Annotated in this window: 59 protein-coding genes and 1 pseudogene (1 of these 60 running past the window's edge); 46 read left to right on the top strand and 14 right to left on the bottom strand. The window is 54.4% G+C overall.

The window, feature by feature from the left end; translation table 11 throughout:
- On the bottom strand, window positions 1-821 hold the 5' portion of the coding sequence (plsX, locus tag MR825_RS00400; RefSeq protein WP_186906111.1) for a phosphate acyltransferase PlsX. Its footprint begins 217 nt before the window's first position; the window shows 821 of its 1,038 coding nt (coding positions 1-821); the start codon lies at window positions 819-821; its stop codon lies off the left edge, out of view.
- Between the two features lie 165 nt (window positions 822-986).
- Window positions 987-1,139 carry a helix-turn-helix domain-containing protein gene (locus MR825_RS00405; RefSeq protein ID WP_353845851.1) on the bottom strand — a complete coding sequence of 51 codons (153 nt, stop codon included), beginning with the start codon at window positions 1,137-1,139 and terminating at the stop codon, window positions 987-989.
- 85 nt (window positions 1,140-1,224) lie between these two features.
- Between MR825_RS00405 and MR825_RS00410 the strand changes: the two genes are divergently transcribed.
- Window positions 1,225-1,476 (top strand): hypothetical protein, encoded by a 252-nt coding sequence (locus tag MR825_RS00410; RefSeq protein ID WP_186906112.1) that lies wholly within the window; start codon window positions 1,225-1,227, stop codon window positions 1,474-1,476.
- A gap of 87 nt (window positions 1,477-1,563) precedes the next feature.
- On the opposite strand, the gene trmFO is transcribed toward MR825_RS00410, so the two are convergent.
- From trmFO to MR825_RS00440, 6 genes are all read right to left on the bottom strand, one after another.
- Window positions 1,564-2,868 (bottom strand): methylenetetrahydrofolate--tRNA-(uracil(54)-C(5))-methyltransferase (FADH(2)-oxidizing) TrmFO, encoded by a 1,305-nt coding sequence (gene trmFO, locus MR825_RS00415; protein ID WP_186906113.1) that lies wholly within the window; start codon window positions 2,866-2,868, stop codon window positions 1,564-1,566.
- Between the two features lie 42 nt (window positions 2,869-2,910).
- The gene (gene topA, locus MR825_RS00420; RefSeq protein ID WP_256174563.1) at window positions 2,911-5,184 is read right to left on the bottom strand and encodes a type I DNA topoisomerase; all 2,274 of its coding nucleotides are present in this window, start codon (window positions 5,182-5,184) and stop codon (window positions 2,911-2,913) included.
- Window positions 5,185-5,252: 68 nt separating this feature from the next.
- Window positions 5,253-6,473, bottom strand: a complete 1,221-nt coding sequence (gene dprA, locus MR825_RS00425) for a DNA-processing protein DprA (protein WP_256174562.1) — start codon at window positions 6,471-6,473, stop codon at window positions 5,253-5,255.
- A gap of 31 nt (window positions 6,474-6,504) precedes the next feature.
- Window positions 6,505-7,263 carry a TrmH family RNA methyltransferase gene (locus MR825_RS00430; RefSeq protein WP_186906116.1) on the bottom strand — a complete coding sequence of 253 codons (759 nt, stop codon included), beginning with the start codon at window positions 7,261-7,263 and terminating at the stop codon, window positions 6,505-6,507.
- A gap of 9 nt (window positions 7,264-7,272) precedes the next feature.
- Entirely contained in the window at window positions 7,273-7,926 is a 654-nt protein-coding gene (locus tag MR825_RS00435) for a potassium channel family protein (protein WP_186906117.1), read from the bottom strand.
- Between the two features lie 176 nt (window positions 7,927-8,102).
- Complete coding sequence (locus tag MR825_RS00440; protein WP_186906118.1) at window positions 8,103-9,485, bottom strand: TrkH family potassium uptake protein; 1,383 nt, start codon at window positions 9,483-9,485, stop codon at window positions 8,103-8,105.
- 604 nt (window positions 9,486-10,089) lie between these two features.
- Here MR825_RS00440 and MR825_RS00445 point away from each other — a divergent pair.
- From MR825_RS00445 to MR825_RS14330, 37 genes and pseudogenes are all read left to right on the top strand, one after another.
- Window positions 10,090-11,229, top strand: a complete 1,140-nt coding sequence (locus tag MR825_RS00445) for a MarR family transcriptional regulator (RefSeq protein WP_287877981.1) — start codon at window positions 10,090-10,092, stop codon at window positions 11,227-11,229.
- A 12-nt stretch (window positions 11,230-11,241) separates the two neighbouring features.
- Window positions 11,242-11,793, top strand: a complete 552-nt coding sequence (locus MR825_RS00450; RefSeq protein ID WP_287877983.1) for a hypothetical protein — start codon at window positions 11,242-11,244, stop codon at window positions 11,791-11,793.
- Between the two features lie 251 nt (window positions 11,794-12,044).
- Window positions 12,045-12,443 carry a fimbrial protein gene (locus MR825_RS00455; protein WP_287877985.1) on the top strand — a complete coding sequence of 133 codons (399 nt, stop codon included), beginning with the start codon at window positions 12,045-12,047 and terminating at the stop codon, window positions 12,441-12,443.
- A gap of 39 nt (window positions 12,444-12,482) precedes the next feature.
- Window positions 12,483-13,193 (top strand): hypothetical protein, encoded by a 711-nt coding sequence (locus MR825_RS00460; protein WP_287877987.1) that lies wholly within the window; start codon window positions 12,483-12,485, stop codon window positions 13,191-13,193.
- Window positions 13,194-13,204: 11 nt separating this feature from the next.
- Window positions 13,205-14,197, top strand: a complete 993-nt coding sequence (locus MR825_RS00465) for a hypothetical protein (protein WP_007712704.1) — start codon at window positions 13,205-13,207, stop codon at window positions 14,195-14,197.
- Window positions 14,198-15,574 (top strand): C39 family peptidase, encoded by a 1,377-nt coding sequence (locus MR825_RS00470; RefSeq protein WP_287877988.1) that lies wholly within the window; start codon window positions 14,198-14,200, stop codon window positions 15,572-15,574.
- A gap of 30 nt (window positions 15,575-15,604) precedes the next feature.
- On the top strand, window positions 15,605-18,661 hold the full coding sequence (locus tag MR825_RS00475; RefSeq protein ID WP_117777637.1) for a VirB4 family type IV secretion system protein: 3,057 nt from the start codon (window positions 15,605-15,607) through the stop codon (window positions 18,659-18,661).
- A gap of 133 nt (window positions 18,662-18,794) precedes the next feature.
- On the top strand, window positions 18,795-19,337 hold the full coding sequence (locus MR825_RS00480; RefSeq protein WP_287877992.1) for a DUF5697 family protein: 543 nt from the start codon (window positions 18,795-18,797) through the stop codon (window positions 19,335-19,337).
- 57 nt (window positions 19,338-19,394) lie between these two features.
- Window positions 19,395-19,790, top strand: a complete 396-nt coding sequence (locus MR825_RS00485) for a type IV toxin-antitoxin system AbiEi family antitoxin domain-containing protein (RefSeq protein ID WP_287877994.1) — start codon at window positions 19,395-19,397, stop codon at window positions 19,788-19,790.
- Window positions 19,787-20,632, top strand: coding sequence for a nucleotidyl transferase AbiEii/AbiGii toxin family protein (locus MR825_RS00490; protein ID WP_287877996.1), 846 nt, complete (start codon window positions 19,787-19,789; stop codon window positions 20,630-20,632). Before MR825_RS00485 ends, MR825_RS00490 begins: the two co-directional genes overlap by 4 nt.
- 193 nt (window positions 20,633-20,825) lie before the next feature.
- Entirely contained in the window at window positions 20,826-21,248 is a 423-nt protein-coding gene (locus MR825_RS00495) for a DUF4320 family protein (protein ID WP_007712733.1), read from the top strand.
- Window positions 21,249-21,256: 8 nt separating this feature from the next.
- A complete protein-coding gene (locus MR825_RS00500) occupies window positions 21,257-21,757 on the top strand; it encodes a hypothetical protein (RefSeq protein WP_287878010.1) in 501 nt (166 codons plus the stop codon).
- A gap of 73 nt (window positions 21,758-21,830) precedes the next feature.
- Window positions 21,831-22,403 carry a DUF6550 family protein gene (locus MR825_RS00505; RefSeq protein WP_287878011.1) on the top strand — a complete coding sequence of 191 codons (573 nt, stop codon included), beginning with the start codon at window positions 21,831-21,833 and terminating at the stop codon, window positions 22,401-22,403.
- A gap of 86 nt (window positions 22,404-22,489) precedes the next feature.
- On the top strand, window positions 22,490-24,187 hold the full coding sequence (locus MR825_RS00510) for a hypothetical protein (protein ID WP_287878013.1): 1,698 nt from the start codon (window positions 22,490-22,492) through the stop codon (window positions 24,185-24,187).
- On the top strand, window positions 24,159-24,671 hold the full coding sequence (locus MR825_RS00515; protein ID WP_209346724.1) for a prepilin peptidase: 513 nt from the start codon (window positions 24,159-24,161) through the stop codon (window positions 24,669-24,671). Before MR825_RS00510 ends, MR825_RS00515 begins: the two co-directional genes overlap by 29 nt.
- A gap of 12 nt (window positions 24,672-24,683) precedes the next feature.
- Window positions 24,684-25,523, top strand: coding sequence for a Flp pilus assembly protein CpaB (gene cpaB / locus MR825_RS00520; RefSeq protein WP_287878019.1), 840 nt, complete (start codon window positions 24,684-24,686; stop codon window positions 25,521-25,523).
- 19 nt (window positions 25,524-25,542) lie between these two features.
- Window positions 25,543-26,349 (top strand): hypothetical protein, encoded by an 807-nt coding sequence (locus MR825_RS00525; protein WP_287878020.1) that lies wholly within the window; start codon window positions 25,543-25,545, stop codon window positions 26,347-26,349.
- The gene (locus MR825_RS00530; protein ID WP_287878022.1) at window positions 26,342-27,718 is read left to right on the top strand and encodes a CpaF/VirB11 family protein; all 1,377 of its coding nucleotides are present in this window, start codon (window positions 26,342-26,344) and stop codon (window positions 27,716-27,718) included. The genes MR825_RS00525 and MR825_RS00530 overlap by 8 nt, the downstream gene beginning before the upstream one ends.
- A gap of 3 nt (window positions 27,719-27,721) precedes the next feature.
- On the top strand, window positions 27,722-28,654 hold the full coding sequence (locus tag MR825_RS00535) for a type II secretion system F family protein (RefSeq protein ID WP_087259510.1): 933 nt from the start codon (window positions 27,722-27,724) through the stop codon (window positions 28,652-28,654).
- The gene (locus MR825_RS00540) at window positions 28,651-29,529 is read left to right on the top strand and encodes a hypothetical protein (RefSeq protein WP_287878027.1); all 879 of its coding nucleotides are present in this window, start codon (window positions 28,651-28,653) and stop codon (window positions 29,527-29,529) included. The genes MR825_RS00535 and MR825_RS00540 overlap by 4 nt, the downstream gene beginning before the upstream one ends.
- Window positions 29,530-29,724: 195 nt before the next feature.
- The gene (locus tag MR825_RS00545; protein ID WP_164488728.1) at window positions 29,725-29,871 is read left to right on the top strand and encodes a hypothetical protein; all 147 of its coding nucleotides are present in this window, start codon (window positions 29,725-29,727) and stop codon (window positions 29,869-29,871) included.
- Between the two features lie 48 nt (window positions 29,872-29,919).
- Window positions 29,920-30,141: a DUF6133 family protein gene (locus MR825_RS00550; RefSeq protein ID WP_287878031.1), complete on the top strand. Its 222-nt coding sequence runs from the start codon at window positions 29,920-29,922 to the stop codon at window positions 30,139-30,141.
- Between the two features lie 86 nt (window positions 30,142-30,227).
- Window positions 30,228-30,575, top strand: a complete 348-nt coding sequence (locus tag MR825_RS00555) for a hypothetical protein (RefSeq protein WP_287878032.1) — start codon at window positions 30,228-30,230, stop codon at window positions 30,573-30,575.
- A gap of 60 nt (window positions 30,576-30,635) precedes the next feature.
- Window positions 30,636-31,052: a zinc-finger-containing protein gene (locus MR825_RS00560; RefSeq protein ID WP_287878033.1), complete on the top strand. Its 417-nt coding sequence runs from the start codon at window positions 30,636-30,638 to the stop codon at window positions 31,050-31,052.
- On the top strand, window positions 31,052-31,642 hold the full coding sequence (locus MR825_RS00565) for a sigma-70 family RNA polymerase sigma factor (RefSeq protein WP_353845852.1): 591 nt from the start codon (window positions 31,052-31,054) through the stop codon (window positions 31,640-31,642). The genes MR825_RS00560 and MR825_RS00565 overlap by 1 nt, the downstream gene beginning before the upstream one ends.
- 60 nt (window positions 31,643-31,702) lie before the next feature.
- Window positions 31,703-32,404, top strand: a complete 702-nt coding sequence (locus tag MR825_RS00570) for a hypothetical protein (RefSeq protein WP_117777632.1) — start codon at window positions 31,703-31,705, stop codon at window positions 32,402-32,404.
- Window positions 32,401-32,880 (top strand): hypothetical protein, encoded by a 480-nt coding sequence (locus MR825_RS00575; protein ID WP_287878035.1) that lies wholly within the window; start codon window positions 32,401-32,403, stop codon window positions 32,878-32,880. The genes MR825_RS00570 and MR825_RS00575 overlap by 4 nt, the downstream gene beginning before the upstream one ends.
- 151 nt (window positions 32,881-33,031) lie before the next feature.
- On the top strand, window positions 33,032-33,637 hold the full coding sequence (locus tag MR825_RS00580) for a hypothetical protein (protein WP_287878037.1): 606 nt from the start codon (window positions 33,032-33,034) through the stop codon (window positions 33,635-33,637).
- Window positions 33,638-33,906: 269 nt separating this feature from the next.
- Window positions 33,907-34,314 (top strand): single-stranded DNA-binding protein, encoded by a 408-nt coding sequence (locus MR825_RS00585; RefSeq protein WP_007712841.1) that lies wholly within the window; start codon window positions 33,907-33,909, stop codon window positions 34,312-34,314.
- A gap of 111 nt (window positions 34,315-34,425) precedes the next feature.
- A complete protein-coding gene (locus MR825_RS00590) occupies window positions 34,426-35,241 on the top strand; it encodes a hypothetical protein (protein WP_287878039.1) in 816 nt (271 codons plus the stop codon).
- Window positions 35,242-35,274: 33 nt separating this feature from the next.
- Window positions 35,275-36,348: a DUF932 domain-containing protein gene (locus tag MR825_RS00595; protein WP_287878041.1), complete on the top strand. Its 1,074-nt coding sequence runs from the start codon at window positions 35,275-35,277 to the stop codon at window positions 36,346-36,348.
- A 38-nt stretch (window positions 36,349-36,386) separates the two neighbouring features.
- Window positions 36,387-37,232, top strand: a complete 846-nt coding sequence (locus MR825_RS00600) for a hypothetical protein (protein WP_007712847.1) — start codon at window positions 36,387-36,389, stop codon at window positions 37,230-37,232.
- Window positions 37,233-37,332: 100 nt separating this feature from the next.
- Window positions 37,333-37,872 (top strand): sigma-70 family RNA polymerase sigma factor, encoded by a 540-nt coding sequence (locus tag MR825_RS00605; RefSeq protein WP_287878042.1) that lies wholly within the window; start codon window positions 37,333-37,335, stop codon window positions 37,870-37,872.
- Window positions 37,873-37,920: 48 nt separating this feature from the next.
- On the top strand, window positions 37,921-38,166 hold the full coding sequence (locus MR825_RS00610) for a hypothetical protein (protein ID WP_007712849.1): 246 nt from the start codon (window positions 37,921-37,923) through the stop codon (window positions 38,164-38,166).
- Window positions 38,167-38,253: 87 nt separating this feature from the next.
- Entirely contained in the window at window positions 38,254-38,940 is a 687-nt protein-coding gene (locus MR825_RS00615; protein ID WP_040411871.1) for a YkgJ family cysteine cluster protein, read from the top strand.
- A 195-nt stretch (window positions 38,941-39,135) separates the two neighbouring features.
- The gene (locus MR825_RS00620) at window positions 39,136-39,579 is read left to right on the top strand and encodes a DUF7659 family protein (protein ID WP_186906134.1); all 444 of its coding nucleotides are present in this window, start codon (window positions 39,136-39,138) and stop codon (window positions 39,577-39,579) included.
- A 179-nt stretch (window positions 39,580-39,758) separates the two neighbouring features.
- Window positions 39,759-40,061, top strand: a pseudogene (locus MR825_RS14330) (DUF6809 family protein); the annotation flags it as partial.
- 165 nt (window positions 40,062-40,226) lie between these two features.
- On the opposite strand, the gene MR825_RS00625 reads toward MR825_RS14330, so the two are convergent.
- Window positions 40,227-41,102, bottom strand: coding sequence for an IS1595 family transposase (locus tag MR825_RS00625; RefSeq protein WP_287878046.1), 876 nt, complete (start codon window positions 41,100-41,102; stop codon window positions 40,227-40,229).
- A gap of 220 nt (window positions 41,103-41,322) precedes the next feature.
- On the opposite strand from MR825_RS00625, the gene MR825_RS00630 reads away from it, so the two are divergent.
- From MR825_RS00630 to MR825_RS00665, 8 genes are all read left to right on the top strand, one after another.
- A complete protein-coding gene (locus MR825_RS00630; protein ID WP_087378946.1) occupies window positions 41,323-41,631 on the top strand; it encodes a hypothetical protein in 309 nt (102 codons plus the stop codon).
- On the top strand, window positions 41,628-42,290 hold the full coding sequence (locus tag MR825_RS00635) for a hypothetical protein (RefSeq protein ID WP_007712860.1): 663 nt from the start codon (window positions 41,628-41,630) through the stop codon (window positions 42,288-42,290). The genes MR825_RS00630 and MR825_RS00635 overlap by 4 nt, the downstream gene beginning before the upstream one ends.
- A gap of 483 nt (window positions 42,291-42,773) precedes the next feature.
- Complete coding sequence (locus tag MR825_RS00640) at window positions 42,774-43,361, top strand: hypothetical protein (RefSeq protein WP_287878048.1); 588 nt, start codon at window positions 42,774-42,776, stop codon at window positions 43,359-43,361.
- A gap of 18 nt (window positions 43,362-43,379) precedes the next feature.
- The gene (locus tag MR825_RS00645; RefSeq protein ID WP_040411874.1) at window positions 43,380-43,937 is read left to right on the top strand and encodes a hypothetical protein; all 558 of its coding nucleotides are present in this window, start codon (window positions 43,380-43,382) and stop codon (window positions 43,935-43,937) included.
- Complete coding sequence (locus MR825_RS00650) at window positions 43,934-44,452, top strand: hypothetical protein (protein ID WP_007712869.1); 519 nt, start codon at window positions 43,934-43,936, stop codon at window positions 44,450-44,452. Before MR825_RS00645 ends, MR825_RS00650 begins: the two co-directional genes overlap by 4 nt.
- 102 nt (window positions 44,453-44,554) lie before the next feature.
- Complete coding sequence (locus tag MR825_RS00655) at window positions 44,555-45,682, top strand: DUF4313 domain-containing protein (RefSeq protein WP_287878052.1); 1,128 nt, start codon at window positions 44,555-44,557, stop codon at window positions 45,680-45,682.
- Between the two features lie 114 nt (window positions 45,683-45,796).
- Window positions 45,797-46,600, top strand: coding sequence for a DUF4313 domain-containing protein (locus tag MR825_RS00660; protein WP_287878053.1), 804 nt, complete (start codon window positions 45,797-45,799; stop codon window positions 46,598-46,600).
- 2 nt (window positions 46,601-46,602) lie between these two features.
- Window positions 46,603-47,301: a hypothetical protein gene (locus MR825_RS00665; protein WP_287878054.1), complete on the top strand. Its 699-nt coding sequence runs from the start codon at window positions 46,603-46,605 to the stop codon at window positions 47,299-47,301.
- A 309-nt stretch (window positions 47,302-47,610) separates the two neighbouring features.
- On the opposite strand, the gene MR825_RS00670 is transcribed toward MR825_RS00665, so the two are convergent.
- The 5 genes from MR825_RS00670 to MR825_RS00690 all read right to left on the bottom strand — a co-directional run.
- On the bottom strand, window positions 47,611-48,273 hold the full coding sequence (locus MR825_RS00670; protein ID WP_287878056.1) for a Fic/DOC family protein: 663 nt from the start codon (window positions 48,271-48,273) through the stop codon (window positions 47,611-47,613).
- Window positions 48,266-48,469, bottom strand: coding sequence for a hypothetical protein (locus tag MR825_RS00675; protein WP_287878058.1), 204 nt, complete (start codon window positions 48,467-48,469; stop codon window positions 48,266-48,268). Before MR825_RS00675 ends, MR825_RS00670 begins: the two co-directional genes overlap by 8 nt.
- A gap of 285 nt (window positions 48,470-48,754) precedes the next feature.
- On the bottom strand, window positions 48,755-48,937 hold the full coding sequence (locus MR825_RS00680) for a helix-turn-helix domain-containing protein (protein WP_287878059.1): 183 nt from the start codon (window positions 48,935-48,937) through the stop codon (window positions 48,755-48,757).
- Window positions 48,927-49,340, bottom strand: coding sequence for a sigma-70 family RNA polymerase sigma factor (locus MR825_RS00685; protein ID WP_287878061.1), 414 nt, complete (start codon window positions 49,338-49,340; stop codon window positions 48,927-48,929). The genes MR825_RS00680 and MR825_RS00685 overlap by 11 nt, the downstream gene beginning before the upstream one ends.
- A gap of 732 nt (window positions 49,341-50,072) precedes the next feature.
- The coding region (locus MR825_RS00690; protein ID WP_287878063.1) for an amino acid ABC transporter ATP-binding/permease protein at window positions 50,073-51,683 on the bottom strand (1,611 nt) is incomplete at its 5' end.

A 51,683-nucleotide genomic window follows, 5' to 3' on the forward strand; every position in this document is an offset into this window, starting at 1 on the left:
TTCAGCCCGCCGGAGACCATCAGGGCGGCGAGCTTGGTCAGCAGGCTCTTTCGGAACATGGCCTTGAGCTGCCTGGCCAAAAATCCGCCGGTCCCTTCCATGGTCTTGAGGAAAATATTGCCGGAGTAGCCGTCGGTGACGATCACGTCCGCCGCGCCGTAGACCGCCTCGCGGGCCTCCACGTTGCCCACGAAGTGGATGCGCCCCGCCTCGCCCGCCTGCTTGAGCAGGGCGTAGGCCTCCCGCTGCAGGTCCATGCCCTTGGACTCCTCCACGCCGATGTTCAGCAGGCCCACCTTGGGCTCGGGCCGCCCCAATACCCGCTCGGCGTAGTAAGAGCCCATAAACGCGAATTGCAGGAGATACTCCGGCGTGCACTCGGCGGTGGCGCCGCAGTCGATGAGTACCGCGCCCCCCGCCCCGGTAGGCACCACCGGGGCCAGGGCCGCCCGGCGGATCCCGCGGATCCGCTTAACCAGCAGGGTGGCTGCCGACAGGATGGCCCCGGTGCTGCCTGCGGAAACAAACGCGTCGGCGGCCCCGTTCTTCAGCAGGTTGAGGCCCACGGTCAGGGAGGAGTCCTTCTTTTCCTTGAAGGCGGTGGCCGGATTGTCGCACATCTCCACCACCTCGGAGGCATGGGCGATCTCCACGCCGGGGGGCAGATCGTCCACGCCGTCTTCCTTGAGTACCTTCAGGATTTCCTCCCCACGGCCGACCAGGACGACCTCTACCCCCAGTTCCCGCACGGCGCTCAGCGCGCCCCGCACGTTGGAGACGGGCGCGTTGTCCCCGCCCATGGCGTCTACGATGATCTTCATGCAACTTCCCTCTTTCGTTTGTCTTGGTCCGTTCCGGAGACGCGCCTTCGGCGGACGGCCGCATCCCCCCTCCGCGGGGCGGTTCCGGGCGCGGGCCGTCACAGCTTCAAGGCGCGTGGTTCATCCGTCAGCCCCAGGAGATAATCCGCGGTAACGTTATAATGCTCACAGGGCAGGGCAAGTCGTGCCAAGGTGGTTGCCCCCTCCCCCATTTTCCATTTCACCCATTTGATTGGGGGACACTCCAAGCAATTCAGCCAGCGTTTTCTGTGTCTCTCCTGCATGATTTCGAACCTTTCGCAGGCGCAAGCCAAACAATTCGTTGCGGTACAGAGCAATTCGCCTCTTGGTATGCCCAATAAACCCGCGTATATTGATATCACGGTTTTATTGGGTTGATTATATGACTTCTCTTCTTCCCGAACTCTTTCTGCTGGAACAGGAGCGCGGCGCATTGGGTTACCGTTCCCTCTCCGGCTGGCCGGAAGGCCGACAGCGTCTCATCGCCTATCTGGACCGGCTGGAGAGCAAACAGGCCGACGAGCTGATGGACCCGTTCTCCGCCCAATACGCGCTGGAGGAAGAAGCCTGTTTCCGCCACGGCTTCCGTCTGGCAGGCCGGCTGCTGGGGGAGTCGTTCTCCGCCGGATCGTGACCGTTCCATTTTATCCTCAAACGCCCGGCTTGTCCAGCGCCTCTGGGGGATGCGCCTTGCTCCCGCCCGCAGGGCAAGCGGGGCGGCCTACCGCCAATCCAGGCCATCCAGCGCCTCCAGGGCTCGCCGGGACAGCTCGGCGTTCTTGTTCCGCTTGCCCTTGACCCGGTAGCCAAGGGGCGGAATAATGCCGAAATTCACGTTCATGGGTTGGAAGTCCGTGACGCTTTCATTGCTCACATAGAGCGCCAGGGCCCCCACGGCGGTCTCCGGTGGGAAATCCACCGGGGGCCTGCCTTCCAGCCGCCGGGCCAGCTCCACCGCCGCTAGGAAGCCGGAGGCGGTGGACTCCACATACCCCTCCACGCCGGTGATCTGCCCGGCGAAGCAGATGCGCGGTTGCTTCTTCACCCGGTAGTACCGGTCCAGCAGCCGGGGGGAGTCCAGATAGGTGTTGCGGTGCATGACGCCGTAGCGGACGAACTCGGCGTTTCTCAGGGCGGGGATCATGGAGAACACCCGCTTCTGCTCCGGCCATTTCAGGTGGGTCTGGAAGCCCACCAGGTTGTAGATCGTGCCGTCGGCGTTGTCCCGGCGCAGCTGCACCACGGCGAAGGGCTCCCGCCCCGTCTTCGGGTCCCGGAGGCCACGGGGCTTCAGGGGGCCGTAGCACAGGGTCTGCTTGCCCCGCCGTGCCATCACCTCCACGGGCATGCAGCCTTCAAAGACGCCGCTGTCCTCAAACCCGTGGACCTCCGCCTCACGGGCGGCGCACAGCTCGGTCCAGAACGCATCGTACTCCTCCTCCGTCATGGGGCAGTTGATGTAGTCCGGGGTGCCCCTGTCGTAGCGGGAGGCAAAAAAGGCGCTGTCCATATCCACGCTCTCAAAGGTGACCAGGGGGGCGGCGGCGTCGAAGAAGTTGAGGTAATGGCTCTCTGGGAAGAAGTCCCGGATGGCCTGGGCCAGCGGGTCGGAGGTGAGGGGCCCGGAGGCCACGATCACGTTCCCCTCCGGAGGCAGGGCGGTGACCTCCCCCTGTGCCACGCGGATCAGCGGATGGCTGCGGATCTTCTCGGTAACGGACCGGGCAAAGCCGTGGCGGTCCACCGCCAGGGCCCCGCCCGCCTCCACCCGGTGCGCGTCGGCACAGGCGAGGATCAGGGAGCCCATCCGCCGCAGCTCCTCCTTCAAAAGGCCCACCGCATTTTCCAGCTGGTCGGAGCGCAGGGAATTGGAGCAGACCAGCTCTCCAAACCAGGGGGTATGATGGGCAGGGGTCATTTGGGCGGGCTTCATCTCGCGCAGCTCCACGGGGAAGCCCCGCCAGGCCAGCTGCCAGGCGGCTTCGGACCCCGCCAGGCCCGCGCCGATCACGATGACTGGTTCCATGTGTTCTCCTTTGGCCTTGCCCGGCATCCGCGCCGGGCTGCGTCAGGCCTCTTTTTTCGTCCGGGCGGCGGGCTTTTTGGCCGCCGCCTTCGCTTTGGCCGGCGTTTTGCGGGCGGCCGTTTTTGCGGGCGGCTTCTTCTCCTCCCGGGGAGGCGCGCCTTCCGCGGGGCTCTCCGCGGCCTCGGCGGTCTTCTTCTTATAGCCCCGCTGGTCCTCGGGCAGGAAATTGGGGCACGCGGGGTTGATGCAGAAGGGCTTCTTAAAGCCCCGGCCCGACTTTTTGAACAGGGTCTGGCCGCACGCGGGGCAATTCTCCTTCACCGGTACGTCCCAGGTCATGAAGTCGCACTTCTTCGCCTCATCCTTACTGGAGTTGAACTCGCAGCCGTAATAGGCATAGCCCCGCTTGGAGGTCTTTTTCAGGATGCGGCCCCCGCATTTGGGACACTTGCCGGGCATCTCGATGACGATGGGCTGGGTGTGGTCGCATTCCGGCCAGCCGGGGCAGGCCAAAAAGCGCCCGAACCGTCCGGACTTATACACCAGATTGCGCCCGCACTTGGGACAGATCACGTCGGACACCTCGTCGGGGACCTTGATGCGCTCCCCGTCCAGGTCCTGCTCCGCCTTTTTGAGTTCCTGTTCAAAGCCGCCGTAAAATTGGGACAGCAGGCTCTTCCAGTCCACCTTCCCGGCCTCCACCTCGTCCAGCTGCTCCTCCATGTGAGCGGTAAAGGCGGTGTCCACGATGTCGGTGAACTTATCCTTCATCAAACCCGTGACCACCTCCCCCAGCGGGGTGGTGCGCAGGTATTTGCCCTCCTTGACCACGTACTCGCGGTCCATGATGGTGGAGATGGTGGGCGCGTAGGTGGACGGGCGGCCGATCCCCTTCTCCTCCAGCGCCTTGACCAGGGTGGCCTCGGTATACCGGGTGGGCGGCTGGGTGAAGTGCTGCTCCCGGTCGCTTTTGAGCAGCCTGAGTCCTTCCCCCTCCCGCAGGTCGGGCAGGGGGGACTGCGGCGCCTCCTCGTCTTCGTCTCTTCCCTCCACGTACACGGCGGTATAGCCGGAAAACTTGAGGGCGGAATGGTTGGCCCGGAAGGTGTAGCCGGCGCTCTCCACCTCGATGGCGACGCTGTCGTACACGGCGCTTGCCATCTGGCAGGCCAAAAAGCGGCTCCAGATCAGCTTGTAGAGCCGGTACTGCTCGGCCGTCAGGTCCTTTCGGATATCCTCGGGCGTCAGGCGCACGTCGGAGGGCCGGATGGCCTCGTGAGCGTCCTGGGCGCCGGACTTGGTCTTGTAGACCCGCGGCTTGCCGGGATAGTAATCCGAACCATACCGGGCCAGAATAAAGTCCCGTGCGGCGGCGGTCGCCTCGTCGGACAGGCGCAGGGAGTCGGTACGCATATAGGTGATCAGGCCCACGGTGCCCTCCCCCTCCAGATCCACGCCCTCATAGAGCTGCTGGGCGACGGACATGGTCCGCCGGGGCGTCATGTTCAGCTTGCGGGAGGCCTCCTGCTGAAGGGTGGAAGTGATGAAGGGGGGCGCCGGGTTGCGCTGTTTGTCCTGCCGCTTGACGCCGCGCACGGTAAAAGGCGCGGCCTGGACCGCCTGGGCCACGGCCGTGACCGCGTCCTCGCTGTTCAGTTCCATCTTCTTGTCCCGGCCGTAAAAGGCGGCCTTGAACCGGCCCAGATTGGGCGCCACGCGCTCCAGTTCCACGTCCAGGGACCAGTATTCCTGGGGCACAAAGGCGCGGATCTCCGCTTCCCGCTCGCACACCAGCCGGGTAGCCACCGACTGCACCCGCCCGGCCGACAGGCCCCGGCGGATCTTTTTCCACAGCAGAGGCGAGATCTGGTAGCCCACCAGCCGGTCCAGCACCCGCCGCGCCTGCTGGGCGTTGACCAGATCCATGTCCAGCGCCCGGGGATGGGCGATGGAGTCCCCCACCACCTTTTTGGTGATCTCATTGAAGGTCACCCGGTAGGTCTTCTCATCGCTCAGTCCCAGCATCTCCTTAAGATGCCAGGAAATGGCCTCGCCTTCCCGGTCCGGGTCGGTGGCCAGAAAGACTTTTTCACTTTTCTTGGCGCTCTTTTTCAGGTCGTCGATGACCTCTTCCTTGCCCTTGATGGGCTGGTAATCCAGCGCGAAGCCGCGCTCCACATCCACGCCGATCTTGCTTTTCGGCAGATCCCGCACATGGCCCATGGAGGCCTTGACCTCATACCCGGGGCCCAGATATTTACCGATGGTCTTGGCCTTTGCCGGAGACTCCACGATCACCAGATTCGATTTCGCCACAACTGTATGCTCCTTTATCCGACCTTGCCGGTCCATTTGGGATTGGGGCCGGTCCGACGTCGGCTCCTCTAGTCTTCCGCAAAGCGGACGGCAGCCGTGAACCGCTTGCCCGGAAGTTCTTTGATATAGCCCCCGGCCTGGAGAAGGGTCAGGGCGGTATTCACCCGCCGGGCCGGGATCTCGGTGCGCCCCACGATCTCGTCGGGGACCAGCGTGTGTTCGCTCAGCAGCCAGAAGATCTCCCGCTGCTCATCCCCCATGGCGTCCAGCGCGGACCGGGGCGCCGCCGGCAGCCCCTGCGCCGCTTCCTCCGCCGGGGCGGCTTCCGGCTCCCTCGCCGCATCGGGAGCGGCGGACAGCCGCTGCGCCGCCTCCTCCCGGGTCAGCGGGACGCTCCCGTGCAGTTTATGGGGAAAACTGGCTTCATATTCCGCCAGGATGTCCCGGGCCGAGCGCACCAGCTTGGCCTCTCCTCTGGAGATGAGGGAGTTGGTGCCCGCGCTCATGGGGGCGTCCGCCGGTCCGGGGACGGCGAATACGTCCCGGCTCTGGTCCAGGGCCCTGCGGGCGGTGACCAGGGTGCCGCTGCGCTCCTCGGAGGCCTCCACCGCCACCACGCCCAGGGACAACCCGCTGATGATGCGGTTGCGGACGGGGAAGTGCCAGCCCTCCACACCGGTACCCGGCGGAAATTCCGAGATCAGCGCCCCGGCGGCGGCCACATCCTCATAGAGCCACTGATTCTGGGCGGGATAGACCACGTCCACCCCGTTGCCCAGCACGGAGACGACCTGCCCGCCCCCCTGAAGCGCGCCCCGCAGAGAAGCCGTATCGATCCCCTGGGCGATGCCCGAGACCACCAGCGCGCCCGCCCGGGCCAGTTCCAGCCCCAGGCGGCCTGCCATGGCCTGCCCGTAGGGGGTACACTTGCGCGCGCCCACCATACCGATGGCCAGTTCCTCATCAAAGCGGAACTGCCTTCCCCGGCCATAGAGCACCAGAGGATAATCCCCGATCTGGAGCAGCCGCTCCGGGTAAGCCGCGTCCTGACAGGTCAAAAGCCAGATCCCCTGCCGGTCACAGTCGGCCAGGATCTGTTCCGTCCGGTCCAGGTTCTTGTCCCGCAGCGCTTTTTTCAATCCGCCGGGCAGGCCCAGCAGGTCGTACTCCGAGGGGTCGGCAAAATAAGCCGCCTCCGCACTGCCGAACTGCTCCAACAGCGCCGCGGCCCGTTCCGGCCGGAGATAGGGCCGGGTCGTGAGCCAAAGCAGATACTGCAATGCCGCCATCCGGCCGCACCTCCTTCGTTGCTTTCCGAATCTACCGCCAGCCCTCCCACAGCACCACGGCGGCCGCGGCCGCGGCGTTGAGCGACTCGCAGCGCTCCCGCATGGGGATCTTCAGGGTCTTTTCACACATTTCCAGCGCCTGCCGGGACACGCCCCGGCCCTCGCTGCCGATGATCACCGCCGCCCGGCCCAGCGCAGCGCCGCGCACGTCTTCCGTATCCGAACGCAGGGCGGTGGCGTACAGCGGGATCCCGGCGGCGTCCAGCAGGGGTTTCAGACGCTCCCACCCGGTCTCCCACACCGGCAGACGGAAACAGGCCCCCATCGTGGAGCGGATGGTCTTGGGGGAAAAGGGATCGGCGCAGCCGTCGATCAAAAACAGCCCGGCGGCCCCGAAGGCGTCGGCCGTGCGCCAGACGGTGCCCACGTTGCCCGGGTCCTGCAGGCCGTCCAGCACCAGGTACCGCCCCGGCTCCAGCCGCTCCGGCGGCGCCAGCGGCGGCATGCGGCACAGGCACAGCACCCCCTGGGGCGCGTCTACCGTGGACACCGCCCGAAGCAGGTCTTCGGGCACCTCCACCTGTCTGGCCTGCGCCGGAGGCGCAAACGGCAGCGTAAAGTTCCGGGCCCGGACCAGCACCTCGATCTCCGCGCCCCACCGGACGGCCTCTTCCGCCAGCTTCACGCCCTCACAGAGAAAGACCCCCTCGCGCCTGCGCAGGCTCCGGTCTCCGCCCAGCTTCCGCAGGCGGGCAATCAGCGGATTTTGACGGCTGGTGATTTGCTCCATACGACACCTCTACAGGTCTTGCAGGCGATTAATATCTTCCGTTCGGCCCAGCACCACCGCGTCGTCCCCGCTCTCCATCACATAAGCGGGGCCTGGGGCGATGTTCAGCTCCCCGCTCTTCCCCTTGCGCATGGCGATGATGTTCACCTTGTACCGCGCCCGCACGTCCAGTTCCTGAATGGTCTTCTGCTGCCACTCCCGGGGGATGGCGGTCTCCACGATGCCGAAATCCTCGCTGAGCTCGATAAAATTGAGCACGTTGGAGCTGGACAGCCCCTGCGCCAGCTTGACGCCCATCTCGTGCTCCGGGAAGACCACCCGGTCGGCCCCGATCTTTTCCAGCACCTTGCGGTGCACGTGGCTCTGTGCCTTGCAGATGACCTTTTTGACCCCCAGTTCCTTCAGGTTCAGGGTAATGAGCGCGGAGTTGCCCACGTCATCTCCCACCGCCACGATCGCGCAGTCATAATTCCGCACGCCCAGCGCCCGCAGCACGGCGGGGTCCCGGGCGTCGCCGGTGACGGCGTGGGTGACCTGATCGGCCACCTTCTGTACGTTTTCCTCCGCTCCGTCCAGGGCCAGCACCTCATGTCCCAGGGCGGAGAGCTCCTCCGCCACCGCGGTGCCGAAGCGGCCCAGACCGATTACGACAAATGTTTTCATACCTGCAACCTCGATGCAATCTGCTCCGCAGCGCGAAGCCAACATTCAATCCGCGTCCGAAGCGGGACATGCGCCTGCGCAGGACGCCGCCGCCCGCCCTGCAGGCGGGAGGTCACGCTCAGCGCTTTCCGGGCCGGCGCGCCGGCCACAGATCCGGAGGGAACGCCTCCGGACGTTTATCCGATCATGACGTTCATTTCCGGATATTTGACCTTGGCATGGTATTTGGTTCGGGTCATAAAGGCGATGGAGAAGGACAAGATCCCCACCCGGCCCAGATACATCAGCAAAATGATCAGGCTTTGCGAAGCGGGCGTCAGGTCCGGGGTAATGCCGCAGGTCAGCCCCACCGTGGCCATGGCCGAGGCCACCTCGAAGGCGGCATCCAGATAAGGCAGATTCTCCACGGTGGAGAGGAACATGGAGGCCGTCAGGAACAAAAAGAGCACCACCAGGACCAGGGTCATGGCGCCCAGCACCCGGCGGTAGGGAATGGCCCTCCCCCGGAAGGTGACCTGCTCCCGCCCGGTCAGCCCCGCGCGCAGGGCCAGCAGCAGCACGCCGATGGTAACGGTCTTAAGGCCGCCCGCGGTGGAGCCGGAGGAGCCGCCGATGAGCATCAGGATGACCGACATGGCCTTGCTGCTGTCGGTCAAAGCGCCCTGGCCCAGGGCGTCAAATCCGGCGGTACGCAAGGTGACCGACTGGAACAGGGCGTTGAGCCCCTTTTCCCACAGCGGCATCCCGCCCAGCGTGGCGGGGTTTTCGAACTCTTCCACAAAAAAGAAGGCCGCGCCGCCCAGGATCAGCGCCGCCGTGATGAGCAGTACCATCTTGCTGTATACGCTCAGACGCCGCCAGCTGCGCTTGGCCAAGACATCCTCCCAGACGAAAAACCCGACGCCCCCCACCACGATCAGCGCGGCGGTGGTGCCCAGGACCAGCGGATCGCCGTGATAGCCGGCCAAGCTGGAGAAGGCGCCGAACTTTCCCCCCAGCAGGTCAAACCCCGCGTTGCAGAACGCGGAGACCGCGTGAAACACCGCATGCCAGACGCCCCGCAGCAGGCCAAAGTCCGGCACCATCCGGATGGACAGCAGCGCCGCGCCCGCCCCCTCCAACAGGAAGGTCCCCATCAGGGCGTGGCGCACCATCCGCACGACCCCGTCCAGGTCGTTCAGGTTCAGGGTGGAGACCATGATGAGCCGCTCGGACAGGCCGATGCGCCGGTGCAGCGCAAAGGAAAACAGGGTGATGACCGTCATAAACCCCAGGCCGCCCAGCTGGATCATGCAGAGAATGACCGCTTGTCCGAACAGGGACCACTGCGTCCAGGTATCCACCAGGATCAGGCCCGTGACGCAGGAGGAAGACGTGGCGGTAAACAGCGCCGTAAACACTCCGGCGCTCTGCCCGTCCCGGGAGGCCGCGGGCAGCGTGAGCAGCAGCGTGCCGGCCAGGATGATCAGGGCGAAGGAGCCGGCCACCAGGCGGGTGGCGTTGAGGCTCCGGCTGCGGATCAGGCGGTCCCGCAGCCAGAGGGCGATCTTTTTGATCAAAGAGGTACCTCCAGAGCAAAAGAATCAACGGCCGGACGGACCCGCGCCGGTGCGGTCCCCACGGCGCGCGTGAAGCGCAGAAAGGCATACCGAGGCTGGCGCCCTCGGTATGCCATTCTCTCTTTAGTCCAGCGGCTTCATGGTGGGGATTTGAGTTTTGACCGTTTCATCTTGCTTCATCACAGCCCGTTTTGCCTGAAATTTGGCGTTTTTATGCGGTTTTTCAAACTTTTTAGATTCCATAAACTGTCCTCCCGTTTCGTCTGATTCGGGGCAAAAGTTGTAGAAAAGTTGTAAAAAGTTGTAGGCCGTTTTTTTCGCCTTTTTTCAATCGTTTTTCCAGAAAATCACAAGCAGAATATTCTGCGGAGAATTTCCAGAAAATGGTGCGATACATTCTGCAGCTATGAAGTACATCCCGAATGCTGCACCTCTCGGCATAACCAACATACATGAAGAGCAATCCGTTAACCCAAATCAGCCAAAATGCCAGCCGGATTCTCTAAGCTATACAATAATAGCATAAGTCAGAAAACCATTCAAGTCAACGCTTTTCTCGTAGTATATTCCAATTTCATACCTTATATATAAAAAGGAGATTCTTATGCCAGCCTATCAATTACAAATTAAACAGGTGGTGGACTATCCACGCTGTCGGATTTACCGACAGTTTATCCATCGTCTGATAGATGACCGGAGCATTCGCGCAAGCGGCGGCTCCGGCCTTTTTTATTATACCGTGCTTTGCAGCTTTGCAAACTTCCGCACCTCATACCGGCGCATTGATGGCATCAGCTACACCGTCTATCCCGGCGAATGGGTCTGTACGCTCAAAGAGCTTTCTCAATGGTTTCGGACTCGTTTTCAGTGTCAGGCGCTTTCCATCCTGGGAGAGCTTCAGCAGCGTCATCTCATTGACTTCTCCTCTCTGGGGCGTGGGAATGTGATCCGCTATAAAATCCGGAACTGGGCCCGGCACAACACGGTTCTGGAGTATAACGCTCCCTGTCAAAAGGACACCGGCTTTTTCTTTCTACCGGTATCCATCGTTACTGATTTAATCAGCTCTGACCGCTGTTCTGAAATGGACATCGTGCTGGATCTATGGGTCTCAGCCATTTACAACGACAGTCAAGTGCAGGGGTCGGCGCTTGGGCCTGTAGCCTATTTTCGCAATGGCACCGGCAACCCTTTGGTCACCTATACGGAACTTGCCGCTCGCTGGGGCCTTTCCCGGGCCACTGTTGGCCGTATTCTTAAAAAGCTGTCCGCCTTGGACTATATTTCCCTCATGTCCTTCCCCGGCCGCCACGGCAGCGTGATCTATCTTAAAAACTATTTGTCTACCATGTTTGAAATATCTGATGTGATGGTGGACAAAGAGGAGGTCGCTATGACACTCAATATCCGTCTGGAGCTTCCTGCGGAGGGCTGTGTTGACCAGGAAGAGCCCCCCATGGAGCATGAGGTCATCGTTTCAGACGAACTCTCCAGCGTTTCAAAATCTCACATTGAAATCATCCTGCAGAAAATGGCACAAATCCTGATGGCACAAGGGTTTTCGTGCTTTGGCTGCTCCCTCTCTCACTACAAGTTATATCCTTTATCGGGCGACTGCCGGGAAGAATTACTACCCCGCGCGCGCGAGCAAACTGTGTTGCGCTTAGGCCTGGCTGTGTTGTGCGGCAACAAGCAGGTCGCAAGTTTTGAACTTACTCTCAACCCCATTGTTGAAAACGAATAAGGAGGCATAACCATGAAGAAATTTGACGAAAAGAATGTTGCTGAAAACCCGTTGTACCACGACACCTGGAAGCTGCTGAAAAAATACCGTGATGTGGTATGGAGCCTGGAGCTGTCTGTTCAGCATGTCCGGACAAAATTTGAGATCGAGTATGGCACTTCCATCGAGGATTTTCTGGATTCTGTCTACCTGGCCGGCGCCGATCTGGCGGGCAGCGATATTGAGCATCACGCCAAGTGCATTGAGCGTAGCCACAAAATGCTGAAATTGCTGGATTCGGCAGTCAATCTGCTCCGCACCAAGCACAAGAACGGTGAAGCATACTACTGGCTTCTGTACTACTCTTTCCTCTCCCCCCAGCAGTTGAAAAATGTGGAGGAGATCATCGAGAACCTGCGCCCTCATATCCGGGATATTTCCTTCCGCACCTATTACCGTAAGCGGCGGGAGGCCATTGAAGCCCTCAGTTCCGTGCTGTGGGGATATACCTCCAAGGACAGTCTGGATGTGCTGGAGCAATTTTTCCCAGACTTGAAGGCCGGCGAAAACAAGCAGGGCAAATAATTGGCACATAACGGGAAAATAATTGGCGCGTTTCTGCCCTTGAGGCGTAAATCTCAATGTGTTAGACTGAATATGCTCAAACTTGCACCCAAAACCGAATACGGACAGAGAACAGCGCCTTTTTCCGAGGTGCTTTTTCTGTCCAAACGGCCGTCCGGCCCGGGAATAAGCCCGCATCTGCAAATCAGGTGCGGGCTTGTTCTTTGCTTTTGAGCAACGATCATCACATTTGGATTGGAGGTCCTCAAACATTGAAGAAACTGAAACTTCCCCAGCCGAAGCGGAAAGATGCCGACCGCACGCCTCAGCATCATTTTTCCGCTGCCAAACTCGCCTACATGGCTTTTTTCTGTGTCACGATGTCGCTGGTTTTCTGTCAGCCGGCCTTCGCTGCAACCGATGTTTGGTCTAAAGCCAAAGAGATCATGCAGGATGTCTACACGCAGATCGTCGCCATTTCCACCATTGCAGCCATCGTGACCGCCTCGGTCGCCCTGCTGCTGATGAACTTCTCCCGCTCCGGTCGAACTGTCGATGAAAGCCGTGCTTGGCTGAAGCGCATCTGTATCACCTGGGCGATCCTCAACGGATTGGGCTTTATCATGGCTTATGTGACGCCTCTGTTTGCCGGCGGTCAGTGGGCTGGATGACAGAGACAACTCTACACCCGCTGGAAGGAGGCGTAATTTATGGGTATCCTGGATGGCATCGTTGAATGGATTGCAGAGCAGATCATGGCAGGTCTCGACCTTGTGACTACTTCGGTTTTGGGCGCGCTTGGTTGTGACATGACCGTTTTTCTGCGCTATTTCCCCGCCGCAGAGACGATGTACGGGATTTTTGTAGCTCTGGCTGTCGGTCTGATTTTGCTCAACTGGATATGGCAGCTGTTTAAGAATTTTGGTCTGAGCGCCGGTATCGAGGCAGAAGATCCTGTGAAGCTGAGCATCCGCTCGGTTCTCTTCATTCTGCTGGCACTTTTTTCAGACGAGATCATCAACACAATACTGACCATCGGCGGCACCCCGTACCGCTGGATCATGGATTCGGAACTGCCGCCCCTCAGCTTTGCTGATTTCAATTCGGTGATGCTGGTGATCATCGGTGTATGTGCCAATGGAGCCGTGGCCTTGATCACTTTGATTCTGGTCGTCATTTTGGCATGGAACTATCTGAAACTGCTGCTTGAAGCAGCGGAACGATATGTATTGCTTGGTGTGCTGGTCTATACTGCACCAGTCGCTTTTGCGATGGGGGCAAGCCAAACCACATCAAACATCTGGAAATCCTGGTGTCGGATGCTGGGCGGGCAAATTTTTCTGCTGCTTATGAACGCCTGGTGCCTGCGCCTATTTACGAGCATGGTTGGTTCGTTTATCTCCAACCCGCTTTCGCTTTAAGGAGGGGCGTAATGAAAAAACTCAGAAGAATTCTGTTTCTTGCGCTCATGGTCGGGCTTCTTGCCTGTCTATGCTGCCAACCCGCTTTTGCCGCCGTTACGGAGGAAGAAGTGCAGGCGCAGGTAGATGCCGTAGGCAAAGAAGCAGTATCCGGCAATGTCCTGATTTGGTTCATGTGTGCGATTGGTTTTCTCAAAGTATCACAGAAAATCGACTCCTTCATGGCAAGTCTGGGAGTCAATGTAGGCCACACCGGCGGCAGTATGTTGGCGGAAGCCATGATAGCCGCCCGGGGCTTCAGTGGATTCAAGAGCTTTTCCAGCCACCATTTCGGCGGTGGGCACAGCAGCAATTCCACCCATGTGAATGCAGGCGGTGGTGGTAAGGGCGGCGGCTTTGGTGCCGGCTTTGCCAGCGGCGGTCTGGCCGGGGTAATTGGCCGGAAGGTCACGAACAATGCGGTAAAAACAGCGACAACTCCCTCAGAAACAAAAGCCTCCGGCCTTGGTGGTCTCGTAGGCGGTGCTGCGGGGGGTATCGGCGGCCACATCTATACTTCGTCCGTCAGCAAGGGCGGCAATTTCGCCAACAATGTGATCGGTTCTGTTGCCACCGGGAACATCACCCAGATGGGTACAATTTCCGGTGAGAAAGCTGTTGACGCTCTTCACTCTTACATGGGGCACGCTGCTTTGGAAGCTGGCGCTGAAAACATTCCCCAATACCAGAATGTTGAGATCGGCGGCGGGCGTATCACAGGCACCGAAGTTACCGCCGAGCATCCGGAGGGTATCGCTTTCGGAATGTATCATGCAGATCAGTATGTTGCACCCGAGGGCCAATACACAACGGTTCATTCCGCCGACGGTGCGGCATGGTATAAGCAATACGCTGTTGACACTGTAGAGAAATCCCCCTACATGGCGCCGGATGGTTCGATAGCCTACAACGAGTCAATCGTCAAAAAGCTGCCCCCCACTCCCCGCAGAAAGGACAGGCTCTAAATGGATGAAGAAAAAAAGACTGGTCTTGCCGACGCTGTGGAAACCGGAGCATCCGCCGCCCACACGATAAAAGGCGCCATTAAGGCAGGCAAGGCAATTTCCGGTGCCGCAAAAGGAGCCGCCGCCGGCGGCCCGTATGGTGCCGTGGCCGGGGCCGTTTGGGCCGGACGCAAGCACATCGGCAAGATCATTGCCGTCATTATCATTCTGCTTTTGCTCCCGGTACTGTTTATCCTGATGCTCCCGGGGCTTATCTTTGGAGGTCTGGTTAACGCCTTTTCTCCGGCAGATTCCGAAGCCCCTGTCCTCAACAGCGAGACAGCTATCGTGGAAAACGCCAATGACATCACATTCACCATCAATTCCATTCTGGGCGAGGCGCTGGATGATGTGATGGCCCGGATCGAGGAAGATTTTGCTTCGTCTGGTGCTGACCACATGGAGATCAAGAATTCCTATTCCTCCGGCCCTGTTTTCAATGCCAATCTCATCATCTCTCAGTATTGTGCGGCCCGGGATGAGGATTTTGAAAGCATTTCACTGGATGATTTGGCCGCTGTTCTCCGGGATAATAAGGAACACCTGTATTCCTACACCAGCGTCCAGGAATCCCGTGAGGTTACTACCGAGGACCCGGAAACCGGCGAGGAAACCACCACTACCGAAACATGGATCATTTACACGATCCGGTATAACGGTGAATCCTATCTTGCGGACCATGTTTTCGCACTCACGGATGAGCAAAAGGAACTTGCCTCTGACTACGCTTCTAACCTAAGCACCTTTTTGGGTGATGGGTTGCTCCAGAACATGACGGAGTGGACCGGAAACAGCATCCCCTCTCTTGGGGATGTAACCTTTACCGATGGTGTGACACCGGTGGTGTACTATAACCAGCTGGATGAACGCTATGCCAGCCAGCCTTACGGAACTGACAACATTGGCGGCTACGGCTGCGGGCCGACCAGCATGGCAATCGTAGTGTCTTCCCTTACGGACGATACGGTTGATCCCGTGGAGATGGCGCAGTGGTCCTATGAAAATGGATACTGGTGTGACAACAGCGGCTCCTATCACGCCCTGATTCCTGCCGCAGCGGAGGTCTGGGGACTGCCGGTATCCGGCTGTACGACATCCGAGCCGCAACGCATCGTCGATGCTCTTTCCGAGGGAAAGCTGGTTGTGGCAATCATGGCTGAAGGGCATTTCACTTCTTCCGGCCATTTCATCGTTCTCCGAGGCGTAAAAGACGGTCAAATCATGGTGGCAGACCCGGCCAGCTATAAGCGCAGTGAGCAACTTTGGGATCTGTCCATTATCTTAAACGAGGCCAGCCGTCGTGCAGGCGCCGGCGGTCCGTTCTGGATTATCGGTTGACCTTCCTTCGGTTACGGAAATGAGGTATGTATGAGCAACAAAAACGACCATGATATTTATATCATACCGCCGAATTTCATTGAATCAGGCACATTTTTCGGCGGTATGTTCCGTGCGCGGAATGTTATTGAGGCCGGTATCCTGGCTTTTGCCATCGGGGTGCCGGTCTTCATGTTTGTTCCTTTCGGGTTGACGACCCGCATTATCATTTTGTGCCTGACCGCCCTTCCTGCGGCTCTGGTCGCATTGATCGGCATTTCTGGCGAGAGTTTGTCGGAATTTCTGATTATCTTTTTGAAATATCTGCGGAATCGCCGCATCGTCGGCGGCGATGGTCAGCAGCCGAATGAGCAAGCGCCCCCTATGAAACGCCCCGGCAGACATCTCAAGCAGAGGGCTCCGAAAGAAAAGGAGTCTCGGCCTCCGAAGCGCAGGCGTTCCGGTGAATCGGATTTTCCAGCTGAGTTTGACGAGGTTCGCAGTTACGAGATTCGTGAGAAGCTCCGGCCCAAGAAAAAGCCGAAGAAAGAACTTTCGTCCAAAAAAGCGAAGAAAAAACCCAACAAGCGTAAGGAGAAGGCACGTCCGCCCAAGCGCCCCGCTCATATCAAAGAGCAGCCGCCCGCCTGCCTGAATCCGGTGGCAGACTATCTTCCCATCGAAAAGATCCAGAACGGCATCATCTACACCAAAGACCACCGGTATGTCAAGGTGGTCGAGGTGGTTCCCATCAACTTTATGCTCCGCAGCGCGAGAGAGCAGCGCAATATCATCTACTCTTTTGTGTCGTATCTGAAAATCTCTCCCGTCAAGCTGCAGATCAAGGTGCTGACCCGTCGGGCGGACATCAACCGTCATTTGGACACAGTACGCAGGGAGATGGCTCAGGAGAAAAATGAGCAGTGCCGTTTGATGCAGGAAGACTATCTGAGCTTTGTGCAGCAGATCGGCGCCCGGGAAGCTGTCACACGGCGCTTTTTCCTGATTTTTGAGTATGAGCCCTGGAACAACACCCGGCGTTCGGAACAGGAAGAGGAAGCTATTCAATCCCTGCAAAGCGCCGTACATACTGCATCCAATTACCTCCGGCAATGCGGTAATGAAGTGATTATCCCCGAAAACGAGGACGAATTTACGGTTGATGTTCTTTATAATCTCCTCTGCCGAAATGAGAGCGCCATCAAACCGCTGGCACTCCGGGCACAGGAGGTTGTTGCACAGTATGCGGCAAAAGGCCGGGAAAGCGAGATTGACCATATCCCTGCAGCCGAGTTTGCCGCTCCCAAGAGTATTGATTTTTCTCATGGGCGCTATCTGTGCATAGACGGGCTGTACTACGCCTATTTGCTGATTCCGTCGGATGGTTATAAGACGCAGGTTCCCGCCGGATGGCTGAGTTTAATCGTCAACGCCGGCGACGGCATCGACATGGACATGTTCCTTTCCAGGCAGCCCAAAGAGCGCATCATCCAGCGGGTAGGCCAGCAGCTCCGCATCAATCGTTCCAAAATCAAGGACGCGAGCGACACCAACACTGATTTTGACGACATCGACGGCGCCATCCGAAGCGGCTATTTTCTGAAGGAAGGTCTTGCCAACAACGAGGACTTCTACTATCTGAATCTGTTGATTACCGTTACTGCCCCTACTGAGGAAGATTTGGAATGGAAGGTCAGCGAGATGAAAAAGCTTCTGCTTTCGCAGGATATGGATGTCCGTTCCTGCCATTTTCGTGAGGAACAGGCATTTCTCTCCGCGCTCCCGCTGGTATCCATGGAGAAAGGACTTTTTGAGCGTGGCAAGCGCAACCTGCTGACTGGCGGCGCCGCAAGCTGCTACCCCTTCACTTCCTTTGAGATGTGTGACGACAACGGCATCCTTTTGGGGGTCAACAAGTACAACAGTTCCCTCATCATCGTGGATATTTTCAATTCTGCGATTTACAAAAATGCCAACATTTCGATTTTAGGTACCAGCGGCGCAGGCAAAACCTTCACAATGCAGCTCATGGCGTTAAGAATGCGGCGTAAAAATATCCCTATTTTCATCGTCGCTCCCTTGAAGGGGCACGAGTTTCACCGCGCCTGTGCAAATGTGGGCGGCGAGTTTATCCAAATCTCCCCGGCAAGCCCTCACTGCATCAATGTTATGGAGATCCGCAAGGTTGATCGGTCTGTCAATGAACTCCTGGACGGCCCCGGAATCCAGCTTTCTGAATTGGCGGCAAAAATCCAGCAGCTGCACATCTTTTTCAGCCTGCTCATTCCCGATATGAGCCATGAAGAGCGTCAGCTTTTGGACGAAGCGTTGATCCGCACTTACAACACAAAGGGCATTACGCATGATAACGCTTCACTGGATGACCCGGCCAATCCGGGTCAGTACCGGGAAATGCCGGTGCTGGGCGACCTGCATGAGATTCTGAAAGCTGCGCCGGAAACTACCCGCATGGCTCATATTCTCAACCGTCTGGTTCACGGTTCGGCCAGTACATTTAACAAGCAGACCAATGTAAGTCTGGATAACAAATATACCGTGCTGGACATTTCCTCGCTCACCGGCGATCTGCTGACTGTAGGTATGTTTGTGGCGCTTGATTTCGTGTGGGACCGGGCAAAGGCCGACCGCACAGAAGAAAAAACCATCTTCATCGATGAATGCTGGCAGCTCCTTTCCGGCGCCGGCGCCACAGGCACACGACTGGCCGGCGATTTCCTCTTGGAGATTGCAAAAACGATACGTGGGTATGGAGGCTCGGCGGTCTTCGCGAGCCAAGACCTCAACGATTTCTTCAATCTGGATGAAGGTCGCTTTGGCAAAGGTATCATCAACAACAGCAAGACAAAGATCATTCTTAACCTGGAAGATGATGAAGCGGAACGGGTTCAGGAGACCCTGCATCTGTCCGATGCGGAAACGATGGAGGTCACCCATTTTGAGCGTGGCAATGGCTTGATCTCGACCAACAACAACAATGTCATGGTTGAGTTTAAGGCCAGCCCTCTTGAGAAGGACCTGATTACCACCGACCGGCGTGAACTTCGTGAAATTCTGGAGCGCAAGCGCCGTGAACAGGAGTCTGCATAACCCTTGTTCTCCTACATTTCTTCAAAACACGCCAAATAGACGCTGCGATGACGCCTTTCAGCGACTATTTTTGAAAGGCGCCCCGATGGCGTCTTTTATACGTCATCTATTTTTACAAACAGGAGGTGAGCTCATGAAGACCAGGGCTGAAATCTATGGAAACGAAGCTGCAACGCTACTACGGACGGTGACTATGTATCCTGGTCTCAGCCAGCAGCAGCTTCTTTGCTTTCACCCTGGCAAGTCTGAAACAGCGAAAGCCCTGCTTTCCCATCTGGAAAGGCAGGGCCGCATTTTCCAAAGTGATAACGGCGGATATTTTCCTGCCGGCTATTCGCCCAAAGCTGATCAGGCGCTTATCAAGGCGGTGTGGGTCCTTTTGGATTTCATTCAGCAGGCTGATTATCATGCACCTGCGGAGTTCCCTGTCAAACTGGTCTTTTTCGCCGACGGGGAGCTGTATGAAGTCGCCTATGTCGCCCATGGACAGGAAGCGTTAGTCTGTCATGCCCTACGGGGCAACAAGGGCGGTAGCCGCCGCATCATCGTAGTCGATTCTCCGACACAGATTGCCAAAATCGACTGTCCCGACATATCCGGTTTTTGCACCGTATCCCAAGATGGACAAACCCAGTATTTCAAGCAGGAGGCACATGATTTTTGGATCGAAAACTGATTTCCCGCAGAATAGGGAGCATTCTTGACGATATATCCCGTTTGAGTAATGCGCTGTATGCGATGGACACAACAGACATCCAACGCTACCGCATTGTACCTGCACGGTTATTCTGACCGCACCCCAGCACAGTACACCATGACCTTTCCCAAAGGCTACAACTCCCGCTCCTTGAAAGAGGAAAATATCCTTGTTAAGCGCGTTGTGGCAGAGAATTATTCGCTGGGCGTTATGGAATTGCCCTCTCCTTGCGGCAATCAGCTCCAAGTCTATGACCTTGAAAGAACGCTATGTGATATTCTTCGCGGCAGCGGGAGTGATATCCAGATCATAAGCGTAGCGATGAAAAAATACGCTGCCTCAAAAGAGAAGGATATTCATAAATTGATGAAGTACGCAGAGCAGCTGCGTGTAAAACCCAAGGTGCTTCGATACATGGAGATACTATTATGATCACAAAAAATCCGATGCAGCTAAAGGCTTTTATCAAAAAGAAAGCCACAGAGAAAAAGATTTCCGCTCAACTGATCATGCAAAACTATATGTTAGAGAGACTGCTGGAGCGGATCTCGCTCTCAGCATATAAGCAGAATTTTATTTTGAAAGGCGGCTTCCTCATTTCCGCAATCGTCGGCCTTGACACACGGGCCACCATGGATTTGGATACCACGATCAAAGGCTTCACCCTAACACATGAAGCCATCCGAAGGATTTTTGAAGAAATCTGTGCTGTAGAGATTGCCGATGATGTGCGCTTCGAATTGGTGGATATTGCCGACATCCGCGAGGGTGATGATTATCCTGGGATTCGAGTTTCGCTGAAAGCAAATTATCCGCCAATCAGTGTCCCTTTGACTGTAGATGTGACGACCGGAGACATTATCACCCCACGAGAAATCGAATACACTTTTTCTTTGCTGTTTGACGACCGCTCCATCAGTATCCTGGCCTACAACCTCGAAACCGTATTGGCAGAGAAAATTGAAACCGTATTGTCCCGCAGTATTGCCAACACGCGGCCGAGAGATTTTTATGACATATATATTCTGTATTCTCTGCGGGGTGCCGAGTGCGATTCAAAAACACTGCTTCAGGCCCTGGAGCGCACAGCCAATAAGCGAGGCAGCCAAAAAGTCCTCAACCTCTATCCGGATATTATTACCGAGATCCGCTCCAGTGAACAGCTTCGCGGTTTTTGGAAAAAATATCAGAGAGATTTTGATTACGCAAAAGATATTTCGTTTGATGATGCTTGTGATACGATTCAGCATATCATGGACACCATTATGAAATGAGCGGCATCTGAATTGGCACAATCTTGCCCCTATATTGGCGCAGTCCTGCCCTTTCGCCGTAAATCCATATCTGTTATACTTGGTACAGTCAATACTTTGTAAAGCAGCCGCTCCGGCAGGGGGCGGCTGCTTTCATTTGTCAGAAAAGGTGGTGGTTCACATTCATACTTTCCTGCAGAAAGCCCGCAGGACAATGAAGAGCGAGCGAGGTGAGGCCAACTATTTCTCCACGGTGTTCTTCATCTTTATCGCCGTTGTCCTGCTGGCATTTATCATCGATCTGTTCGGTATCATCTCCACGAAGCAGGAGTTGGATCACGCAGCCGATCAGATGGTAAAGCAGATCCAGCTGTCCGGTGGCATCAACAGCGAGACGGATTCTCTCTTTGAATTTCTGTGCTCGGAGATCGAGGGAGCGGAAAACATAACCTACTCCATCGACGCCACATACAAATCGCCCACACCTGCCGGAATGTCCAGGGCCATTCAGCTCGGGACTCCTTTCTATATCACCATTGAGGGTGAAGCAAAGTTGGGCGGCTTCTGGAATCTGGATTTGGTCAACATCACGGTGGTGGCCCGCGGCTCCGGCGTCAGCGAACACTACTGGAAGTGAGGTGGCCTATGAAGCATTTTATGCGGTGGCTGCGACGGCCACTCCGCAACGAGCGGGGTGAGATCACTTTCTTTGCCTGCTTTTTTGTGGTCGGCGTAGTGATGCTCATTTCCTTTCTTTTATTGTACGCCTCGGTGCGAATCACTTGTATCAACATCCGAAACGGCGCTAAAATGGAGCTGAACAACCTGAGCGCCACCATCTATGCGGACACTTACCGCTCCCAACGGGAAACTAACTTTGAAGAGTACCTGCGCACCCTTTATTCCAGCAGTGACTACACGGAAATGCTGGAGGCCACGGTGGCAGGCGGACTTGCCTCCAAAATTCCGCTTTCCACGGACGACTACCAGGTATCCGACATCAGCCTGGAGTTCAATGTGGTGGGCGACCGAGTCGAGTATATCTTCTATTGTGATGTGGAGTTCTATGTGCGGATGTTTGGGCACAACTACCCTACCATTACACAGCGGGTAGAGTTGACTGGCTACCATAACACCAAATTTTAGCGGCGCTGTTGAAACATCAGTAAGTTCCGCAGTATATGCTTTATATAACAGTAAAGAAGGAGTGTGGACACACATGAAAAAGTTTTTCCAATCCAAAGGCTTTATCGTTTCGGTCCTGGCCGTCCTCTGTGTTGCGATCCTGGGCGTCTGCTGGTTCGTAAGCCGGGATCGAACGGAGAATTTTAAGCCGGATGAATCGCCTCCCAGCAGCACCACCAGCAATTGGTCGGACGGCGGCGCCCAAAACGGGGACGATTCCGGCGGAGCAGATGTGTATTCCCCTGGGCAGTCTCCCAGCTCTGAGGAGGAATACCCCAAGGTAACCTCCGAAACGGAAAGTGAAGTGGTGATCGACTTCACTGATACGGACAAGCCGGAGGAAACTCCGCCCCCTGCTCCGGAAGGCAAGACAGAGATCGCAGACCCCGGCAAAGATCACGATGTCAACCCCGACCCGTCTGTACCTCAAGTCACGGCGCCGCCGGCAGAAGAATCCACTTCCAGTAATGAGCCGGCCCCCGGCTCCAGCAATGGCAGTGGTGCCGTCTACGATCCCGTCTTTGGGTGGGTGGTGCCCGGCGATGTGCAGCAGTCCACCGGCGGCAGCGATGGTGACCTGAACAAGCAAGTCGGAAACATGGGCTGATTGCCCCACAACTAAACACGGATCTCCAGGGCCGTCACAGCTATGTGGCGGCCCTTCAATTTTATATGATTGGAGTGTGATGTTATTTGAAACGACTTCTCGCCCTCCTGTGCAGTCTGGCGCTGACCCTATGCCTTGTTCCTGCCACTGCTTTTGCTGCCGGCGGGAACGGCAACATTGACGGCGGCGGCGGCGGTGGTATGGGCCAGGGCACCAGCACCAACTTCTGGAACCCGGGCAATGACGGTGTTCGCATTACGGTGGTAGATGCAGAGAGCGGCTCTGCCGTCTCTTCTCCGATTGACTTTTCCAATCGTACGCAGAACAGCAGCATTCTGCACTTTGGTAAAGTCAATAAACTGCAATATCTGGCCGGTACCGGGCTTTCTCTTCAATCCGGCGTGGCCTATACCTGCATCAAGCCCACCCAGTCTATGCCCACAATCGTCAACAGCAGCGGGCAGAATAATATTGATGCCATCAAACGGTACTTCTGCTCAGAATATGCCTGCATGATGGTTGCTCAAGCAGCAGGTGTGGACTACGAGCGGATGATTGCCGGCGAATATAAGCTTCTTATCGAGCCCATCGCCTACTTTACCCACAATGGCCAGTATTACTGCATGACAGCAACTGAAGCTGGCCTGTACGATCAGCTGGCGGGTGGTTCACTGCGAAGGACTATGACCTCGCTCACCCATAAGAACTTGCCCTTGAGCATGTTTCTGGAGTTCAGTGACCTGGGCATTTCTGCATGGGGCGGCAGCACCACCGGGACGCAAAACAACTCCGACATCATCAATACCCTCGGCGTTGGCATCGTCTGGTTTGATGAAATCCCGCCCGAAGGCGAGATTGAGGCCCCTGATGTAGAGTATCGGGTAGATACCGATGTAATCACGACCGTGACACTTCGTACTGACACCGACCTTACACCGGATAACCCCGCCTCGGTGACTTTTTCTATTCTCGGCACATCCTACCGGGTCAACAATATCGTGATTCCGGCTGGCGACAGCCAGAAAGTCTGGGTCAAATGGCACACTCCCTCCACTCCCCAGACAGTCACTATAACGGTATCCGTCAGTGGCGCTTATACCGCTCAGGATACCTTTGTGGCGAAGATCGTAGATCTGAACGAACACATCCCGCCTGATCCCGTAGCTACGGATACCAATCCGAGCTATACACTGCCGTCCCTTCCCAGCGAAACACAGAAGCTGACCGCCAACTGGGGTGTTTGGAGCTGTTACTGGGTGCCGGTGTGGGTATGGTGTGACCACGGAGAAGACGGCGGGCACTGGGTTGATGAAGGCTATTGGGAGTATGAATACACCGGTTACTCCGCTTCGATCAGCGGTGTCATGTCCTTGATGCCGGATGATATTGTACCGACTGCCTCCGGCAAGGCCATGAAGAGCGGGTATGGCGTCAAGCAGGATGTGACCGCAACGCTCTCCACCGATGCCCCCACCAGTCACATTACCCATCCGCAGACGGCGTTTTCTGTGTTTCCGGAATTCCAGTACCAAACCTATCTGCGTCTTCTGCAGCGGGTGTCCAGTGGTCGAAGTGCAAAATTCACCTTCCAGCCCAACGACTTCTCCACTTACAACAGAACGGTGCATTTTACGCCTATCTGGTTCCCGGATTCTACCAACTACACAGTATTTACTCAGGTTTGGGACACGTGGACGCCGGATGGGATGCTGAGCATCAACCTGAACGATTATGTATCGATCAACGGGAGCCTCTATGATGACTGGTATACCAATCGAGAATAGTATCTGGTCGGCATATCTGCTCACCGCATTTTTGGTGATTGTCGGTTTTGCCTTCTACGATATCTTTCATCGGCGAGTGCCCGACCGGGCGCTCGTCTTTTTTATCCCGCTGGCTGCGGCGGCGCCGCTGATCAAAGCGTGGTTCGCCCTGGACTGCGGACAATCTTCGCTTTGGCTCTGGCCGATATTCGCAAAGTCCTTAATAGGCGCTCTGCTTGGATTCAGTATTCCTCTGGCTGCTGCCATGGTGACTGGAGGGACCGGCATGGGCGGCGGTGACATCAAATTCTGCGGTGTGCTGGGACTCATCTATGGTCCTTCCGGTATGTCCATCGTTTTTCTGGTTTCCGCAGTATGTGCTATGCCCATCATTTTGATGATTCGGCGGATTTACCGGGATCGGCGCCCTTTGTCCATCCCGTTTCTACCTTTTCTGGCCTGCGGCTGCTCTGCGGCGACATTGGCCGAACTATTTTTGCATTAGGAGATTATGCTTATGAAATTGAACAACCGTTTTATCTTCGGCATTTTGTCCCTGGTCCTGGCAGCAGTCATTGCCTTTGTTGCCCTCCCCACCATCGCCCGTCAGACCAACGGAAAAGCCGAAATCGTCCGTATCACGCAGCCGGTGCTGAAAGGCGAAAAAATCACCTCGGACAATGCCGAGGTTGTGGAAGTTGGCGGCTACAATCTGCCCTCCAATGTTGCGCACAGTCTCAGCGATGTGGAGGGCCTGTATGTAACCGCGGATCTGGCTGAGGGTGACTACATCCTTACCAGCAAGGTCAGCAGTGTTCCGGTTTCTTCGGATGTGGCACTCAATGACATCCCTTCTGGAAAGGTAGCTATCTCAATGACTGTTAAGACGCTGGCCTCCGGCCTCTCCGACAAGCTCCAGCCCAACGACATCATTCGGATCTATCACTTCCTGGAGACAGCAGAAGAGGTCCCGGAGCTCCGCTTTGTTAAAGTGCTGTCGGTTACCGATTCCGATGGTGTCAATGTGGACAACACCAAGGAGCCCACGGAGGACGAAGAGCGGCAGCAGTCTGCCACTATCACAGTTCTGGCAACGCCTGAGCAGGCCCGGATCATCACAGAGATGGAAAACGACGGTGTCGCCCATGTGGCCCTGATCTCCCGTAACAACGATCAGCTGGCCGAGGAACTTCTGGCATCGCAGGACAAAACTCTGCAGGAGATCTATTTTCCCGAAACGCTGACGGAAGATGGTGAGACTACGGAGGGCAGCGAGCCTACGGTCGAGGACGGTTCTGAGGCGCCGGACAGCGGCGCTGAAACGCCCCCCGCGGACACCAGCCAACCGGCTGAGTAACAGAAGGAGGTCGGAAACGATGGGAAAAGTCATTACTGTCTGGGGCAGTCCGGGAAGCGGGAAAAGTATGTTTTCCTGCATCTTGGCAAAAGCTCTGACCCGAGATAAGCGGAAAGCCATCATCATCAATGCGGAGATCAGCGTTCCCATGCTCCCGGTCTGGCTGCCGGATCAGATCATTCAGACCAACGCCTCGGTGGGCCAGGTTCTCAGCAGCGTAGAGATCGATACCTCGCTGGTGGCAAGCCATGTCACGGTTCTGAAAAGCTATCCGTTTATTGGCCTGATGGGGTATTCCGCCGGTGAGAATCCTCTGAGTTATCCGGAAATTAAATACGCCATGGTGCTCCAGCTGGTCAATGCGGCAGCCAAACTGGTGGATTTCGTCATTTTGGACTGCAGTTCCAACATGACCAATGTGTTCACACCGGCGGCCATTGAATCCGGTGATCTGGTCGTCAGACTGCTCACCCCTGATTTGAAAGGGATCAACTACTTGAAGGCCCATCAGCCGCTGCTGGTGGATGGACGTTTTCACTACGATCAGCACCTGACCTTTGCCGGTATGGCCCGACCGTTCCACGCTCTGGATGAAATGGGGTATATCATCGGAGGGTTTGATGGGTTGCTCCCCTACAGCAAGGAAATCGACCGGTGCGCCACTGAGGGCGGCATGTTCCAGGCCATCAAATATTGCAATCCCAAGTACACCGCTTCGCTCAACAAGGTGCTGGACGCACTGGAGCAGATGGAGTTGGCGGAACAGGCCGCAGAGGAAGATCCTGACGATGAGGAAGAGTTCGAGGAGGACGATGCCGATGAATAACCTCAACGACATATTCTTTGCGCCTGCCGCCAATCAGGATCTGACCTATGACCAGGTGTTGGAGGATGTGCAGCGGTATTTTGCTGAGAATCACGCATCCACCATTGCCGAAGCTGGCGAAGCCAATGCCGAGCGGGCCACGGCCTTGCTGAAAGAACTGATGGTGCAGTACATCGTCAAACGCAAATATGCTATCAGCGGGCTGACCACCGAGCAGCTTTGCGAGCAGCTCTATGAAGATATGGCCGGGTACTCCTTTTTGAAGAAATGGATCTACAAGCCCGGCATCGAAGAAGTCAATATCAATGCCTACAATGACATTGAGGTGATCGAGGCCGGCGGCCGCAGCATCAAAATCCCGGATAAGTTCTCTTCTCCGCAGCACGCCATTGATGTGGTACGGCGTATGCTCAACGCCTGCGGCATGGTCATCGACGATACGATGCCCAGCGTGGTGGGATTTCTGGATAAGAACATCCGTATCTCCGTGGATAAGGCCCCTATCGTGGACCCGGATGTTGGTATCAATGCCTCCATCCGTATCGTTAATCAGCAGACGGTCTCTGAACAGAAGCTTCTGGATTCTGGCAGCGCCACGGCTGAGATGCTTCACTTCCTGATGGCCTGTATTCGGTACGGCGTTAGTGTGTGCATCGCCGGTTCCACGGGTTCCGGCAAGACTACCATCATGGCCTGGTTGCTCTCCAATGTACCGAATAACCAGCGCCTCATTACCATTGAGGAGGGCAGCCGTGAGTTTGATTTGGTCAAACGGGACGAAAACGGCAACATCCTGAATTCTGTCATCCACCTGCTGACCCGCCCCAGTGAGAATCCGGCTCTGAATATCAACCAGGACTTCCTCTTGGAGCGGGTTCTGCGTAAGCATCCCAATGTGATCGGCGTTGGTGAGATGCGGTCTGCGGCGGAAAGTCTGTCTGCGGCAGAGAGCTCCCGAACCGGCCACACGGTCTGCACCACTATTCACTCCAATTCCTGCAACAGCACATACCGCAGAATGATGACCCTCGCCAAGCGCAAATACAGTATGGATGACTCTGTGCTCATGGAGATCATGGTAGAGGCCTACCCCATCGTGGTGTTCACCAAACAGCTGGAGGATCGCTCCCGCAAAATCATGGAAATCCTGGAGGGTGAGGACTTCCGAGATGGTCAGCTCGTCTCCCACACACTATATAAGTTTGAGGTAGAGGACAATGTGACCGACAGAGATGGGAATGTCCGTGTGGTCGGGCACCATCGGAAGGTCGGCCTGATCTCCGACACTTTGAAAAAGCGACTGCTGGACAACGGTATTTCCAACAAGGAATTGGCCGAGTTCATGCAGCCCCCTAAGGAGGTGGATTAAGCATTGCAGTGGATCTATATCATATGTTTTTCGCTTATCAGCGCGGGCCTCCTGGCTTTGTTCGGTGTGCGCCCGGGCGATTTCATTGACGCTCTCTTCCGCTCCCAGCGCAAAGCGGCCACATTGTCTGATGAACTCAATGTTCTGATGGGCACACCAGCCAAGGGATTCTTCAATCAGGATTACGAGCTGAAGCAGATCCTGAAAGGCACTGGTCGGTCTGACCGCTATGAGGCCGTCAAACGGCTGTCGCTTATCCTATTTGCAGTGGGTGCCGTACTGGCGCTGCTCATCAATAATGTGTATATGGTGCCGATTCTGGGCATTGGATTTTCCCTTGCCCCCATTTGGTACCTGCGAAGCACCGCCGCCAGCTACAAGAAGCATCTCAATGAGGAACTGGAGACCGCCATCTCCATCATCACCACCTCTTATCTGCGCACCGAGGATCTGATCCGGGCTGTCAAAGAGAACCTGCCCTACATCAACGAGCCGGTAAAGGCCAATTTTGAAGCTTTCGTCTACGAGGCGGAGCTGATCAATGCCAATCTGACAAGCGCCATCAACTCCCTCAAGATGAAGATACCCAACCGGGTCTTTCATGAGTGGTGCAACATCTTGATTCAGTGCCAGTCTGATCGTTCCATGAAAAACACGCTGCCCACCATTGCCCAAAAGTTCAGTGATGTGCGTGTGGTACAGTCTGAACTGGAAGCCATGATGCAGGGGCCGCGCCGGGAAGCTATCACAATGATGTTCCTGGTGATTGCCAATGTGCCGCTGCTCTATTTCTTGAACAAAGACTGGTTCCACACTCTCATTTTTACGACTCCCGGCAAAATCGCTCTGGCGATCTGTGCGGCCATCATTCTGTTCGCTTTGACCCAGATCATGAAGCTGAGCAAACCCATTGAATACGGAGGTGACGGCGCATGACGCTTCTGGCTCTTTTGGCGATTATCTGTTTTGGGTTCGCCACCTATAACCTGACTTGCGCCTTCGTGGACATTCCCACTAAGAAGACCTCCCGGATGATGATGCTGGCCCGTAAGCAGCAGGGCATCAAAGCAGAAAAGCTGCTGGACGTCTACACCACCAAGATTGCCGGGCTGCTCGCTCCTTATCTGAAACTGGATAAGCTCAAGCGCAATAAGCTTCAGCGGGCACTGGACATTGTTGGCCTGGAACTGTCACCGGAAGTCTATACCGCCCGGGCATGGGTCCGAGCGGGCGCCGTTGGTCTCTGCGCTTTGCTCATGGCGCCGCTTATGCCGCTGGCCGTTCCGATCCTGATTGGTTTGGCGGTAGCACTGTGGTTTTCGACCTATTACAGCGTTTTCGATTTTGTTAAGAGGCGTCGCAAACTCATTGAGAGCGAAATACCCCGATTTGCTTTGACCATTGGGCAGAATCTGGAGAATGATCGTGATGTACTGAAAATCCTCACCTCCTACCGTCGCGTTGCAGGTAAGGATTTCGGTGCAGAGCTGGATCAGACGATTGCTGACATGAAAACCGGCAATTATGAAAACGCTCTGATTCACTTTGAGACGCGCATCGGCAGCCCCATGTTGTCTGATGTGATCCGAGGCCTGATCGGCGTACTACGCGGTGACGACCAGCGGATGTACTTCAAGATGATCTGCTTTGATATGCGGCAGATCGAACAGAACAACCTGAAAAAAGAAGCTGCCAAACGGCCCAAGAAGATCCAGCGTTATTCCATGATGATGCTGATCTGTATTATGATCATCTATCTGGTTGTCCTCTGTACGGAGGTTCTGGCTTCTCTCGGGGCTTTCTTCGGCTAACAGGTTCCCGCTCACACTTCAAGTCTGAGCTTTATATACCAACTCCCCCGCTCGGGAACCAACCCATATTGGAGGTGATACCGTGTATGTCAGCGGGTTCCCATAGCAGCCGGCGTACCGGCTGCTATCAACCTTGCCACAAGGCCGGCCTGTCAGCAGGCCGGCCTTGATTTATCGTCTGAACAGGAGAATTCCATGGCGAAGAAAAAGTTTATTCCGCCTGACGGCGAAAATCGGATTCGCCGCCGGTTCCACCAGCTTCTGCATCAGAAGCCCAAGGTATATCCTGACAAGCCCCGTTCCAACAAAAACGGCCTGCTCAAGCCGATCCGTCGCTCCTGACAGGCTGCACCCAACCATTCAATAATCACACTCTCAGGAGGTATTTTCATGAAGAAGTTTACCAGCTGCATCTGCAACAAAGCCAACGGCCTCGTCCTTCGCGCCCGCACGGCGCTCTCCAACCAGCGCGGCGATTTCTATATCTCTGACGCTGTGAAGATCATCATCGCTGTCGTCCTCGGTGCGCTGCTCCTGGCGGCTCTGACCCTCATCTTCAACGATACGGTCATCCCCCGGATCACCCAGGAGATCGAGGGTCTGTTCGCCTAAGCGCCAATATGCGGGGGTCGGTTTGTGGATATCCACAACCGGCCCCCGCTTTTTGTTTTTCAAAAAACGAATAACGGAGGTACAGGATGAATACACCCTGCAAATTCTATTCCTTTCTGCGTGCCACTGGTGGAAACTGGCGCAACGCCATTTTTATCTCCTGTGATTGTGAGGTCTGCCCACATGAACATGAAAAACCATGCTCGGGTTTTCTGTTTACCGTGGATGAGTGCGGGCAGGTCATGCTGCTGTCTGCCGAATCGGTTCATCAGCTGACCGGCGAGCAAGTTGATCCCGCCGAGTGCAGCGCTGTCCTGCCGCGCCGTTCCTTTGAATCTGCCTTTTCAAAATACATTGAATGGCACACGCCGGACCCGTCTAACTGCACACTTCACCAGCTTTGCTCTGCGTGGTCCTGTGGCAGCGCCCCCTAATTTATACCCAAAAAGACGTCATTGCGCCGTCTTCGGCGCGTTTTTGGAGGTGATGATTTTATGATGAAGTTAAAAAAAATTAAATGCCCATACTGTCACGCCAACGCTTCGCTTCGCCCCGCTAGTGTTGTATATGGGCACAACCGGCGCTCTCAGGGAAAATTTCTCTATCTCTGTGATCGCTGGCCTGCCTGTGACGCTTATGTGAGCGCCCATGATCGGACGCGCCTGCCCATGGGAGTCTTGGCCAATGGTGATCTGCGACACAAACGGATTCTGGCGCACCAGGCGCTTCGTCAGCTGCAACAGAGCCGGAACATGGAAAAATGGGAGGTCTATATCTGGCTACAGGCCAAATTGGGCTTAAACGAGCACCAGGCTCATATCGGACAATTTTCTGATTGGATGTGCGATGAAGTGATTCGTCTGTGCAAACAGGCGTCTGGCCCTCCCGCCGACATGAAGGCGGCAGCCTGATGGGGGGCGAAAATATGAATAGCCTAACGAAAGCACAACAGGAACTCGTTGCACAGAATCTGCCTGTGGTACATTGGGTGATTTGTGACTATATCCATGTCAATCCCACCATTTGCGGCCTGGAGTACAGCGATTTGTTTCAAGAGGGATGCCTCTGGCTCTGCAAAGCTGCAACCACTTATAAGGATGACGGGCGGGCACAATTTTCCACCTACGCCAAAACAGTCGTAAAAAACGGTCTCTTATCCTACTGTAGAAAGGTATGCAATCACCGGAGCCATTTCAGCCGTCTTATCATTGGCGAGCATGGCGAGTTGGCGGCAGACGGTGAGGCGTTGGAACCGCAGGCCGATGATTTTGATGCTCGTATGTCCCTGGTAGAAACACTGTCGCTCCTGGAGGCCAGCAAACAGGAATATGACGGTGTAGCCAGACTCGGTATTGAGGCGCTTGCTCTTAAACTACAAGGGATGCGGGTCACAGATATTGCGGAAATCTATCATGTGCCTCCTTCTCATGTAGGCGCCTGGATCTCTCGCTCTGCGGCCAAGCTGCGCTGTGATCCCCGCTTTTTGGCAAGTCTGCTTTGAGTCTGTTGAAAACCGCGGTCATACAGCAGTAAAGGATATTTAAAAGGAGGTTTTGAAGCTATGGAATTAAAAAAGCTGTATACTGCGGTCGGCCGTCTGGAGCGGGAGGCCAACGGGTGCGGACATTCCTGCCCGGTCATTGTGCTGGGTGGGGAGCGATACATGGTGGATATGCAGGAAATGGTCGTGTGGACTGCACTGAACTGGCGGATCTCCAAATGGGATGATATTTCCTGCCAGTGTGACAAGCTGGCCTCCTCCCTGGGCGGATGTGTTGCCCGTCCCTGGGATGCCTGCGTCAACCGTTTGCTCATCCGCGGCCTTCTGGTATCCGGATGCGGCGAAACAGAATTCGATGCATTGTACGACCTGCTCAGCTCTCTTGGGGTCATCCCCACCAATGGCTCCGCATTTGTACGCGGCGTGTCCGCTGCCAAGCTGGTACTCAGCCGGCGGATAACGATGAAGCAGGCTATGAAGCTATTCCATAAAGACCGCCGGACTGATTATGAATCCCGTGTAATGAGGCTGGCCCATCAGGCGCTTCTTTCCACCGCCGAAATCATCAAATGTGTGGAGCAGGATGTCTTCTCTCTCCCCAGTGAACGGGTCCTGATGGAAAAGGTGTACGGTGACAGCGAGACCACCTGCCAGAATATCGCCAGCATGATGAAGAACAGCCGGAGCAGTCAGGCTGTCACGCTGGCCGTGGCCAACCTGTACCTGCGCCAGCAAATCATTTTTGAAAGGATCAGCACATGAAAAAACAATGGGATCAATTCCCCTTTGTGCTGCGGCGTAAGATTCTACTGACCGCTTTGGCCGGGCTTGCCAGCCTCGCTGTCAGTCTCGTAATTTTTACCGCAACCACAGATCACATCCTTCTGGCATTGGGCGGAATTATTTTCATCGCTTCGCTGGTGTTGAGCGAAAGCCTGTGGAGCACCGCCGCTTGTGGCCGGTATGAAGTAGTCGAAGGAGTTTGTACCAGTGTCACTGCCCCCGCATTGCATCGTTATCGCAAGGTACAGTTAGTAGATGCCCAAGGCGCAGAAACCACTCTGCTTTTGAGCAAAGCTTCCAGGTTTCGGATTGGTTCCCACTACAGATTCTATTTCCAGACGGGGAGCCGTCCCGCAGTTGGAAATGACTACCTGGACGCAGCCCTTTCCACCAATAGTTTTCTGGGGTATGAAGAGCTTGAAACGACTTCCTCTGCGGATGAAAACCTTGAATAAGAACCCACGGAATAAGGAAAAAGCTGCGGTGCCGTTCAAACCGTTATGGTGCCGCAGTTTTTGCTTGCCTTTTCAAATTTAATCTGCATTGCAGAAAAGTGAAAATACTTCCCTATTTAATAAGCGGAACATCAAAAAGGAGGTTTCGCCAATGTATAAGCCACACACCATTGAGCAATACAAAATCCAGCAATTCCTGGATGCCAATTTTGCCATGGAACATTTTCTGGTATCTCCGCTTTCCCGAACTTCTCTTCTTCTGGAAGATAAGACCGGCGAACAGATTGCTTTTGGATTTTTTGATAATAAAGTACAAGAAATCCCGATCCCGCCGCCGGCAAAACCGGAAGATGTGCAGGCCTTTCTCCAAACTTTCCGTGCGCTTGATCCAAAGCCGAAGCTGCATTCCTTTGAAGATGTCACACGCTGGTGGTTAAGTCATTCGAATCCTTTGACCTACCAGCAGGCCCTGTGCCTGTCGGACGAACTCTATCGCCGCTTTCTTTCCCGCCCAATGCTCCAGGAAGAAGATTGCTGCCGACTGGCCGCCTCCGGCCTTGTAACCGAGGAAGAATACCAGGACATTCAGCTCTGGTTCTTTGACGAGGGCAAAAACTACTGCTGGCTGGGTCCCCTTGGAGTGGATGGTACCGGAAACATCTACGGTCTGACAATTCACTATGGCAAAACTTATGCCAGAAGATTGAAGTTTTACCTGCTGGATGACTACTATCGTTACATGAACCATATGTTGTAAGTCGCCGCGCGAAAATATCTATATATAGAATTATACCACTTGACAGGCACAAGATATAGTGTTACACTTACCTTGTAATTGATTTTTGTGCGCTTCCCGTATGGGATACAGACCAATGTTCTGTACCGCAGGCCAAAAGCCCGCATTGCACACGCTGTTAAGTTTGTATGCAAGTGTCAGTGGTATCTCCGCGCCCATTTTGTGGCCGGATTGCTGCTGGCACTTTTTATATATAGATAGTAACGCCAAAGGCGAAGAAAGGAAGTGTTATGGCACAGATCCATGTATTTGGCCGAGTCATGCATGATCTTGTTCCCAAAGAAGGCCAGACAAAACAACCGTATGTCTGCTTTGACCTTATGGAGCGAAACGGCGGTAACCAGCCGGACTTTTATCAGGTATGGGCCCGTGGCGACGCTGTTGCCAGGCTCATGAAGCTCAAGGTTAGAAAGGGCAGCATGATCTGGCTCACCGGATCGCAAAAACTGGTGGATGTCCGCCAAAAGGACGGAAGCACGGTCAAGAAGCTGAAAGTATGGCTGACTGACTTTGGCTACCTTCCCGGACAAACCTCCAGAGCAAAGCCGGAAAGTGATCAGAATGGCTCCGACCAAGCGGAGACTGTTCCTGCACCCGCAGAGGTGATGGACGGTGACCGCGAACCCCTGCCGGGATAAGTACCGGCACCTCAGAGGGACCGTATCAAGTTTTCAGAATGGACTGAAAAACTTGGTACGGTCCCTCTTTTTTTGTTTTCAGGCAAAATTTACAGGAAGGACGGCAAAAAAATGAGTAACGACAAAGGACTTTTGAGCGGCAGCATCACTATTCTCATTGGTGCTGTTATCGCCATCATGGCATTGGTGCGCGGACCATGGCAGGCTTGGCTGCTGATTGGGGTATTCACCCTCTGGGGGCTTTGGGTCGTACTGATCCTCCTGCTCCCCTATATGCAGCAGGCCAAACGCCGCCGGCAGCGCCAGCAGCGGGAACGGCAGCTTCATGCCGAAGGCGTTAGTCGGAGCACATTTCAGGTCCCGGAACTGGAGGAACCAATTTCAGATGATCTGCTGCTCCGCTACGCAAATCACCGCATCCTGACCTACCTGCGCTCCTCGTATGCAAACGCCTGCTTTGAGTGGTGCGAACCTAAGCCGACCGAGCTGATCCGCACCAATGGTACCGGACGCATCCGCCTTTACAATGTGGATGATTTTGACCATGCGGACATCACCTTCGGCAAGGACGCAGCTATTCGCTGCGACCTGCTCCGGATTGTACCGCTGTCCAAGACTGAAGCAGGGGCAGACGACCCGAACAATATTCCCCCCAACAAGCAGCCAATCGATCCGCGCATCTGGTATGAAAACAGCGGACGCACGGTTTTGGAGGCACTGGTGGCGGATTTGAACTCTCGTGGCCACAGCAAGCTCACTCTGCGTGAAAACGGCGATATCTGCATTCAGCAGGGTGAGGAGTTGGTGCCGCAGGAACACCTCTCCAACTTTCCGGCGAAGGTCTACTGGCCCCGTCTGGTGGAAGTTTTTGAGAGCAATGGTCTTTCTGCCGAAACAACGGCGCAGGGCATTCAGGTCTCCTGGTAAGCACCATCATACAAAGAAGGGAGTGAAAACACAATGAAATCCGGGATAAGCCTTGTTGAGATGGCAAAGGAGATCCAACGTCAGGCCGAACTGAAGGCCGATTATGTGATGGATACCCGAAGCCTCCGTCTGGAGCCTTTTGGCTCGGACTTATATCTCAATGCCTATACCCCGTCTGGCGAGATGGCTGTGGAGCCGCTGGAGATCAATGCCATCGCCCACAGGCAGATCGGCACCCATCTGAAGATCCCGGCGGCCTACTACGATAAGATGCTGACACAGCATCCCCAGCTGCTTTCGGAAAATGTGAACGCCTGGTTCGAGCGTGAGCCCGCTGTGCGCTTAGTCCGCACTATTGGCGGCACCGCCCGGGCATTTCTTAGCAACCGCTACCGGCGTATCGACAATCTGGATATTGCCGGCATCGTTCTTCCTGTCCTGCAGGATATGGAAGGGATGCACTTTGAAAGCGGCCAGCTCACCGAAAGCCGTATGTATATCAAGGTGGTGAACACCCGGCTGCAAGCAGAGGTCTCTCCCGGCGATATCGTCCAGTCAGGCATCATCATCAGCAACAGCGAGGTGGGGCTTGGCTCGGTGAATATCCAGCCGTTGGTCTACCGTCTGGTGTGCAGCAATGGCATGGTGGTCAACGACGCCCAGACGCGCCGCAACCATGTTGGCCGTGTCAACGAGGCCACGGAGAATTATCAGCTATACTCCGATAAGACGCTGGAAGCCGACGATAAGGCGTTTGCCATGAAGATTCAGGATACGGTACGGGCCGTGGTGGATGAGGTGCGTTTCACTCAGGTGGTCAACCTGATGAAAGATGCCAAAGACGCCCGGATGAATACCGCGGATGTTCCTGGTGTCGTCAAGCTGGTCAGCAGAGACTTTCATATCACGGAAGAAGAAAGCTCCGGTGTGCTGCAGCGGCTGATTGAAGGAAACGATCTGACGCTGTATGGCTTGTCCAACGCAGTGACCCGCCACAGCCAGGATGTCGAGGACTATGACAGAGCCACCGCTCTGGAGGGCATCGGATACAACATTCTTTCCATGCCGGCAAGGCAGTGGAGCCGTATCAATCAGATGGCCGCCTGAGTGGCTGCCAACCAGTCAATTCTAAGGAGGAACGAACTATGTACGAACAGAACACTTCCATGATGAACATTCCCGAGCAGAACGCTTTCCTGCTTCCCGCCATGGTAGAGGGCGACTTCAGCAGCGAGGAGATCGCGGAGGATGCCGACGGTCTGCAGATGATGAGTTTCCAGCGGGTGAAGATTCCCGCCGGCGGCCAGCTGCAGTTCGAGATCCCCACCGAAGACCCGGACAATCCGGACTATGCCCGGACGCTGGAGGGCGTGATTCTCTATAATCACGCCGCCTGCACCCTCTGGCCGGAAGGCAGTGAGTATGACGAGGACACCAAGCCTCTCTGCTCCTCTGTGGACGGCAAGACGGGAATTGGTGAACCTGGCGGCGCCTGCGCCACTTGCCCGATGAACGAGTATGGCTCGGCCCGAGACGGCGGACGGGGCAAGGCGTGCAAGAATATGCGGGACATCTACCTGCTGCGCAGCGGCGAGTATATGCCTCTGCTGATCTCGCTCCCGCCCACCAGCATCAAGCCGTTCAAAGAGTTCCTGAACAGAGCCTTTGTCTACCGGCGGCGTGCCACCTACGGCAGCCTGGTGCAGATCTCGCTGAAGAAGGAAAACAACGGCAGCAACGACTACAGCGTTGCCACCTTCCGTCTCGTGCGCGACTTCCAGGGCGAGGAGTTGAGTCAGATCCGTGCCTATGCCAATGGCTTCAAGGAGCAGATCAAGCTCATCAACATCCAGCGGGCCCTGATCAACGAAGAGCAGCGCACCAACGACTGCGAGTATGAGATCCCCGCATCCGCCACCGAAGCCGCAAATCCTGATGGGAGCTATGCGGTCGGGGCGATCAACGGCGACTACGAAAAGCTGCCGGCATAATGGATTTTCTGCGGGCATAACCGCATGACATGTCATCAAGGGATACCTCTGGCTCACGCCGGGGTATCCCTTTTTTTGTTTTAGACTGGAGGAAATATATATGTTGTGTGAAGTACCGTTAACAAAGGAACAGCAAGAGTTTGCCGCCGAACATCATGGCCTGGTTTATAAATTTCTGAATGATAACCATCTCTCTGAAGACGAATTTTATGACGTGGTTATTTTTCCGTATTTAACTGCAGTCCGGGATTACTGTAACAGTTCGTCTGCTCAGAAATACTCGTTCAGCACCATTGCCATGAGGCAAATGAAATTTCGGTTATGTGATTATTTTCGGGCTCAAGAGCGTCACAAACGAAATGCCGAAATCCTCAGCATCCACCTTGGCCTGTATCCCGACGGCACTCCTTTGGAAGATACACTGGCGGTGCAGGACAAACTGATGCAGGAATTCGAGATGAGCCAGCTGCTCCATAATCTGGCTGGTCGCATTTCCAGACAGCAGATGAACATTGTCCGTATGAAAGGTTGCGGCTATGGCGTACGAGAGATTGCCAAAAGCGAAAAGCTCCCTGTCCGGTGTATCAAAGATCTTCTTGAGGAAGCCCATGTGGTGTTTCTGGAACTCTGCCGCGAGTAATCTGTCCCGGCGGGAAATCAAAATCATTTTGAATGGAGGTCGAATACTATGACGAAATCGAAGAAATCCATTGTGATGCACGGAACGCTTCTGTGCCCGCTGGTTCTGGGCCACTGCGCTTTTCTGCGTGCCAACGGCACCACCTATCGCACCTCGACCGTCGTGGCGATCCACGAGCAGTCGGCGGATATGATCCATTTTGAGACGCTCAATTCTGACTACTACCTCTCTATGGACCCTTTCCCGATGGCGGCCGTCTTCCCGGCTTATACGGCCCTGGCCGCGTGCGCGTAGAATTCAACAAGTAAGGGGCCACGCCCCATAAGTCCCGGCCGTGGCAGGCGTCTTTGTCTGCCGCGGCCTTTTTTATGGAGGAATACGATGGAAGAGCAATCCAAAACCCTTGCCGTGTCGGTACGAGCAAAGGAGTTCGTTTCATATCACTGCAGTTGCTGCGGTCATTGCTGCCGTCATATTGAAAATTGCGTCATGGTTGAGAGCCTGGATGCCTACCGGATGGCTAAGCACCTGCGTAACCAGCATTGCGGTATCAGCAGCACGGACGATGTGCTGCTCCGATACTGCGAACCCATGCCGCTTACCGATGAAGGTTATCCCATTTATGTACTCAAAACGGTCGGCGCAGATGCCACTTGTATTTTTCTGCGCGAAAACCAGTGCAGCATCTATGCTGCCCGCCCTCGAACCTGCCGCCTTTACCCGTTCTCGGTGGGGCCTGGTGAGCGTGGACGGGATTTTGAATACTGCCTGTGCTTTGATGATAATCAGCAGCATCACTTCAACAGCGGAAAGGTATTGGTCAAAGACTGGCTGTACCACAACTTTCCCAAAGAGGACAAGGAATTTTTGAAGCAACAGTATCTGGTCATCCCAGAGATTGGCCGGCTGATGCACCGTATGCCGGAAGAAATGCGCCAAGCAGCTGTATTCAAGATATTGTTCTATCACTACTATCATTTTGAGCTGGATCAGCCATTCCTGCCTCAGTACGAGCAGAACAACCGCAGCTTGCTGAACGAGCTTCGCAAATTGGCTCCTTCAGAGTGAGGTGGTACCCGTGATTTATGTGCTGGAGCATCTCTCGTCACAGAACGGTAACGGTCAACCGTGCCATCAATGGTTGCAATATGCCGTCTGCGGAAAGCATGAAATTTTGCAAAAAATCTGCCGAAGCCAGCGTCACCCGGAAGAATGGCGTGTGACACCACTGGCCGTAAGCACAGCAGAGAAAAGGAGCGTTGCATGAGTACCAATCAATATCAGGAGATGCGTAATCGCCAACAGGCGGAAATCAACGCATTCCCTATGTTCTTTGCGTTCAACAAACAACAGTTTGCCGAAGGGATGCGCACACTGGGCCTCTCTCTTTCGGACACCTGCCAGATGTGCAGCATTTTCGGTGGCGGCTACTGCCGCAAAAGCGATGCTGCCAAGCTGGATGAAATGCTTGCCCGACATCGCAAAGAGCTGGAAGATGCCATTTCCTCGGATAAAACGGGGAAAGGCTTTATATTCGATATGTTCCTACAGGAATTGGAGAATCACGAGTATAGTTACACCGGCGATGTGCAGGAAGCATTGGATGCTTTGGGTATTACGCCCCAGTATATGGAGGCTATGCCGCAGTTGATGACAGGCCTCTCTCTGGCCTGCAATAAGGCTATGCAGCACGACTGTTTTGGCTGATTTTCAGCATCTATTATGGATGGTCTATGACCTTATCAGAGGTCTCAATCAGTAACCACCGCAGCTTTTGTACCGTCGGTGGTTCTTTCATTGACAGGAGGTGCCAACCTTTGAATTTCCACGAAACGATATACGGTCACCGCTTTTTTGAGGCCCAGCTGCCCAATCTTATCAAGGCGATGGAACGAATTGCTGACGGACTTGCACATCTTGAGGCAGGTTCGCCGCAGAGTGCAGCTCCTACATCCAGTTTTCTGCACGACCTCTACTACGGTGACTATGAGCCGAGCGTGTTCAAAACGCAGAGCAGTGAGCAGAAAAAAATGGACAAGTCGGTTTCCGCTGCCGAAGCAGCCCTGCGAAACATCCTGCAGAAATCCCCGTCAGCCATAAAAGCGTTCGAGTCCTATCAGATCGCTGTTGGTGAGCAACACGGCGCCGTTACTGAACAAGCGTTTGAATCCGGTTTTCAGACTGCCTTTCAGATGCTATTGGCTGGTCTTCCGCTGCCTGAAGGCACGCATGATGACGAGTTTCCTCTCACTCTGCAGGAACTCAGAAAAATGAATGGCCAACGAGTGTTCTGTCTCGAAACAAATGAGGAAGTCCAGGTCGTGGCCTACAAAAAGGGATTGTGGTTATCCCTTTTAGTAAGCCATGGTGGAGCAGGCCACGGCGTGAATCAGCCGCTGAGTCAGCAGGCGGCCAAAAGCGCGGCGGCTGAAGCGGAACGCAAACTCGCCCAGGTAGGACTGAAGATGGTCCTTGGGCAGGCCGTGGTAGGTTCCCAGAATGAACGCCTTGGCATTGCTGACCACAATATGCAGCCAGTGGAGCATACCGCTGTTGGGATCATAGGCCTTATGTTCGTGGGCGTAATCCTCAAGCGCAGGGATATAACTGCGGTAACCATCGCTGCGGATGGTGCTGTCGGCTGCAACAGTACGGTTGGCAAACTTTTTCACTGAGGTCTGCTTGATATTTTTTGTCACACCCATTTTAAGGTATTGAGGATTGCCGTGCGCATCCAGGGACAAGGCCACAAAAACCTTTGCCTTTTCCGTACCGCGGCCCCGCTTACCGCCCGCTGTTGGGCCTCCAAAGTAGGCGTCGTCAAATTCTACCACACCAGACAGCAGATACGCTGCGTCCCGCTGTCCCATGGCGGATCGGATGCGCCGAAGCATAGACCATGCGGTCTTATAGGTCACGCCGATCTGGTTGGACAACTGAACGGCGGAGAGCCCTCGTTTGTCTTGGGAGACGAAATAGAAGGCCAGAAACCACTTGCTCAGGCTGACATGGCTATGATGCAGAACCGTCCCAGCTGTGACGGAGGTCTGACGGTGGCAGTGGGTACACTGGTACAGACCGTTGGACAGGCGGCAGCCATGTTTGTGTCCGCATTTCGGGCAGACAAAGCCGCCCGGCCAGCGCTGTGCGGCCAGATAGTCCTGGCAGCTCTCCTCCGTTCCAAACCGGTTCAGAAACTCACTCAGGGGCATCTTCTGTTTCCTTGACATGACGCATTTTCTCCCTTTTTGGTGTCATGCCTTTATTTTGCACTATGTGCTGTCCCATTTTCAGGACTTTGGGGTGGCTGACTAAAAGGGATAACCACAAAAGGGATTTATCCGAGTAACCAATGACAAAGAGAACCTCCCTATCCATGGCTTGACTTTATATCGTCGTCGGCCAAGCTGGTGTGAATAGAACCAATGCCTCAATCAAGGAGAATACGGCATGAATATTTGCGAAGATAAAATCAAAGTGTTTCTTGAGCGGCTTTTACCCCTTCAGGAATCGGAACAACAGATTCTCTGCCCAAGGTGCGGCCACAATGAGTTATATACCGGCAATTACTTTTTTCTGAACCCGCTGAGCCGATACGCTCATGTTTATATCTGTGAAAAGTGCTGGATGGATGAAGCGTTGCGGGAAATAGACCGCCAACCAATTCCTCTCAGGATATGGAGTGCGGCACTTCCCCTGGTTTTAAGCGGAGAGTTACCGTCATCTATGAATCCAACAGCTGAGGAACCACATCCATGAAGTATGAGAACTATAGACTGCCCGGTGGGAAAACCCTCTCTGAAGCTACATTCGAGGATATCCGCTGGCAATATGGAGTGTTCCGCTGTAACAGCACCGGTGCTGGCCGAGATAAAAAATATACTCCTTGGCGGGCTGTCAAAACCAAATTAGGTGAGATCGAAGAATGTGACTGGTGCAAGCTGGTGGAGGCTGTCATCGAGCGGGAAAATGAGGTCCCGCTGCTGAATGCGCTTATCCAATGGTGCAATGAGCACAACTATGTCTCAGCATCTGTGTCTGAAATGCGGAAGGAGGCGCTCCAGCTTCATGCTTCCCGGATCTTCGACAATCCTCAATGGATCGGTTTTATCCCCTTTAACGCAAAATATCGGCCAGAAATACTGAACACTGCCAACATCGTTTTTGTTCGCATGGCGTGCTGCCCCGAAGCCGGCGCAGTCACCCAAGAACAAATTGACCGCGCTTGCAGCGGCCAGATTTCTTGCCCACACTGTGGGCGTTGGAACAGCTTCACGATTTTGGAGCGAGGATCTGTCCCTGGTACTTATCCTTTCGATTCAGAGCACACCAGCGTGGAGCACATGGAGCATATGACAAAGAAGGAGGCTGACACAAATGATGCAGATTCCCCTTGGGAAGAAGATGACGAACTTTAAGTGTAAACCGCCTGAGAATCGGCTGAACCTACCCGGCAGGGGTTCCGTCAAGCAGTCCTCTAAAATGCAGGCGTACCGCGCCTATGGTGCCGCCCATTTTTATGTTCAGGAACGGTGCCGCCACTTCCGGCGTGGATAGCCAAAATCAATCCAGGGGCAAGGATATACCCCTACCCTCTAAAGAAGGAGGTATGACCTACGATCTACCAAAATGAAAACGAAGAACTCTGGCACGAAGGCATCTGCTTCAAAATCGGTGCACGGGTCTTTGCCAACGATCAGAGCGAATACGAAGGACTCTTTGGAACCATCTTCGAGATTCGCACCGGAACCGACAAAGAAACTGAAAACGACACGCCGGATATTTACTGCAGGTTTGACCTGCCTGTTCTCTCCGCTGACCGCAAAGCTCTGGAACGGACTTTTTCTGAACTCTACCATGAGCCAAAGAGCGCGGAGGATCTGGGACTTGATTTTGTTATCATGTCACCGGAAATGTTGATTCCTTTGCCGGCTCCGAAACAGGATTATCCCCAAGCAACACTTTATATTGTAGCTTCCCACTGGGCCAGCGACGGAGAATATGGCTCTTATGAGATCCCATTCACCAGTCTGATCGATGCCCAGAGGCAGTTCCATGATGATCTCCGGGAGGAACAGGACGGCGGCAGCATTGATAGTTGGCGCCAAAAGAGTCAGTTTGTGGAGGAAGAGACGCAAAATAGCTATGAATGCTATCTGGACGGTGAGTATTGTGAAAACCACTTTTCCATTGAGCTGAAAAGTTTTTCGTTGCCGATGGCCCCCTGCTTTATGGAAAATGTGGCTGGTCTCTGGCAGGGAAAAAATATGCAAGAGGACTTCAGAGAGCAGGTTGAAGACTGGGAGGAATTTCAGGAGCTTACTGTATCCCAGCGTGAAAGATTGCTGGCCTCTCCGGATTTTCCCCGGCGCCTTCTTGCACAGTTAAGAAGCAGTTCTGCTTATCAGGAGGCCTATTGGGAAGCGGTGTCTGAAGTAGCGGCGGCGCTTTTGACGGAAATTAGCCGACAGCCTGATACTGATAAATGAATGGAGGGATATGTTTTTATGGACGAAATGGAAAAGGCTCTTCGTGAAGAATTGGAAAAGCATCTGGACACACTCCGCCGCAATCTGGAGGTCGTGCCTATGGATGTGCTGAAAACCAAGTATAAGAAACCCTATCAGGAGTTGAAGGAAAGCATCTGCAAAGCCGCTACGGCGTACACCCGCCATGTGTCTCTCGGGGGTATTCGCATCAAACAAAAGTATGGCGATGAGGCAACGAGCTATGCCAACGAAGCGGTAAAAGACTCCCAATGTCTGAAGCGGATTTCCGAGGCTGCTTTTGAGCGGCAGGACATGAATGAGATCGCTGCTTTGGCGAAACAGCTGAGAGAGGAAATTCTTCAGGTCCTCCATGTTTTTTACCTGCAGCATATGTGCATTTATGTGTCCAAAGAATGCATGAGCGACCATCATCTGGCGCCGGAGGTCTATAACGACGCTACCGCACAGGTTTGGCGAAACGGAGAATGGCAGACTATGGAGGATACTTCCTGCGGTGCGTTGCTTCCCGTTGAGGTCATCTATGAGGTTCCTGGCCCTGTCGAGGCAGCCGCATGACAAAAAAGCAGAAATATCTGAACAGCGAGGCCCATGGCTATCTGTTGGAATCGGACGCCTGTGCTCTTCTGATCAAAGAATTGGAGCGAGTTTGCACCAAGTTTCAGCGCCGCATAGACAAGGAAAATGCCGCACGGCAGGCTGATTTCGATGCCGCTATGGAGTACCACAGTGAAAATGAGATCCAGGATGCTTACGGCTGGGAGTTGATCACCGAAGCACAGTACCATGCGTATATGGACCTGTTCCACCGCGGCCGGCAGGCTCTTGAGGAACACGCCCCCACCGTATCTGAGCTGGCATTGTCCATCGCAAGGCGGGTCATCTATGATTTGGAGTCCGATCAGCGTGAGTTTGCCTTCTCTGCTCTCACACCAGAACAGCAGACTGCCGAACTGCTGCGCGCAGAGAAAGCTCGCAAAGAGTGGAAAGAACATATTGCCCGGTTGAAAGAGCAGCAGGGGCAAATCGTCAAATGGGAAGACAAAGACGGCACATCAATGTTGACTCTTTGACTATGAGAAAAAGACCCTTCTGGTTCATTCAGAGTAAGTGTCAAAAGCCCGGCAGATTGTTTTCTTGCAATCTGCTGGGCACTTTTATGGAGGGACAGTTTTATGATCATATACCATGATACATCTTATGTGAAACCATCCAACGCAAAGTGGATCGCCAAAGGATATGCAATGGAGGACATCTATTCTCTGCGCCTGCAGTTCTTATATACGGAAGCGCAGCAGGAAGAAAACAGAATGGCTCATGCGGCCGGAATCAGGGATACCGTTCAGCTCCGGCAGGCCGCCGAACACAGAAACGCGGTTATGGCTCCGATCATGGCTGCCATTGCTCATAATTTCATTTGCTACGGCTACACAGAAGAGGAGCCGGCCCCCTACCTCAGCGATGGTTGGGAAGTCTATTTCTGGTGCAACGATTTCAGCAATACTGCACACGGCTGTGGACTCTCTGGCAGAGATTATTCTTATTTTACGCTGACCTTCAATGAACGGCAGACAGTTTCTCAGCGCAGGGTGCTTTGTGAGCGGCTGCTGGAATTTCTGGATACGGAATTTAAAAGCCATCCGAACCTGCATGTGGCGGTACAGTATTCCACCTGGTATGACACCCCAAGAATTGAAAGAGACGCCCGAAAGATGCAGTATCTTCTGGATGGGCGGCGCCATATCTACGGTGGGAAGGAGGGGCGATTTTTCCTTGAAAGCGGCGAATTGCTCTTCCGCCCCAAATATGCAAAACGAACTGTCTATCGGGTAGACCGGGCAGACATTCTCACAATCTGCTGGGAATTGGGGCTAATGGCTGATAGTTGTAGCGAAGATAATCATCCCACATCTGCGGAAACCGACTCTGCCACCACACTTCTCCCCTATGAGAAGTATGGCTCTACCCACCAGATCCAGCTCGCAGTTACCTCCTATGTCGGCGGCAATCTTGCAATTCAAATGGTGGCCTGGGAGGACGGCTATCCCGAGCCGTGGGCATCTCTGACTGTCAATTTGGACGGCAAGCGTCAGAAAGACTGTGCATTCATTGACACCAACGGGGACCCCGACTTTCCTGTTTGGATCATCCGCAACGGGCTGGCAGTCCCTACTGGCATCCTACAGCGCAGCGGGTTCTGCGAGTACCCGGAATACCGTTTCCGAGCAGATCGGCTGCAAGAGCTTGATCCGGATGGGTACGCCTCTTACCTTGCTTCACAGCAAAGCGGGAAAAGCGCATAAACAACAATGACGACGAGGCTGCTCTCCCCTATCCTGCACTCTGGAGTCAGTCTTACAACACAACGACCGGTGGGTTGCTTTTTGCAGCCCACCGGTTTTGCTTGGAGGAAAGCAATGCAGCCAATACCATTCAAAATGAAAGGAACAGACTATGCCATAACCATTAAAGTTGCCACCTACCCGGAAGGCAACCTCGCTATCAAACTTTATCAAGAGAATTTCGGGCAGTTGATATTCTGGGACACTCTCACCACAAATCTGGGTGGTCTGCGGCCGAAGGACTGTGGTTTTGTCAACACAAAGACCACTGGCAAACGGTTTTATGCATGGATTAAGCGCAACGGACTAGGAGAACCAACAGGCCAAATTCGCTCTGAAAATGGAGTGGATAATGTGGAATATCTCTTTAATAGCAAGAAGCTTAAAAAGCTTGACCCTGACGGCTATACCTACTATTCCAGGCGATTGAAAGGAGAGCTTGGCCGCCAATATGAACGCTTGTATTTGGCACTTCGCCGGCTCGCAAATCATGTTCCTCACTTCCACTACACGGATTACAGCGGATGGCGAAAACTCCAAGGCTCTGATGATACGCTCCCATTATGGATTGAAGCCGAAGATCCGGCTCACTGCTTGCGGTATATTTTTGAGCAGCGCGGAATTATGCTGCGGACCACAATCATTAACTGCGAGACCCAAACTGTGCAACGCTATATTCACCGCCGCAAAGAAGATATGGCCACCAACCTGCTTTCGTTTTATCAAGGGGAACTTCCTGTATACCCGCCTTGGTCAGAAGATCGGCGGCGCCAGAGTGACACAAGACACGAAAATCCCCTTATCCAGACTTTCAAAGAAACCGCAGAAATCCGCCAGCAGGCAGGAAAGAAAAAGAAATCTCAAAAAAGGAGGACTTGACAATGAAACTGCTGCTCTACCCCAAGGGGCTGTTAGAAGCAGCCTGGCGTAAAGACAAAAAACTTTATGCGGACGGTGACGCCGCAGATCCGCCCAGATGTCTGCGGTGTGGCGCCCCGTTGGCTCCCCATTTGATGGTAAACGCCCTTAGCCGCTATGTGGATGTCCAGATCTGTGAGGCCTGCGGGATGGACGAAGCTCTCCGAGATGCAGCGCATATTCCCTTGCCTCTTGAAGAATGGGACGCGATTAAGCAGGGGCGGCTGTTGAGGCCCCAAAAAAGTCGTGACTGCTATCTGAAGACCACCTGCGGCTTCGATCAAGTGTTCCAGCACACCTATACTCCCCCCATGCAGGCCACCAAGCGACCTGTCAGCGAGGCGGCTTACTCCCGCTCCGATTATGACGGGTGCCGGTGGTGGACAACCTGGCATGACGAGCGTGAGAAAAAACCGGCTCCGGAGCTGGTAAAAGAAATCGACGAGTTCCAGAGTGCCCTGTTCAAACTGCCGGCCTTCAAAACGCTGGATACTATGCGGCGGTTCTGCCGCTATGCACAGCCTACCAACGATGCAACGGAATTCAACCTGTATTCTGAGACCGATCATCTGTATATCTGGATTCGTTTGATCACCCGGTTTCGGGATTACAATGTCTATGTTCACTATTACGATAAGGCTGCTGTTGAAGTCAAGCAATGAGGCTGAGCCCCTATGGATCACCTTTCTTATGTGCTCTGGAGCCTATCTAATAAACTGTCGGCTAGGTCAACTGTAGCCACAGACTTTTTTGATGCTAGTTAGGCTGGGATTTCAGCACGATTTTTAAGCTCCAACGGAGATTAGGCACCGACATTATCGAAGTAATGCGGGGGCACGGCTGCAAATTTGTTATCCCTGACTCCTGCCCAAAATAAAGCAAGCGCACAGCGGGTCTCCTTCCGCTGTGCGCTTCTTTCATTCCTCGCGCCGGCAATGTGGCTCCGGCATATGGGGTTCCTTCTGCTACTTTCAGTATTTTTCCAACGTCCGTACCGATTTCCCAAGGCTTCCCACACTGTAGTCAACCGGCTCATCACAAACCACGCCCAGCATAATGCGCTCTAAATGCTCAAATTCTGAAAATTGATCCAGAGATGCCATCACAAAAGAGTCTCGGACATAGCCGGCATTAGCTGCCATCAACTCTTGATCCACATAATATCCGTGATACTCCACAAAGAAGTTGATCATCATTGCGACAGTTCGTGTATTGCCCTTTCGAAAGGGATGCACTTGCCAGATCACCGGGAAGAGTCTGGTTATTTGATGAACAAATTGTTCTCGACCAATGCCCTCCCAGTGAGCATTTTTCAGCCACTGAAAAGCATCATTCAGATCTTCTTCTATTCTATCTTTATTGCTGTACCAGACACTCCGGCCTGCCAGCAGCTTCTCTTTCTTTTCGATATTGATAATGCGATACTGGCCAGCCCATTCATAAATGTCACCAAACAGGAACCGATGGATTTCCCGCAGTCCATCTGGTGAAAAATTCTGAAATCCCTTTTCATGCAAAAGCATTATATTTACTCTGGACTGCTCAGCCTCGATGCGATCCAGGATTTTCTCATTTTTGATGTCCAGTTTGTTTTTCAAAACAAGAGATTCTTCATACAGATATGGGTCAACCATGGCTCTGGTGCTCCTGTTCCGCGATCCGGCGATGATTCGCCAGAAGTGCTTGCTTCATCTGTTTGCCTGTCAACTCGCCGTGGGCCCAGCTTACAGACAATGACTGTGCATAGCTGGAAATTGGCGCGCCTCCAATAGCGGTAATAGCATCAGCAGCGTTGACCGCTGCAATTCGTTTCTTTTCCAATGGGCTCATGCCGGCTCCACCTCCTTAATTAAGCCCAGTATAACACAGGGCAGATCCTGTTGCCAATAGGCCAGTAAAATACAGGTTTTTATAAATTAACAGCATGCCTCAATGGTTTCTGATTGGTAACTAATTTATATTTAGGAACATTCTTTTCCCACAGGTCGAACCTGGCAGGGCACAACACACTACTGTTTAGTTGTATATAGCTTCCCAGTGAAATTATATCTCAACTATTTTAAGCTCACGAGAAAGGCCCTGAGACAATGCGCTCTCAGAGCCTTCCTCATAAACTCAAATCCGGAACAGTTTGATAGCCTGCATCAGCGTGATACACAACTCCTGGTACAGATCCTCGTCCAACCTGCCATCAAGCACAGCATTTTTGAGCAGCATAGGTTGGTACATGAGCAAAATGCTTGTGATTGCCTCATGGTCTCCGTCCTTGGCTCGCCGCAGCATCTGTTCAAATGTCACAATTATTCACTCCCTTGATGCTCCTCTTCAGCTTTTGAATGGCTCGGTAGTATACCGCGGCCGTTCCTTTATACGATAATCCCAGATGCGCGCCGATCACATCGAAAGAGCGTTCATCCAACACGCGGGAAAGGAGCACATACCGCTCACGCTCATCCAGCCTTTTCAATGCGTTCAGAAGATCACTGCTCTCGATCTGCTCCCAGAGAGGCAGTCGCTCTATCAGTTCCTGCTCCAGCGACTGGCCCACAGCGCAAAACACTTCCGTAAGTATCTCGTTTTCACCATATTTGCAAAGAGCTCTCAGATAGTCCCGCTGTGTGCGCCTAACCGCCTGGATTAAGTAACCTGTAAATCTGATTTGCAGTTCTTCCCTTGCTTGTCCATTATTTCGTTGCCACATGACCTTTTCCTCCAAATCATTCAAGAAGTCCAACAGGTTTCTTGAACTTTCGGAGGAGACCGGCATCGAACTAACGGGCGTGTGTGTTTGTTACATAAACAAACACAGACAACCGCACACCGCAAAAGTGAACGGTCGGCCGTGTAAAACACATAAAGAAGTCCGTCACGACTTCCGCCGCCCACAGGAGGAGGCTTGTCGCTCGATTTGCGATGTTCCCGCCTGCTCCTGTGAAAAGGGCGGCGGAAGAACCGTATTGTAAAGTAAGCTGTGTGTCGAAATGTAAGCAGATGGACGAACCTCTTTATGTGCATGATCCATCTTTCTCTCATGCACCTTTGGCTCCCTGCCATCTGAACCACACTCTGCACACGAGCCCGCAACTATCAAGACTAGGTAGCGGGCCTGCCAACGCTTTGGGTTCAGTATCGTTCTAAAAATATTGTCGTTTTTTGTCGTCTGTAAACAAAGAGGCGGCCTCATTCATCTGCGAATAAGGCCGCCAAAAGCAATTTGAAATTTCTTTTGCCTTTCTGATTTTTAGTTTTCATATTCATTTCTCCATTTCTTTGAGTGCAGTTTATACCGATCCAACTAAAATCTCATTTTCATTGTAGTCGACAAAGCTGTCTGAATTCTGACTAAATTACCATTTTATTGCACTCTCTATAGAGTAAGAAAGTGCAGCCCCGCTGATGGACAAGATCCGCACTTTCTTAGGTTACTTCTTTTCTAACAAAGTCGTCCGCAATCAACTGCGTAAGACTGCTGCGCAATGGAAAGCGTCGATGTGCGATGGGAAACCAGGATCACGGTTCGGTCATCCTGTTCCTCACGCAAAGCTCGTAAAATAATTCCTTCATTGAGGCTGTCCAAGTTGCTGGTGGGTTCGTCCAACAACAAAAAGGGCGCCTCATGAAGAAAGGCTCGGGCCAGGCCGATCCGCTGTCGTTCACCGCCAGAGAGGGTATCGCCCAGCTCGCCCACCGGCGTATCATAGCCCTGGGGCAATGTGAGAATAAAGTCGTGGAGGGCTGCCTTGCGGGCTGCCGCTTCGATCTCCGCCTGAGTGGCATCCAGTTTTCCGATGCGGATGTTGTCCGCAATGCTGTCATGAAAGAGGTCGGTGTCCTGGATCATATAGCTTTCCAAATGCCGCAGGTGATGGGTGGGGATATTACCCACATCGGTGTCTGAGATCAAAACACTTCCCGCCGGCGCAGACCAGAAGCGCATCAGCAGTTTGAGCAGGGTGGATTTCCCGGAACCGCTCTTCCCTGTGACGGCAATGATCTTTCCCTTGGGAAACTGAGCGGAGAGATCGTGAAGGATCTCCTCAGAGCCATAGGAAAATGTGAGACGCTTTACCTCCGCCCCGGAGAAGTCCGGGCATTGGCCGGTCAGCACCTCCTCCGTCTCCGGCTTTTCTTCCAGAAGCGCCAGCACTCGTTCCCCGGAAGCCAGCGTCTGATCCATGGTGGCGGAGAGATTTGCCAGCGCCAGTACAGGTCCAAAGGATGACGAGAGCATTACTGTGGTCAACAGAAGTACGGGGAACGATACATTCAACACCATTCCCACACCCAGCATCGCCAAAGTCAGCGCCATGACCGCCCCGCCAGACCAGGAGGACGCTGCAGCCTCGTGCCGTTTGAGCTGCTTTTGCAGCTGGTTGAGCTGTTCGGTTTTCCGCTCCATCTCATGTGCCCTGGCTCCATCTTGTGCGTACTGAAGACTCTCACGCAGACCACGCAGACTTTCCAGCACATAGCTGTTCAGCTCACCCAGCTGATTTCGAACCTCCATGCCCTGCCTCCGTCCGATACGGGAGGTAGCCAAGGGGATAACACAGCCCACCAGCAGATAGGAGATGCCAGCCAGCAGGCCCAGCAAAGGATGGAAGCTGCCGATCAAAACCGTCATGGAAAGAGAGACCAGCACGGCAATACAGACGGGGGCAATGGTATGGGCGTAAAAGACCTCCAGAAGCTCAATATCACTGGTGATCAGAGAGATCAGGTCACCCCGTCCCTTGCCCTCCAGCTTTGCCGGAGCCAGACGCCGCAGGGCGGCAAACACCTTGTCCCGGATGACCGCCAGCAGTTTGAATGCGATGTAGTGTCCGCAGGTCTGTTCTCCATAACGAAGCAATGCCCGGGCCACGGCGCACACAGCCATAATCGCGCCACCGGCAGCAAAGGTGAGGCTCCAGGGGGAAAGTTCCATGGCAGTGAGCAGCAGATTCACCGCCAGAACCGTGATGGCAATGGCGCAGAAAAAACCAAGTGTACCAAGGGCAATACAGAACACCATGATATGGGCCAGAGGCCGCAGCAGCCCCAG

The organism is Lawsonibacter sp., assembly GCF_022777125.1.
Taxonomy (GTDB): domain Bacteria; phylum Bacillota; class Clostridia; order Oscillospirales; family Oscillospiraceae; genus Lawsonibacter_A; species Lawsonibacter_A hominis.

Bases quoted from the DNA above. Each gene is read 5' to 3' on its own strand.
- MR825_RS00410 (WP_186906112.1), top strand. From the start codon at position 1,225: ATGACTTCTCTTCTTCCCGAACTCTTTCTGCTGGAACAGGAGCGCGGC.
- trmFO (WP_186906113.1), bottom strand. From the start codon at position 2,868: ATGGAACCAGTCATCGTGATCGGCGCGGGCCTGGCGGGGTCCGAAGCC.
- dprA (WP_256174562.1), bottom strand. From the start codon at position 6,473: ATGGCGGCATTGCAGTATCTGCTTTGGCTCACGACCCGGCCCTATCTC.
- MR825_RS00430 (WP_186906116.1), bottom strand. From the start codon at position 7,263: ATGGAGCAAATCACCAGCCGTCAAAATCCGCTGATTGCCCGCCTGCGG.
- MR825_RS00435 (WP_186906117.1), bottom strand. From the start codon at position 7,926: ATGAAAACATTTGTCGTAATCGGTCTGGGCCGCTTCGGCACCGCGGTG.
- MR825_RS00445 (WP_287877981.1), top strand. From the start codon at position 10,090: ATGCCAGCCTATCAATTACAAATTAAACAGGTGGTGGACTATCCACGC.
- MR825_RS00450 (WP_287877983.1), top strand. From the start codon at position 11,242: ATGAAGAAATTTGACGAAAAGAATGTTGCTGAAAACCCGTTGTACCAC.
- MR825_RS00460 (WP_287877987.1), top strand. From the start codon at position 12,483: ATGGGTATCCTGGATGGCATCGTTGAATGGATTGCAGAGCAGATCATG.
- MR825_RS00465 (WP_007712704.1), top strand. From the start codon at position 13,205: ATGAAAAAACTCAGAAGAATTCTGTTTCTTGCGCTCATGGTCGGGCTT.
- MR825_RS00470 (WP_287877988.1), top strand. From the start codon at position 14,198: ATGGATGAAGAAAAAAAGACTGGTCTTGCCGACGCTGTGGAAACCGGA.
- MR825_RS00475 (WP_117777637.1), top strand. From the start codon at position 15,605: ATGAGCAACAAAAACGACCATGATATTTATATCATACCGCCGAATTTC.
- MR825_RS00480 (WP_287877992.1), top strand. From the start codon at position 18,795: ATGAAGACCAGGGCTGAAATCTATGGAAACGAAGCTGCAACGCTACTA.
- MR825_RS00485 (WP_287877994.1), top strand. From the start codon at position 19,395: ATGCGATGGACACAACAGACATCCAACGCTACCGCATTGTACCTGCAC.
- MR825_RS00490 (WP_287877996.1), top strand. From the start codon at position 19,787: ATGATCACAAAAAATCCGATGCAGCTAAAGGCTTTTATCAAAAAGAAA.
- MR825_RS00495 (WP_007712733.1), top strand. From the start codon at position 20,826: ATGAAGAGCGAGCGAGGTGAGGCCAACTATTTCTCCACGGTGTTCTTC.
- MR825_RS00500 (WP_287878010.1), top strand. From the start codon at position 21,257: ATGAAGCATTTTATGCGGTGGCTGCGACGGCCACTCCGCAACGAGCGG.
- MR825_RS00505 (WP_287878011.1), top strand. From the start codon at position 21,831: ATGAAAAAGTTTTTCCAATCCAAAGGCTTTATCGTTTCGGTCCTGGCC.
- MR825_RS00515 (WP_209346724.1), top strand. From the start codon at position 24,159: ATGATGACTGGTATACCAATCGAGAATAGTATCTGGTCGGCATATCTG.
- cpaB (WP_287878019.1), top strand. From the start codon at position 24,684: ATGAAATTGAACAACCGTTTTATCTTCGGCATTTTGTCCCTGGTCCTG.
- MR825_RS00525 (WP_287878020.1), top strand. From the start codon at position 25,543: ATGGGAAAAGTCATTACTGTCTGGGGCAGTCCGGGAAGCGGGAAAAGT.
- MR825_RS00530 (WP_287878022.1), top strand. From the start codon at position 26,342: ATGAATAACCTCAACGACATATTCTTTGCGCCTGCCGCCAATCAGGAT.
- MR825_RS00540 (WP_287878027.1), top strand. From the start codon at position 28,651: ATGACGCTTCTGGCTCTTTTGGCGATTATCTGTTTTGGGTTCGCCACC.
- MR825_RS00545 (WP_164488728.1), top strand. From the start codon at position 29,725: ATGGCGAAGAAAAAGTTTATTCCGCCTGACGGCGAAAATCGGATTCGC.
- MR825_RS00550 (WP_287878031.1), top strand. From the start codon at position 29,920: ATGAAGAAGTTTACCAGCTGCATCTGCAACAAAGCCAACGGCCTCGTC.
- MR825_RS00555 (WP_287878032.1), top strand. From the start codon at position 30,228: ATGAATACACCCTGCAAATTCTATTCCTTTCTGCGTGCCACTGGTGGA.
- MR825_RS00560 (WP_287878033.1), top strand. From the start codon at position 30,636: ATGATGAAGTTAAAAAAAATTAAATGCCCATACTGTCACGCCAACGCT.
- MR825_RS00565 (WP_353845852.1), top strand. From the start codon at position 31,052: ATGGGGGGCGAAAATATGAATAGCCTAACGAAAGCACAACAGGAACTC.
- MR825_RS00570 (WP_117777632.1), top strand. From the start codon at position 31,703: ATGGAATTAAAAAAGCTGTATACTGCGGTCGGCCGTCTGGAGCGGGAG.
- MR825_RS00575 (WP_287878035.1), top strand. From the start codon at position 32,401: ATGAAAAAACAATGGGATCAATTCCCCTTTGTGCTGCGGCGTAAGATT.
- MR825_RS00580 (WP_287878037.1), top strand. From the start codon at position 33,032: ATGTATAAGCCACACACCATTGAGCAATACAAAATCCAGCAATTCCTG.
- MR825_RS00585 (WP_007712841.1), top strand. From the start codon at position 33,907: ATGGCACAGATCCATGTATTTGGCCGAGTCATGCATGATCTTGTTCCC.
- MR825_RS00590 (WP_287878039.1), top strand. From the start codon at position 34,426: ATGAGTAACGACAAAGGACTTTTGAGCGGCAGCATCACTATTCTCATT.
- MR825_RS00595 (WP_287878041.1), top strand. From the start codon at position 35,275: ATGAAATCCGGGATAAGCCTTGTTGAGATGGCAAAGGAGATCCAACGT.
- MR825_RS00600 (WP_007712847.1), top strand. From the start codon at position 36,387: ATGTACGAACAGAACACTTCCATGATGAACATTCCCGAGCAGAACGCT.
- MR825_RS00605 (WP_287878042.1), top strand. From the start codon at position 37,333: ATGTTGTGTGAAGTACCGTTAACAAAGGAACAGCAAGAGTTTGCCGCC.
- MR825_RS00610 (WP_007712849.1), top strand. From the start codon at position 37,921: ATGACGAAATCGAAGAAATCCATTGTGATGCACGGAACGCTTCTGTGC.
- MR825_RS00615 (WP_040411871.1), top strand. From the start codon at position 38,254: ATGGAAGAGCAATCCAAAACCCTTGCCGTGTCGGTACGAGCAAAGGAG.
- MR825_RS00620 (WP_186906134.1), top strand. From the start codon at position 39,136: ATGAGTACCAATCAATATCAGGAGATGCGTAATCGCCAACAGGCGGAA.
- MR825_RS00625 (WP_287878046.1), bottom strand. From the start codon at position 41,102: ATGTCAAGGAAACAGAAGATGCCCCTGAGTGAGTTTCTGAACCGGTTT.
- MR825_RS00630 (WP_087378946.1), top strand. From the start codon at position 41,323: ATGAATATTTGCGAAGATAAAATCAAAGTGTTTCTTGAGCGGCTTTTA.
- MR825_RS00635 (WP_007712860.1), top strand. From the start codon at position 41,628: ATGAAGTATGAGAACTATAGACTGCCCGGTGGGAAAACCCTCTCTGAA.
- MR825_RS00640 (WP_287878048.1), top strand. From the start codon at position 42,774: ATGTCACCGGAAATGTTGATTCCTTTGCCGGCTCCGAAACAGGATTAT.
- MR825_RS00645 (WP_040411874.1), top strand. From the start codon at position 43,380: ATGGACGAAATGGAAAAGGCTCTTCGTGAAGAATTGGAAAAGCATCTG.
- MR825_RS00650 (WP_007712869.1), top strand. From the start codon at position 43,934: ATGACAAAAAAGCAGAAATATCTGAACAGCGAGGCCCATGGCTATCTG.
- MR825_RS00655 (WP_287878052.1), top strand. From the start codon at position 44,555: ATGATCATATACCATGATACATCTTATGTGAAACCATCCAACGCAAAG.
- MR825_RS00660 (WP_287878053.1), top strand. From the start codon at position 45,797: ATGCAGCCAATACCATTCAAAATGAAAGGAACAGACTATGCCATAACC.
- MR825_RS00665 (WP_287878054.1), top strand. From the start codon at position 46,603: ATGAAACTGCTGCTCTACCCCAAGGGGCTGTTAGAAGCAGCCTGGCGT.
- MR825_RS00670 (WP_287878056.1), bottom strand. From the start codon at position 48,273: ATGGTTGACCCATATCTGTATGAAGAATCTCTTGTTTTGAAAAACAAA.
- MR825_RS00675 (WP_287878058.1), bottom strand. From the start codon at position 48,469: ATGAGCCCATTGGAAAAGAAACGAATTGCAGCGGTCAACGCTGCTGAT.
- MR825_RS00685 (WP_287878061.1), bottom strand. From the start codon at position 49,340: ATGTGGCAACGAAATAATGGACAAGCAAGGGAAGAACTGCAAATCAGA.